We start from the raw sequence: 52,736 nt of genomic DNA on the forward strand, positions 1-52,736 counted from the left end.
TCGCGGCAATTTCAATGGCACATGGGACGATCTGATCTGCGAGGCGCTGCTCGAAGAGCGGGATGCGGAAATCGCCCTGTCGCCGGGCTTCCGGTGGGGCACCTCCCTCCCGGCCGGAAGCGACATCACCATGGAAGACGTCCACAACGTCTGTGCCATGACCTATCCCGCCGTCTACCGGAACAAGATGACCGGCGAGACGCTGAAGGCCATCCTCGAGGATGTGGCGGACAACCTCTTCAACAGCGATCCCTATTACCAGCAGGGCGGCGACATGGTGCGCGTCGGCGGTATGGGATTTGGGATTGACCCGACCAAGCAGATCGGCTCGCGCATTTCCGACATGACGATCCTCAAGACCGAAACGTCGATCGAGGCGAGCCGGGAATATGTCGTCGCCGGATGGGCCTCGGTCAACGAAGGGACCGAGGGGCCACCAATCTGGGACGTCGTCGAAGGTTATCTGGCGAAGAATCCGACGGTGTCGCTCGAACAAAACCGCAGCGTTCAACTGAAAGGTTGAACTCGCTTCTCGACAGCCAAGGTCCGCGCTGATATATTCTGATTATTGAATATATCGATATTCGGAGGAAACTAATGATCGACGGCCCCGAAAAGGCGGGAGACGGGGCCTCCCGTCGAAGCTTTCTGAAGCGAAGCCTGGCGCTAGGAGGCGCCGCGGCGCTTGCGGGTATCGGAGGCCGGCAAGCCTCTGCCGCGGCGGGCGGCGATCCGGCGATTACTGAGGTTCAGGACTGGAACCGTTATCTCGGCGATGGCGTCGACGCGCGGCCTTACGGAATGCCGTCGCCCCATGAGTCGGAAGTCGTTCGGCGCGACGTGTCTTGGCTGACGGCGGATTCGACGAGTTCGGTCAATTTCACGCCGCTGCATGAACTCGACGGTATCATTACGCCGAATGGCCTGTGCTTCGAGCGCCATCACGCGGGTATCGCCGAGATTGCGCCGAATGAGCATCGGTTGATGATCAACGGGCTGGTTGATCGCCCGCTGGTCTTCACGATGGAAGATCTGAAGCGCTTTCCGCGTGAGAACAGGATCTACTTCCTCGAATGTGCCGCCAATACCGGCATGGAATGGCGTGGCTCGCAGCTGAATGGCTGTCAGTTTACCCACGGCATGGTGCATTGCGTCATGTATACGGGGACGCCGCTCCGCTACCTCCTGGAGGAAGCCGGGGTAAAGAGCGCCGGTTCGTGGCTTCTCGCCGAAGGCGCCGACGCTTCGGCGATGACCCGTTCGATCCCGATGGAGAAGGCGCTCGACGATTGCCTCGTCGCCTGGAAGATGAACGGCGAGGCGCTGCGTCCCGAGCAGGGCTATCCGGTTCGTCTCGTCGTGCCCGGCTGGGAAGGCAACATGTGGGTCAAGTGGCTGCGCCGGCTCGAGGTCGGAGATGCCCCCTGGCAGCAGCGTGAGGAGACCTCGAAGTATACCGATCTTCTGGCCAATGGCGAAGCGCGCCGCTTTACCTGGGCAATGGACGTGAAGTCCGTCATTACCAATCCCAGCCCGCAGGCGCCCATCACACATGGCCGGGGACGTACCGTCGTGACCGGCCTGGCCTGGTCGGGCAACGGCCGCATCAAGCGCGTCGACGTTTCGCTTGATGGTGGCCGGAATTGGATCGAAGCGCGGATCGACGGGCCGAGCCTGTCGATGGCCGTGCACCGGTTCTATCTCGATTTCGACTGGGACGGATCGGAACTCTTCCTGCAATCGCGCGCGATCGACGAGAAGGGCTTCGTTCAGCCGACCAAGGACGAACTGCGCGCGGCGCGCGGTGAAAACTCAATCTATCACAATAATGGTATCCAGACCTGGTGGCTGCAAACCGACGGAGCGCTCGAAAATGTCGAAGTTTCCTAAGCTCCTGCTCGCGACTGGTGCCATCGTCGGTGTCTTGGTGTCACCGGCCCTGGCGGCGGGCGATGCCGACGCCGGCAAGAAGGTCTTCAACAAGTGCCGCGCTTGTCATGCGGTCGGAGAGGGCGCCGCCAACAAGATCGGCCCGCAGCTGAACGAGCTTTTCGGGCGGGCCGCGGGCGGTCTTGCCGATTACAAATATTCTCCCGCCTTGACGACGGCCGGAGAAGGCGGCGTCGTTTGGGGCGAAGCGACCCTGTCGGAATTTCTCGCGGACCCGAAAGGCTTTGCGAGCGGTACCAAAATGGGTTTCGCGGGCCTCAAGAAGGAAGACGACCGCGACGATGTCATCGCCTATCTGGCGACATTCTCGAGCGAGACTGCGGCGGCTACGGATGCCGAGAAGCCCGGTGATGGCGAAGCTGTCGCCGAGGCGGAGGTGGCGACGCCTGAGCCGGCCCAGCCGGAGACGAAGTCGGCCGAGAACGAGGCGGGCGGGACTGCGGTGGCGGCTTCTGTCGCGGCCGAGCCGTCCGGCGGACCGCTCAGCCTCGGCCGACCGGCAACCGAAGAGGAGGTCGCGGCTTGGGATATCGATGTCAGGCCCGATGGAAAAGGGCTGCCTGTCGGTCGTGGGACGGTTGCCGAGGGCGAGCCGATCTTCACCGAGAATTGTGCGTCCTGCCACGGTGATTTCGGCGAGGGCCGCGGGCGCTGGCCGGTGCTCGCCGGCGGGTTCGATACCTTGACCCGCCAGCGTCCGGAAAAGACGGTCGGCTCCTATTGGCCCTATCTGTCCACCGTCTACGACTACGTGTACCGGGCGATGCCATTCGGTAACGCGCGGTCGCTGAGCGACGACGACGTCTACGCGCTGACCGCCTATATCCTCTACCTCAACGACATCGTGACGGATGAGGAGTTCGAGCTATCGAACGAGAACTTCACCACCATCGAAATGCCGAATGTGGATGGGTTCATCTCCGACACCCGCGAGGCGGAAGCGCACTATCAGACGAGCGATCCCTGCATCACCGACTGCAAGCCGGAACCGGCGAAAGTGACGATGCGGGCGCAGGTCCTCGATGTCACGCCGGACACGGCCGAAGGCGAGGGCGAGGGGCCAGCCGGCGGCAACGTCGACTGACCGCAGGGGCTCGAGCGGCAAGCATGGATATCTCGCGGTGTGGCAATAGATGGTGCTGACATCGTCATCGCGAGATATCCTCGGCTGAGGACGACCAGCCGGAGGACTCTGCCATGCACCGTCGCCGTTCCTTGCATTCCGCCGCACTCATGTCCGCCGCGAAGATTATCGCGGTGGGCATCTGGCTTACACTGATGCCGATGCTGGCGGGCGGCTGGGCAACGACCGCCAAGGCTCAGGGCGCGGAAGACGATTCCAGCTTCGCCACGCAAAGACTGGCCCTTCAGGTGTCCGTTGACGACGAGGCCGTGATGCGTTCGGCCCTCGAAATCGCCGCCAACGTGTCCCGCTTTTATTCGGATCAAGCGGAAGAGATCGATATTCGCATCGTCGTTTTCGGGCTTGGCATGCCGATGCTGCGCCCGGAAATGTCCCCAGTCATGGATCGCCTGAAGGCGTTCGATCAGAGCATGCCCAACGTCAGTTTCGCGGCCTGCGGCAACACGCTGGACTCGCTGGAGCGGGCGGAAGGCGCTCGGCCGGAGATTGTCGAATACGCGGATGTCGTGGAGGCAGGGGTCGCCGAACTCATGCGCCTCGACCAGGCGGGCTATACGATCGTCAAGCCGTAACCGTTACGGTGCACGGCGCAATCCGACCTCGGCCACGTTGGGAAACGGAAACCGGCCCAGCATCGCCGGGCCGATCGCGTCATGGAAATTTGACGTGGGCGGAATCAATAGCCGCGCGCCGATTGCGACCGAATAAGCATCAACCGGCTCTCGGTCTGAAGATCGCGGTAAGTCGCCTCCGAGCCCGGGACGCGGACGCGGTTGCCAAACGCGTGCCGCGAAACCGGCGTGCCGAACCGGGTGGACGAGCGGAAGCCACTGGAAATGAACGCCGGTCCGTGTGTCACGCCCAGGGCAGTTTCATAGCGGGTGTTCTCTTCCGCTTTGCGGTAGGCATCTTCCGAGCCGGGGATGATGCCGCCGCCGGCCAAGACGGTGGATGCTGGGAGCATTAGAGTCGCGATGATCAGTCCTATAAGAACGGTCTTCATATTCACCTCCTCTATTCAAGTCGGAAAGCGGTTGCTTTCAGAAGTGAATTCGTCGAGGCAAGACGACAGGTTACGGCTAAGGGTGTCACCTTGTCTTGAGCGTAACTTGTTCGATTCTATTTTGGGGAGGACGTCAGGCAGCCTATTCGGGCCGGGCTCGGCTCGCCCGTTCGACGGTGGGGTAGGTTTGGTTCACCAGCGCAGAACGCGGTTGCCTGCGAATGCGCCGGCGGCGACGAGGATCAGCGAAGCAAACGAATACCAGACCGCTACGAACAACGGCGAGTCGTTGGGGCACTGGGCGGTATAGAACAAGGCGGCCATCGACGCCGCGGCGAGACCCGCCATCGCGCCAGCCAGAGCCGGCCGCGTGGGCGCCTGTCGGCGCAGCGCCCAGAGGAACATGAGCAGTAGCGGGGTGCCCAGCGAAACGATAGCGATCACGCAGAACAGGAAGTTCATGCCGGTCAGACTGGTTGCCCAAAGATCTGGGGACAGCGCGAACAGTTCCGCCGCCACGGAGAGCGCGAGGAGGCCGCCGGGAAGAAACAGCCACTCCAGAGATTGTTTCATGGACACGCCCGGACGCGCCGACGCGCGCATCGCCAGGAAGGCGGTGACGGCCAGAGTGCCGGTGATGGCGAATTTGGACAGGAAACGCGCCGTTTCCCAAACATAGAAGAGGTCCGGCCGCAATCCGATCGCGCCGAAGAAGAAGACCCCGGTCGTTCCGGCTGCCAGAACCGCGAGGAACAACCACGACGGGCCTCGGTCGCGCGCTTTGCGATCACGGTCGGAGGCAAGCGTTTCGATGAGGAATTGCGTGTCCATATTCAGGCCTGACCAAATTTCGCGGCGATCGATGCCAGACCGCGATGGAACGCAACCCGAACCGCTCCCTCCGTCACGCCCAGCCGGTTCGCAGTTTCGCCGACCGAACGTCCTTCGAGCGACAGCGCGGCGACGACCTCTCTCTGGCGCCCTGCGAGCAGCCGCAATGCCTTGGTGACATCGAGCCTGTTGGCGCTCGGAACGGTCGTCGGATCCTCAAGCTTGTCGGTAAAGTCCGCGATGTCGAGGTTCACCCTGCGGCCGTGTCGTCGATAGGCGTCGATCGCCTTGTAACGGGCGATCGCGAATAACCACGGAGTGTCAACGCCGGAGCAAATATGCGCCAGTTGGCCGGAGGAAATATGTGCCAGGTGACGTCATGAGAAGGGCCCCNAACATTCGATGCTGTTTGACACCACAGGAGGGGGCGGCAATTTTTTACTGGGTCAGATCTCGGTGACAATCAACACTTCCTGACGCTATCGTCGGGCCATGAAGAATCGCAACCGACCAAAATCCCCTGACGAAAAGACCACCCGAGCCTTGCTCGAGAAACATGGCTGCCCGACCCCGTTTCACGAGGTACGCACGCGTTTCCTCGGCAATATCGCAACACCCGATCTCACCGCTTCGCCGCTGCGGATCGTCGAAAGCCTCTGGGGCGGCGAATTGCCCGTGTTCGACAGCATGGATGAAGCAAACGAGCTGATCGGCGCACTCGTGCAGGGCTTGTGGAATGACCTGACCAGACACCAGAAGCGCAGCCAGCCATTCCGGCTGACGCGGCTGAACCTCGATCCCACGCCGGCAAACCTCGCGCTTGTTGCACAATTGCGCCGCCAGGAACTGGAAGGCTTCATAGAGGGGCTGTTCAATGGGCAGGATCGCATCGACCTGCCTGAACGGGCTCACCAAGCACTCGGTCACCTTGGCGAGTTACGCGCCATGATGGCTGGTATGGAAGACCTTGTGTCACGGGATATCGAAGCGGAAAGCCGGACCCAACTGGAAACGACCTTCAAACATATCCGGGAGCTCACGCGCATCATGGAGGCAGAACTCCATGAAACGGTGCTGGCGTGCACCCGTGCCCGACGACAGATGGTCGAGGGGCTCTCCACCAAAAAGCCGACGCTGCACTGATCCGTCATGCTCTCCGAAGACCGCCTCCGGGAAAAACTCCGCAAGATCGAAGCGCTCTACGCCGGTGCCGTCACCGCTGGCGAAAAGGCCGCCGCAGGGGCCGCTGCCGAACGCATCCGCAGGCAATTCGAATCTGCCAGCCGCAAGGAGCAGGCCGAAGAGTACAAGTTCTCGATCCCCGATCCCTGGTCTCGCCAGCTCTTCACCGCGCTGTGCCGACGATACGGGGTTCGACCTTTCCGTTACCCGCGCATGCACCGCCAGACGGTCATGATCCGCGCACCCGCCAGCTTCGTGCGGTCCGTTCTCTGGCCCGAGTTCGAGGAACTGAGCGATGCGCTGACAGCTCACCTGCTCGAGATCACCGAAAAGATCATCCGCGAAGAAGTGCATGAGGCTACGCAGGACGCCGAGGAGATTGACGAACCCCGGCGATTGCGATGAACCAGCCGGATGCATCGACATCCGAGGTGCTGGCCGGGCATGTGGAGCGGTTCACGTTCCATACCCGAGGAGGACACGCGCCAGATCAAGCGCTGGAAGGCGTTTCGGCGACACATCGCACAGATCAGACAGAATTGTGAGCCAGGTGATCCTTTTTGCAGACCGCGCCAGCGGCAGGCCCTGCTGCACTGGGCTTACGACAGTCGCACAATCTGAGCGCCCCACCAGGATTTGTGGTTACGATAGAGACAAGCTTTTGAATATCGAGCGCATCATAATGATCAAGTCGGCCGGCGTCAGACTCGCCGCCACCCTGAACGCTGCGCTTTCTCGGTGATGGCGTCGGCATGAAACCCCAAGCCGAACCATCGACCCAGGAAGTGCTGGCGGGTCTGGTCGAGCGCGTCACCTACCATAATGGCGAGAACGGCTTCTGCGTTCTGCGCATCTAGGCGCGCGGCCACCGCGATCTGGTCACGGTGGCGGGGCATGCCGCCACCATCGCCGCGGGCGAGTGGGTCACCGCGTCCGGCGAATGGATCAACGACCGCACCCACGGCCAGCAGTTCAAGGCGCGCTTCATGCGCACCTCCGCGCCGACGTCCATCGACGGCATCGAGAAGTATCTCGGCTCCGGCATGATCCGCGGCATCGGCCCCGTCTACGCCAAAAAGATGGTCAAGGCGTTCGGCGAAAAAGTGTTCGACGTCATCGAGGCCGAGCCCGATCGGTTGCGTGAGGTGACGGGAATCGGCCAGGTGCGCGCCAAACGCATCACCGACGCATGGGCCGAGCAGAAGATCGTCCGCGAGATCATGGTGTTCCTGCACAGCCACACGGTCGGTACCGCCCGTGCCGTGCGGATCTACAAGACCTATGGGGCGGACGCCGTCCAGGTCATGACCGAGAATCCTTATCGGCTTGCGCGCGACATCCGTGGCATCGGATTCAAGACCGCCGACACGATCGCCATGAAGCTCGGCATCGAAAAGACCGCAATGATCCGGGTGCGCGCCGGGATCTCCTATGCGCTGACCGAAGCAATGGATGAGGGCCATTGCGGTCTGCCTGTCGAAAAACTGGTGCCGCTCGCCATCGAATTGCTCGAGGTCGACAAGGGGTTGGTTCAGACCGCGATGGATCTCGAACTCGCCGATGGCACGGTCATCGCCGACACCGTGGGCGAGACGGCCTGCATCTTTCTCGCCGGTCTCTATCGAGCGGAGAAAGTCATCGCCGAGCGACTTCTACGCCTGGCCAATGGAACGCTACCATGGCCTTACATCGATCCGGAGAAGGCGCTGCCATGGATCGAGCAAAAGACCTGCCTCAAGCTCGCGGAGACGCAGGTGGCAGCGATCCGACTGGCCCTGTTGTCGAAGACCATGGTCATCACCGGTGGACCCGGCGTTGGCAAAACCACCATCGTCAATTCGATCCTGCGGATCCTGGCGGCCAAGGGGACGAGCCTGCTGCTCTGCGCGCCAACGGGCCGCGCCGCCAAACGGATGACAGAGGCGACCGGATTCGAGGCCAAGACCATCCACCGGCTGCTCGAGGTGGACCCCAAGGGTGGCGGTTTCAAACGCGGCACGGACAACCCTCTCGAGTGCGACCTGCTCGTCGTGGACGAGACCTCAATGGTCGACGTCATGTTGATGCAGGCGCTGATGCGCGCGGTGCCGGACAAGTCCGCGCTGCTGATTGTCAACGCCGGAGCAAATATGCGCCAGTTGGCCGGAGGAAATATGTGCCAGGTGACGTCATGAGAAGGGCCCCGATCGGGGCCCTTCTCATGACGTTTCGCGCTTTTCGGCGGGATCAGTCGGGTTCGTCATTTTTGGGCGGCGTGGTGGCCTTGCCGGCCTGGCGGAGGCGGTAGCTTTCGCCGTTCATCTCCAGGATATGGACATGGTGCGTGAGCCGGTCCAGCAGCGCGCCGGTCAACCGCTCGCTCCCGAAGACGCTCGTCCATTCGTCGAAAGGCAGATTGGATGTGACGATGGTGGAGCCGCGTTCGTAACGCTGGGAGAAGGCTTCGAAGAGCAGTTCGGCTCCGGTCGGCGACAGCGGCACGTAGCCGAGCTCGTCGATGATCAACACCTGGTATTTGGCCAGTTGCTTCTGCAGCCGCAGGAGACGCTTCTCGTCTCGCGCTTCGATCAGCTCGTGCACCAGCGCCGAGGCGGTCGTGAAGCCGACGGACAGACCTTTCTGGCAAGCCGCCAGTCCGAGAGCCAGCGCAACATGCGTCTTGCCGGTGCCGGAATTGCCGACAGCGATGACGTTCTCGCTGCGATTGACGTAGTCGCATCGCGCCAGCTCGAGCACCAGCATCTTGTTGAGCGACGGGATCGCCTTGAAGTCGAAGCTGTCGATGCTCTTGACGGCCGGGAAACCGGCGGCCTTGATCCGCCGCTCCACCATGCGCCGCTCCCGGTCGATCAGTTCGAGCTCGCAAAGCCGCAGGAGGTAGCGCGAATGATCGACGCCTTCGCTGGCGCACTGCCTTGCGAGCTTGTCGTATTCGCGCAGGAACGTCGGCAGCTTGAGGGCCTTCAGATGATGCGACAGCAGCAGTTGCGGCGTGTCGCTCATGACCGGCCTCCGGCCAGCAGGCTCATGTAGCTTTGCGGCGATGTCGCATGGACCCGGGCTTTCGGCAAATAGGGATAGACCGTCATGTCGAGGCGCGGCGGGCGCCGTTCGATCCGGCAAAGCACGAGATGCTTGACGGCGTCGAATCCGATCGTGCCACGATCGAGTGCGCTGCGTATTCCATGATGGACATCATCGAGCGCGAAGGTCTCCAGCAGGCGCAGGACCTGGACGAACTCGCGCTTGCCCTTCTTGCCGATCCGCGCCTCCAAAAGGCGGCGCATCGTGGCGAAGGCCTCCGGCAGTTCCCAGCCGACGAGCGGGGCGGCCTGGTCCAGCGCGTTGGTCTTCTGCTCGAGCAATGCCAGATAGTGCAGCGGGTCGAAGACGAAGTCTTCCTTCTCCCAGGAGCGGCGGTGCCGGGCGATGATCTCCGCGCCGCAGGCAATCACCACCTCGTGGACATAGCCACGCACCAGCACCTCGCGATGGCCATAGGCGCTGGGGACGGAATAGTCATTGCCGCGATAGCGCACCAGCGACAGCGAACTAACCCGGGCGCAGCACTTGTCGCAGGCATCGTAGGCGACAACCGGCAGAGGTTGGAAGTGGGCGCGATCGCGTTCGAGACGCTCTCCGATCGTCTCGCCATGCCCACGCAACCTGTCCGCCATGCGCCGTCGGCATTGTTGCTCTAGCCATCGATTGAAATCCTCGAAGCTGGAAAACCGCGGCACCGGCACCATGAAGTTGCGGCGGCAATAGCCGACCAGACCCTCTACCTTTCCCTTGTCATTGCCCTTGCCGGGACGGCCGAAGCGATCGGCAAACAGGTAATGGGAGACAAGCTCGGAGAACACCCGGGTGCGCTTGCGGGTGCCGTCTCCCAGAATGCGGGCGACGGCGATTTTGGTGTTGTCGTAGAGGATGGAAATCGGAACGCCGCCGAAGAAGGCAAAGGCCGAGACGTGTCCGTCGCAGAAGGCCTCGCTCGTCTCCTGCGGATAAGCCTTGACGAAACAACCGTCCGAATGTGGCAGGTCCATCGCCAGGAAGTGGATCTTGCGTTCGACGCCGTCGATCACGGCAAGCGCTTCGCCGAAATCGACCTGAGCATGTCCCGGTGGATGGGAAAGCGGCACGAACATCTCGCGCTGGCGCTCCCTGGCCGCATGAACGTAGTCCTTCACGATCGTGATGCCGCCGGCAAAGCCATGCTCGTCGCGCAGCCGCTCGAAAATCCGCTTCGAGGTGTGACGCTGCTTCTTGGGCCGCTCGCTGTCGTCTTCCAGGATCCGGTCGATGATGACGATGAACGGATCGAGCTTCGGTCGCACGACAGGCTTGCTGCGCCGATACCCCGGCGGCACGGAAAACCGCAGCATCTTGTCGACCGACCGCCGGTCGATGCCGAAAAGCCGGGCGGCCTCCCGACGGCTCAAACCATCGATGAAAACAGACCGCCTTACCCGCGCATAAAGTTCCACACTCTTCATCCCCGCCCTCGGCCAAAGGCACGAAGGCTATCACTGGCGGAGTTTTGCTCCGGCCAACAGCCAGATATCCGGCCGCTTCAGTGGTGGATTTTTGCACCGGCGCTCTCAACGGAGCCACCGGTTCGCCCTCTCGCCAAGTATGGCGTTTGATATGAACGGCCATCAAGATTTCCTGCACGAGGTCCTCCGGATCGAAGCCACTGGCACTTGCGGGCGCCTTCCGTCGGGCAAATCCCCGCAAGATTTTCGCGGCCTCCTCAAGAAACTGACGATACGCATTCTCGTCCCCGGCGTTGGCGGAGGTCAAAAGCGTGTCCAGTCGTCCGAAATCGGCTGGCGGGACTGGCATCGTGTTGGTCCTTCGCGTGGTGCGGTGATGATGTTTCGCAGCATCGCAAAATTTTCGTCCGCTCGCTCTCAAGCCTGTTCACATCATGGTGACAGCGAAGCAATTCCCAGCCAGCGCGCGCACCTCACGTTTTCGGAGGATATTCATCGGCCGATTGTGTTAGCGAGACTCATGTCCCTGCGGCCAGCCCAATACGGTCCGATGAGAGTCATGCGGCACGAGCGCCACGGCTTTGCCGCGCTTGGGCTGTTGCTGTTGATCGTCCAACTGCTCTTGGGCGGGATGGCGCAGGGCGCGATGGCGGCGCAAGGCGCTGGACCCGGCGCGATCATCTGTACGGGTCAGGGGACAGCCGGGCATTCATCGAGCGGCGCTGGCAGCATGGGCGACTGTCCGTGCCTGGCGGCGGCCTGCTGCCATGCCGGGATCGCCGGCGACGCCCGAATCCCGCTCGCGGCGCATCCCGTTTCCCGCGACACCGCCTCCGTCGATCTGCCGGGCTCCCCCGTCGCGACGGATCGCAGGCCGCTGGCACTGTTTGCGCGCGCCGGACAAAGTCCTCCCACCATCTCCTGAAGCCGATCCGCACTTTGTCGCGCGTTGAATCGCGCCCACCTGCTTTCTGGAGATTATCATGACTATTCTCATCATCCGCGTTTTCGCGGCGGCGGCACTTGTCGCCTGCATTCCGTTGTCCAATGCCCATGCCGATGTCACGCTTGTCGAAGCGACGCCCACGTCGTCGACGGCACCCGAGGCGGTCGGTGCTCTTGTTGTCAGCGGCGGCTTTGCCCGCGCCATGCTGCCGGGCGCCAAGGTCGCTGGCGGCTATCTGACGATCGTCAATCAGGGACCGACGGCCGACCGGCTGATCTCGGTGTCGTCACCCGCAGCGGGACGGGTCGAGCTGCATGAAATGGCGATGGAGGGCGAGGTTATGCGGATGCGCGCCCTCGAGGAGGGCCTCGCTATCGCAGCGGGAGAGACGATCGCGCTGGCGCCGGGAGGAGAACACCTGATGTTTTTCGACGTCGCCGAGCCGTTCGAGGAAGGCGCCAGCATTGCGGTGACCCTCACCTTCGAGCAAGCCGGCCCGGTGGAGGCTGCGCTGGCGGTGCTGAGCTCCGGCGCGACGCACGCCGAACAGAAGTAGAGGTTCGCTGCGTTTCGGGCTTCGATCGTGAGATCGACTTCGCCGGGGGGAAGGTGCCGACTTCCCGGCGAAGCTCCACTGACCTTCGAGCCGCGACAAACGAAAAAGCCGCCTGGATTTCTCCCGGCGGCTCCGCGTCTCTTGCGAGACTGTGCGGCCCTCGCTTCCCGACTCGCCAGTACATCCGTGGTCGGACGGGAAGCTAAAGGCCTTAGGCGCATCGACCTGAGTGTCAGGGACGCGTTGCACCATCCTTATATGGGTAACGCTTGTAGCTTGCGCAAGGCTGACTATTCGCTAGGGCACCGATATCCCGACCTGCGACCGGCGGCCCGATAATTTTTGTATGGTCAGTTGACCAAATGCCTTGTGGCGGCGCACCACAGCAAACGAGCACGCCTGCGCCGTGCCGAGAGCCGGCGCCGAAAAATCATCGTTCAACCGGAGTGATGCCCCATGACCGTCCAGCCGAACTCGATCGAGGCGCGCGACATCGCGTTCCACCTGCACAGCTACACCAATGCCCGTAAGCATGAAGCGAACGGCCCGGTGGTGATCGACAAGGGCGAGGGGGTCTACGTCACCGACACCGACGGCAACCGCTATATCGAGGCGATGGCGGGGCTGTGGAGCGTCGCCGTCGGTTTCGGCGAAAAGCGCCTGGTCGACGCCGCGGCGAAGCAGATGGGCAAGCTGCCCTACTACCACACCTTCACCCACAAATCGCATACGCCTGCGATCGAACTCGCCGAGAAGCTGGTCGCCATGGCGCCAGTGCCGATGTCGAAGGCCTATTTCACCAATTCCGGCTCCGAAGCCAACGACACGATGATGAAGTTGGTGCGCTATCGCTCCAACGCGCTCGGTCAGCCGCAGAAGAAGAAGTTCATTAGCCGGATGCGCGGCTATCACGGCGTCACGCTGGCCTCGGCCAGCCTGACCGGCCTCGTCAACAATCACCGCGATTTCGACCTGCCGATCGAAGGCGTCCTGCACACGACCTGCCCACATTACTGGCGCGAGGGCCGCGACGGCGAGAGCGAAGAGGATTTCGCCACACGCTGCGCCGAGGATCTCGAAGCGATGATCCAGGCGGAGGGGCCGGAGACGATTGCCGCCTTCATCGGCGAGCCGGTGATGGGCGCGGGCGGCGTCGTGGTGCCGCCGGCGACCTACTGGGAGAAAATCCAGGCTGTGCTCAAGCGGCACGATATCCTGCTGGTCGCCGACGAGGTGATCTGCGGGTTCGGGCGCACGGGGCAGATGTTCGGATCGCAGACCTATGGGATCGAGCCGGACATCATGACGCTGTCGAAGGCGCTGTCCTCGTCCTATCTGCCGATCTCCGCGCTGCTGATCAACGAAAAGGTCTATGGGCCGATCGCCGACCGGTCGGCCGAGATCGGCACGCTCGGTACCGGCTATACGGCGTCCGGTCACCCGGTGGCGGCGGCGGTGGCGCTGGAGAACCTCAAGATCATCGAAGAGCGCGATCTTGTCGGCAACGCCCGCGAGATGGGCGTTCACCTTCAGGCGGGCCTCAAGTCGCTCGAAGATCATCCGCTGATCGGGGAGGCTCGCGGCGTCGGGCTGATCGGCGCGATCGAGCTGGTCACGGACAAAAAGGCGAAGGTCGCGATGCAGCCGCCCGGCGCGATGGCGGCGCAAGCCTTCGCCATCCTGCAGAAGAACGGCGTCATCTCGCGGGCTATCGGCGATGCTTTGGCCTTCTGCCCGCCGCTGATCATCGAGGCCGGGCACATCGACACGATCGTCGAGACGACGCGGCGCAGTCTGGACGAATTGCAGGCGAGCCTTTGAAGCGGCGGTAGCGCGGAGAGGATGCCGACGTTCTCCACGCGTCGTCATCCTTCCTCTCACGCGTCGTCCCGGCCTTGCGCCGGGACCCATTCCAGGCCGTGCGAGCCACATTTGCGCGGTCGGCTCGCGATTATCCCTCGACATACTCATGCAGGATCGAGTTGATCAACGTCTGGTAGGGCATGCCCTTTTCGGCTGCCTTGGTCTTCAGTCGGGCCAGATCGCGTTCGGGAATGGCGATGGAAATGCGCCGTCGCTTGCCGTCGAGCGTGGCCCGCGCAATCTCGGCCCAAAGCGCCCGTTGTGTTTCGATATCGCCAACCGACACCCACTCGCCATTTTCGCTCGCCTCGTAGTCCTCGCGCTCGTCGTCGCTGATGATCGGCTTCGGCTCGGGTCGCTTCATGATTTTTCCCCCATAAAGGTACGGGTTGCCTTGCGGCTCGGAAACATCGTTTTCAGAAAGATGCCGCCGTCCTGCTCCACGAAGGGCACTACCCATATATAGTCATCGATCAGAACCAGCAGTTGCTGTTGATGCGCATAGCGCGTGCGGCTTGGATGGGCGCGTCTTTCGACAAGCGCCCCTTCGCTGAGCGCCACCAAGACACGCTCGAACCCGAAGCCGTAGCGGGTCTTGAGCGCCGCATTCTTTCCCGGATTCCACTCGATCGTCATATCGCTAATATGCTTGGAATATATATTCTCTTGCAAGACGCCGCAGAAAGATTCCTCCCCCCGTTCCTCCTCCCTCATGATGGTCCCAGCGCCAACTCCTCGTGAGCCAGGCGACGGGACGGTCGAGAGGATTTGTTGACATAAGCATATCTTTATGTGATCTGCGGGCAAGAAACGGGATCGATGACGCTATGACCGACACATTCGACCAACTCTTCGGGCCGCTAACCGAGGGCCGGTCGCCTGCGGAAGCGGCTGCCGCGCTGCGCAAGGCGGCGGGCGAACGCATTCTCGTGCTCGACGGTGCCATGGGCACCGAGATCCAGCTGCTTGGCCTCGGCGAGGATGATTTTCGCGGGCATCGCTTCGGCGCCTGCGAATGCCATCTGCAGGGCAACAACGACCTTCTGAACCTGACGCAGCCCAAGGCGATCGAGGAGATCCATTATTCCTACGCCATCGCCGGCGCGGACATTCTGGAAACCAACACCTTCTCGTCGACCTCCGTCGCCCAGGCCGACTATCAGATGGAGGCGGAAGTCTATGAGCTGAACCGTGACGGCGCGCGGCTTGCCCGCCGCGCCGCCATCCGCGCCGAACAGGCCGACGGCAAGCGCCGCTTCGTCGCCGGCGCGCTCGGGCCGACCAACCGCACGGCGTCGATGTCGCCGGATGTCAACAATCCCGGCTATCGGGCTGTTTCCTTTGACGATCTGCGGATCGCCTACGGCGACCAGCTGCGCGGGCTGATCGACGGCGGTGCCGATCTGATCCTCATCGAGACGATCTTCGACACGCTGAACGCCAAGGCGGCGGTCTTTGCCTGCGAGGAAATCTTCGCGGAGAAGGGCGTGCGCCTGCCGCTGATGATTTCCGGCACGATCACCGACCTGTCCGGCCGCACGCTGTCGGGCCAGACGCCGACGGCCTTCTGGCACTCGCTGCGCCACGCCAGGCCCTTCACAATCGGGCTCAACTGCGCGCTCGGCGCGGCGGCGATGCGCGACCATCTGGCGGAAATTTCCGGCGTCGCCGACACCTTCGTCTGCGCCTATCCGAATGCCGGCCTGCCGAACGAATTCGGCGAATACGACCAGAGCCCCGAGGCGATGGCCAAGGAGGTCGCTTTCTTTGCCGCAGAGGGGCTGGTCAACGTCGTCGGCGGCTGCTGCGGCTCGACGCCGGACCACATCAAGGCGTTGGCGGAGGCGGTGGCCGGCTATCAGCCGCGCCAGGTTCCCAAGATCAGGCCGCTGATGCGCCTGTCGGGCCTGGAGCCGTTCACGCTGACGCCTGAAATTCCGTTCGTGAATGTGGGCGAGCGCACCAACGTCACCGGCTCGGCGAAATTCCGCAAGCTGATCACCGCCGGCGATTTCGCCGCCGCGCTCGACGTCGCCCGCGACCAGGTGGCGAACGGCGCGCAGATCATCGACGTCAACATGGACGAGGGCCTGATCGACTCCAAGCAGGCGATGATCGAGTTCCTCAATCTCGTCGCCGCCGAGCCGGACATCGCGCGGGTGCCGGTGATGATCGATTCCTCGAAGTTCGAGGTGATCGAGGCGGGGCTGAAATGCGTCCAGGGCAAGCCGCTGGTCAACTCGATCTCGATGAAGGAGGGTGAGGCGGCGTTTCTCGAACAGGCACGGCTGGTGCGCGCCTATGGCGCGGCGGTCGTCGTCATGGCGTTCGACGAAAAAGGCCAAGCCGACACGATCGAGCGCAAGGTTTCGATCTGTACGCGCGCCTACAAGCTGTTGACGGAAGAAGCCGGTTTTCCGCCGGAGGACATCGTCTTCGATCCGAACATCTTTGCGGTCGCGACGGGCATCGAGGAGCACAATGGCTACGGCGTCGACTTCATCGAGGCGACGCGCCAGATTCGCGAGACCCTGCCGCATGTCCATATCTCGGGCGGCGTGTCGAACCTGTCCTTCTCGTTCCGCGGCAACGAAGCCGTGCGCGAGGCGATGCACGCCGTGTTCCTCTACCACGCTATCCAGGCGGGGATGGACATGGGCATCGTCAATGCGGGGCAGCTGGCGGTCTATGACTCCATCGATCCGGAACTGCGCGAGGCGTGCGAGGACGTCGTGCTCAACCGAAGCGACGACGGGACCGAGCGGCTTCTGGACCTTGCCGAACGCTGGCGCGGGCAGGGCGGCCAGGAGGCCAAGGCGAAGGATCTGACCTGGCGCGAGAAGCCGGTGAACGAACGGCTCGCCCATGCTCTCGTCAACGGCATCACCGAATATATCGACGCCGACACCGAGGAGGCGCGGCAGGCCGCCGAGCGCCCGCTGCACGTCATCGAAGGGCCGCTGATGGACGGCATGAACATCGTCGGCGACCTGTTCGGCGCCGGCAAGATGTTCCTGCCGCAGGTGGTCAAGTCGGCGCGCGTCATGAAGCAGGCGGTGGCGCTTCTGCTGCCTTACATGGAGGAGGAGAAGCGGCTGAACGGCGGCGAGGGGCGGAAGAACGCTGGCAAGATATTGATGGCGACGGTCAAGGGCGATGTCCACGACATCGGCAAGAACATCGTCGGCGTCGTCCTCGCCTGCAACAATTACGAGGTCATCGATCTCGGCGTCATGGTGCCCTCGGCGAAGATCCTCGAGACCGCGCGTCGGGAAGAGGTCGACATCATCGGCCTGTCCGGCCTGATCACGCCATCGCTCGACGAAATGGCGCATGTCGCCTCCGAGATGGAGCGCGAGGGCTTCGACATTCCGCTCTTGATCGGCGGCGCGACGACAAGCCGCGTGCACACGGCGGTGAAGATCGATCCGCGCTACCACCGCGGCCAGACGGTCCACGTCAACGACGCCTCGCGGGCCGTGGGCGTCGTTTCCAACCTTCTGTCGACGGAGGCGAAGTCAGGCTTCGTCGACGGCATTCAGGCGGAATATCGCAAGGTGGCCGAGGCGCACGAGAAGGGCGAACGCGATAAGCAGCGCCTGCCGCTTGCCAAGGCCCGTGCCAACGCCTTCCAGCCCGATTGGGCGGCGTTCGAGCCGACGGCGCCGTCCTTTACCGGCGTCAAAGTCTTCGACGACTGGGATCTGGAGGAACTGTCGCGCTATATCGACTGGACGCCGTTCTTCCAGACCTGGGAGTTGAAGGGCCGCTATCCGGCGATCCTGGAAGACGAGAAACAGGGGGAGGCGGCGCGGTCGCTGTTTTCCGACGCGCAGGCGATGCTCAAGCAGATCGTCGCGGAGAAATGGTTCCGGCCCCAGGCGGTGATCGGCTTCTGGCCGGCGAATGCTGTTGGCGATGATATCCGGCTCTATACCGGCGACGACCGCCAGGACGAGATCGCGACTTTCTTCACCTTACGCCAGCAGCTCGCCAAGCGCGGCGATCGCCCGAATTTGGCGCTGGCGGATTTCGTCGCACCGAAGGACAGCGGCAAGGCGGACTATGTCGGCGGCTTTGTGGTCACGGCCGGGATCGGGGAGGAGGCAATCGCCAACCGCTTCGCCAAGGCCAATGACGACTATGCCTCGATCATGGTGAAGTCGCTCTCCGACCGTTTCGCCGAGGCCTTCGCGGAACTGATGCACGAGCGGGTGCGCCGGGAGTTCTGGGGCACTTCGCCCGACGAGACCTTTTCGCCGGACGCGCTGGCTGGCGAGCCCTATGCAGGCATCCGGCCGGCGCCTGGCTATCCCGCCCAGCCCGATCATACCGAGAAGGCGACTTTGTTCCAGCTGCTCGAAGCGGAAGCGAAGATCGGGGTGAAGCTGACGGAAAGCTACGCCATGTGGCCGGGGTCGTCGGTATCTGGCCTTTATATCGGGCATCCCGACTCGTATTATTTCGGGGTCGCCAAGGTCGAGCGCGATCAGGTCGAGGACTACGCCCGTCGCAAAGGGATGGCCGTCGGCGAGGTCGAGCGCTGGCTGGCGCCGGTGCTGAACTATGTTCCGAAATCGGCGGAAGCGCCGCGGGCGGAGGCGGCCGAATAGGCGGGGCAATCCGGATACATGACGATCGCCGTGGAGACCCAACCCACCTTTGCAGCGTACCCAGCGCGAAAATTTCTCACAAGCGAGCGGGAATTTGGAACGCACGACGCTGCGATGCGGTATCGGGGGGACTATATACTGTCGTGACGATCAGTGAGGCGGCGAGGTCGCGGGCGGTGCGGCAACCGTTTCTCCCGACAAACGGGATGGAAGAGCCGGCGGCAGACGGGCGCGAGCGCTTACGCCGGATGGGCGGATCGCTGTGAGTGGTGCAACGCGCCGATTGCGAATGGAAAAGGACGAAACCCGATGAGTTCTCTCGCTCTCCAGATGGAACGTACGCCGGAAACCGCCTTTCCGATTCCGGCAGGTGTTTTCGCTGAAACGGTGACGTCGGTCACGCACTACACGGACAGCTTGTTCTCGTTCCGCATCTCCCGGCCGCAGAGCTTCCGGTTCCGCTCGGGCGAATTCGTCATGATCGGGCTGCCGAACGCGGAGAAGCCTGTTTTTCGCGCCTATTCGATCGCCAGCCCATCCTGGGACGAGGAACTGGAGTTCTTCTCGATCAAAGTGCCCGACGGTCCCCTGACCGAGCATCTGCAGAAGATTACCGTTGGCGACACCGTGCTGATGCGCAAGAAGTCGACCGGCACGCTGGTGCTCGACGCGCTGAAGCCCGGAAAACGGCTGTTCCTGTTCTCCACTGGCACCGGTATCGCGCCTTTCGCGGGAGTGGTTCGCGATCCCGAGACCTACGAGAAGTTCGAGCAGGTGATCCTCACCCAGACCTGCCGGTTCGAGGCCGAACTGGCTTACGGGCGGGATCTGGTCGAGGCGGCCCGTTCGGACGAGCTGATGAGCGAATTCATCGGCGACAAGCTGCTGTTTCACGCCAGCGCGACGCGGGAGGGCGAAACCCGCCGTCACCGGATCACCACGCTGATCGAGACCGGTCGCCTGTTCGACCAACTCGGCATTCCGCCACTCGATCCGACCGATGACCGGGCGATGATCTGCGGCTCCATGGCGATGCTGAAGGATACAGAGAGACTGCTCGACGCACGCGGCTTCGTGGAAGGCGCCAACAGCCGGCCGGAAACCTATGTGGTGGAGCGGGCGTTCGTCGACTGAGGCGGGCTGCTCAAGCCGACAGCGTCGTCGCCGGCGCTGCTTGACAGGATGCGCCGGGAGCGGCACGGCGACTTTATGAGCCAATCTCCCCACACCGGCCTGAAGGTCCTGGAACTCGCCCGCATCCTGGCCGGACCGTGGATCGGTCAGACGCTGGCCGATCTCGGTGCTGACGTGATCAAGGTGGAGAGCCCAGCCGGTGACGATACGCGCGGCTGGGGACCCCCTTTCATCGAACGGGACGGCGAGCGGACGGCCGCCTATTTCCACGCCTGCAATCGGGGCAAGCGGTCGGTGGTGGCGGATTTTGCCACCAAGGAGGGGCGGGCGCAGGTTCGCGAATTGGCGTCCGAGGCGGACGTTCTGATCGAAAATTTCAAGGTCGGCGGCCTGAAGAAATACGGCCTCGACTACGACAGCCTCAAATCCGTCAATCCACGCCTCGTCTATTGCTCGGTCACCGGCTTCGGCCAGGACGGACCCTATGCGGGCCGGGCCGGCTACGATTTCATGATCCAGGGCATGGGCGGAATCATGAGCCTGACCGGAGCGCCGGACGGCGAGCCGCAAAAAATCGGCGTCGCCTTCGCCGATATCTTCACCGGGCTGTATGGGACGATCGCCATCCAGGCGGCGTTGGCCGATCGCGAGCGGACGGGCCGCGGCCAGTTCGTCGATATGGCCCTCTATGACTGCATGGCCGGAGTCCTCGCCAACCAGGCGCTGAACTACTTCGCCACAGGGGTCGCGCCGCGACGACTCGGCAACGCCCATCCCAATATCGTGCCCTACCAGGTCTTTCCGGTCGTCGACGGCCACCTCATCGTCGCCTGCGGCAATGACCGCCAATTCGAGCGGCTCTGCGGCGTGCTCGGATTGGGTGATCTGGCCATGGACGAACGCTATCGGACCAACGAGGCGCGGGTCGCGAACCGCGACGCGCTCACGCCGATCCTGACGGCGACGATCGCTGCGCGGACGCGCGACGACCTCCTGGCGGGACTCGAGGCGGTCGGAGTGCCGGCCGGACCGATCAATGATGTCGCGGGCGTTTTCTCCGATCCGCAAATCCTGCATCGAAACATGAAGATTGCGCCACAAGGCATTGCTGGCGTTCGTACTCCGATCGTTTACGGAGACGCCGAACTTTCCCTGGACCGGCCGGCGCCGAAGCTCGGCGAGCACCAGGGCGCGCGCTTCGGCCTCGCCGCTGACTAAGCCGGCGGATCAGGCAAGGTGGCAGTTTTCCGGCGCGCAATCCGCTCGCTGGCCACGCTTGAGATGGATGCCTCGGTAGGGACCATTTGCGATCTCGGGATCGACACAATCGGCCTCCACAGCGGGCGGACTCGCGTCAGCCCGGCGCAGGCTCCGCGCGTTAAGCACTGGTTAACCCCATCCCGCTTAGATCGCCGTAGCAACCGAAAATTAACCGAGATGACCAAGACCCTAACCGATACCCGCCCGATCCGACTCAAGGGCCGCTCGTTTCTCGCCCTCGTTCTCGCGCCGGAACTTCCCTTCGACGCGTGGCTGACCCGGCTCGACGACCTTGCCGCCCGCTCCACCGGTTTTTTCCTGGGGCGGCCGATCGTGCTCGACGTCGACGGGCTCGATATCGACCAGCCGCAGTTGAAGGAGCTGATCGGCGAACTCGGCGAGCGCAGTGTGCGGATCATGGGGATCGAAGGCGCGCGCGCGTCGCTGCTCGGCTTCGGTATGCCGCCGGCGATGAAGGGCGGCAGACCTGCCGCCGATTTCGAACCACCGGTGGCTGAGTCCGCGCCGAAAAAGACGGAATCGACGAAATCCAAGACGGCGAGCAAACCGGCCACCGCGCAGGCACCCGACCCGCAGCCGGTCAAGGCGATGCCGTCGATCATCATTACGGAGCCGGTGCGTTCCGGCCAGTCGGTGATCTTTCCCGAGGGCGACGTGACCATTCTGGGATCGGTGGCATCGGGGTCGGAGGTCGTCGCCGGCGGTTCGATCCACGTCTACGGAACGCTTCGGGGCAGGGCGATGGCGGGATCTGTCGGCAACGCTTCGGCGCGGATCTTCTGCCGCAAGCTCGAAGCCGAGCTGGTGGCGATCGACGGTCTCTACAAGACGGCCGAGGACATGGAACCGACATACCGCGGCCAGGCCGTCCAGGTCTGGCTCGAAGGCGATACGATCAAGGCGGAAATTCTGGGCTGAGGCTGCAAGCGGCCGGAAAGCAGGAGAGCGAGATGGCAAAAGTAATCGTGGTGACCTCGGGCAAGGGAGGCGTTGGCAAGACGACCTCCACCGCCGCGCTAGGGGCGGCGCTGGCCCAGCGCGGAGAGAAGACGGTGGTCGTCGATTTCGACGTCGGCCTGCGCAATCTCGATCTCGTCATGGGAGCCGAGCGGCGCGTGGTCTACGACCTCATCAACGTTGTCCAGGGCGACGCGAAGCTGACGCAGGCGCTGATCCGCGACAAGCGTCTCGAGACGCTCTTTCTGCTGCCGGCCTCGCAGACGCGCGACAAGGACAACCTCACGTCCGAGGGCGTCGAACTGGTGATGGAAGAGTTGAAAAAGACCTTCGACTGGGTGATCTGCGACAGTCCGGCCGGCATCGAACGGGGCGCGACACTCGCCATGCGCCATGCCGACGTCGCTGTCGTCGTCACCAATCCGGAAGTGTCTTCGGTGCGCGACTCGGACCGGATCATCGGTTTGCTCGATTCCAAGACCGCCAAGGCGGAGCGCGGCGAGCGGATCGAGAAACATCTGTTGTTGACCCGCTACGACCCCGCCCGTGCCGAGCGCGGCGACATGCTGAAGGTGGAGGACGTTCTCGACATCCTGTCGATCCCGCTCCTCGGCATTATCCCCGAGAGCATGGATGTGTTGCGGGCGTCGAATCTCGGAACGCCGGTGACGCTTGGCGAGAATCAGAGCGCGCCGGCTCTCGCCTACAGAGACGCCGCCCGTCGCCTTGCCGGCGAACAGGTGCCGATGTCGATACCCGGCGAGAGGCGCGGCCTGTTTGGCAAACTCTTCGGACGGAGGGCGGCATGAGCCTTTTCAGTTTCTTCAGCAAACAGACCTCGGCGCCGATGGCGCGCGAGCGCCTGCAGATACTGCTCGCGCACGAACGGGCGACGGTCGGGCACTCCGATCTCGTGGCCCTGCTTCGGGAGGAAATTCTGGCCGTCATCGCCAAGCATGTGCAGGTCGATGGCGACATGGTGAGCGTCAAAATGGATCGCGGCGAGAACGTTTCGACCCTCGAGGTCGATATCGAGATTCCCACGACCGCCAGCGTGCGGGCGGCCTGACGGCCGCTCGCCCAACGAGCCCACCGCACTCGATCGCGGCGGCTCCCGACAGGAAAAGGAAACCAGCATGAGCCGAGTAACCCTCCTGGAGCGGTTGAAGGAACTGCAGCAGACGCCGAAGTTCCAGAACCGCGACATTCGCACGATCAGCTCCATTCTCTCGACCGAGGCGCTGGCCAAGCACGTCGAAGCCTGCGAGCAGGCCGCCGCGCGCTGACGCCAGCTTCCTTCCATCGAAAGCGATCGAGCGGTCCGGCTGCGCATTGCGCGGCCGGGCCGCGATGCGTTTCGGACATCCTGTTTGTGCGCGAAATCGCTTGCGCCATGGGTCGCGATCGCTACTGTGACGAATTGAGCGGAAATGGGCGAAATGCCCGATCCGCTCGAAGGACGGTTCCCCGGCTGCCAAGCGGCTGGGGCGAAGAGGGAATGCGACGGGCCGACCCAAGCAGGGGGCCTTCATCGCAGCCGACCCCGCGACTGTAGAGCGGCGAGGTCGTCACCGCCGACCCGTTCCGACGATGTCACCGGCATCGGCGGACGGATCGGAAAGCCACTGAAGCTTCGGCTTCGGGAAGGCGAGGCGGCGACTGAAGACCCGTGAGCCAGGAGACCTGCCGGCCTTGGAAACCGCCGCAATCTCGCGGCCGTCACGGAGGTTGATATGACTGCAACGACCTATAGCATCGCCCAAGCCGAAGCACCGACGCGTATCGCGACCGGACTCGCCGCGCTGGTTCTCGGAGCGTTTTTCGTCTTCGGCATCGGTTTCGCCCATTCGGCGGCGGTGCATGATACGGCGCACGATGTCCGGCATTCCTACGGTTTCCCCTGCCACTAAGCATTTGTTGCCCGGCTGCCATAGTGCGGACCGGGCTTTTGCTTTTTCGTATCGTTCAAGGCCGCCCGACCTCGTCGGCGCGGAAGGGGTATCGTTATGGTTGTAAGATTTTTGTTGGCCGCGCTGGTTGCCGGCCTGTTTGTCGGTGTCGTGATGACGCCGGTCCAATATTTGGGCGTGGTTCCGCTCATCCTCCAAGCCGAGGAATACGAGAGCGGGGCGGCAGGACACGAGGCTGCCCGTGCCGATCTCGGCGGCCCGACGGAAAGCCAGCAAATGTCGGCGCTGTTCGGTGGCGAACTGGTTCTCGCCAATGACCACGAGACGCCAGTGCGGGCGGACGACGATACGGCGGGCGTATCTCCGTTCTTCGGCCGTTTGCTTGGCACGCTGTCGGCGAATATCGTGGCGGGCGGCGGCTTCGCGCTGATCCTTGCCGCAGTCAGCCTGCTCACCGGCCGCGCGATCACCCGGTCGAACGGCGTTCTATGGGGTTTGGCAGGCTTTGCGACCGTGGGGCTGGCGCCCGCGCTCGGACTGCCGCCGGAACTGCCGGCGATGCCGGCCGCCGATCTGTTCGAGCGGCAGGTCTGGTGGGCGGGCGTTGTCGCGCTGACGGCGGGGGCGCTTTATCTGCTCGTGCTTCGACGCGAGATATGGGCGAAAGTCGCAGGCGTGGTGTTGCTCGCCGTGCCGCATGTAGTCGGCGCGCCGCATATCGCCGACCTTACAAGCCCGGTTCCGCCGACCCTTGCGGCGGAGTTCGCGGTCATTTCACTGGCGACGACGGCCGTGTTCTGGGTCCTGCTGGGGCTTGGCGTTGGCCTCGCGATGGACCGGTTCGGGACTCGCGCGGCGTGAGCCCAACGCTCGGCGATGGCGTCACTCTCGTTCTTGGCGGAGCCCGCTCCGGCAAGAGCGCCCTTGCCGAGCGACTGGCCGAAGCAAGCGGTCTTGCTCCCGTGTATCTCGCGACCGGCAGGGCTTTCGACGCCGAGATGGAGGCGCGTATCGGCGAGCACCAGGGGCGACGTGGCAACGGCTGGCGAACGGTTGAAGTGCCGCTCGATCTGGTTGCCGCGATCGGGCGAGAAGCGGGGCCAGAGCGCGTGGTCCTCGTCGATTGCCTGACGCTGTGGTTGACCAACCTCATGATGGAGCGGCGTCCGATCGCCGCGGAATGCCAGGCGCTGGTCAACTGCCTCGCCACGAGGGTTCCAGGTTCGGTGATCCTCGTTTCCAACGAGGTCGGGCTCGGGATCGTGCCGGAAAACGAGATGGCCCGTGATTTTCGTGATCACGCGGGCCGATTGCACCAAGCGGTTGCGGCGGTCGCGGCGAAGGTCCTCTTCGTCACCGCCGGCCTACCGATGATATTGAAGGGCTGATCGCCGACCGCCAAGGTCGAGGCGATCGCGACAACGGAGGCACTCCATGCAGGGCCAGAAGATTCCCGCCACCGTCATCACCGGGTTCCTCGGAGCCGGCAAGACGACGCTGATCCGCAACCTCCTGCAGAATGCCGGGGGGAGGAAGATCGCGCTGATCATCAACGAGTTCGGCGATCTCGGCGTCGATGGTGACATCCTCAAGGGTTGCGGTATCGAAACGTGCAGCGAGGACGACGTTGTCGAACTGACCAATGGCTGCATCTGCTGCACCGTGGCCGACGACTTCATCCCGACTATGACCAAGCTTTTGGAGCGCGAGCGCGTACCCGATCACATCGTCATCGAAACCTCGGGTCTCGCCTTGCCGCAGCCGCTGGTCGCGGCCTTCAACTGGCCGGAGGTGAAGACGCGGGTGACCGTCGACGGCGTCGTTACGGTGATCGATACAGCGGCGGTCGCCGACGGCCGCTTCGCCGACGACGAGGTGAAGGTCGCGGCCCAGCGGGCGGCGGACTCGAGCCTCGACCACGACAACCCGTTGGAGGAGTTGTTCGAGGACCAGATCGCGGCAGCCGACCTCATCGTGCTCAACAAGGCCGATCTGGTCGACGCTCCGACACTGGAGCGGGTGCGGCGTGAGATCGGGCAGAAGAGCGCGCGCGCGGTGAAGATCGTCACGGCGGAGGGCGGCAAGCTGCCGGCAGACGTGCTGCTCGGCATCGCGGCCGGCACGGAAGATCTCATCGCGGCGCGCAAATCGCATCACGAGCTTGAGCATGAAGGCGAGGCGCACGACCACGACCATGACGAGTTCGAGAGCTTCGTCGTCGACGCCGGCACTGTTCCTGATCCCGCGACCTTCGCAAAGGGTCTGTCGAGACTGATCGCGACCCACGACATCTTGCGGCTGAAGGGCTTCGCCGATGTGCCGGGCAAGCCGATGCGGCTGGTCGTGCAGGCGGTCGGCAAGCGTATCGAAACCTATTTCGACCGTGCCTGGGCACCCGGCGAAACCCGGGCCACGCGTCTTGTCGTCATCGGGTTGCACGACGGTATCGACGCGGTGCGGATCGAGGCCGAGATCCGGGCGCTGGCCGAGAGCGCGGCCAAAGAAGCCGCCGAGTAGCGGGCGCTTTCCTTGCATCTCCTTCTCGCCCAGAAAGGCACGATCGACGACGGCGGCGAGGCGGTCGACCTCGGCCAGTCGCCGGCCGATGTCGTTGTGCTGTCGGCGGCCGACACGGAGATCGCCAGCCTTGCGGCGGCGGCCCGGCGCCTCGGCGATGCGGCGCCGACGCTGCGCCTCGCCAATCTCCTGCGCCTCAGACATCCTATGTCGGTCGATGTCTATGTCGAGCGAACGCTGCGCCACGCCAAGCTCGTCGTGGTGCGGCTGCTCGGCGGCGCGGCGTACTGGCCCTACGGGCTGGACGCGCTGCTCGCCAACGCGCAGGCGGCGGGAGCCAAGCTCGCAGTCGTACCCGGCGACGACAAGCCGGATGAGGGGCTCGACCACTACACCACGATTCCGATCGCCGAGCGCGACCGGCTCTGGCGCTATCTGGTCGAGGGCGGCGCGGCGAATGCCGGGAAATTCCTGGAGGGTTGCGGCGCGATCCTTGGCGGCGGCGAATGGCCGGCCGAGGCGCAACCGCTGTTGAAGGCGGGGGTGCTGGAGATTGGGGCTTCTCACCCTCCCCTTGATGGGGAGGTGGGCGCGCGCGCCCTTGCCGCGATCGTGTTCTACCGGGCGCTGGTGCAGAGCGGGCAGACCGAGCCGGTGGAGGCGCTGGCGCGGGCGCTGGCCGCGCGGGGGCTGGTGGTGCTGCCGATCTTCGTTTCCAGCCTGAAGGACCCGGTGTCGATCGAGACCGTGCGGGCACTGTTCGCCGGTCGAGCTCCGGACGTCGTCGTCAATCTGACCGGATTCGCGGTGTCCTCGCCGGGCGGAGAGGGGGTGCCGACCGTGCTCGAGGAACAGGGGGCTGTCGTCCTGCAGGCAGTTCTCGCGAGCGGGTCGGCGGAAAGCTGGAAGACATCCGCGCAAGGGTTGTCGGCCCGTGATCTGGCGATGAGCGTCGCGCTGCCGGAGGTCGACGGCCGGGTGCTGTCGCGTGCCATTGCCTTCAAGTCGGCCGGCGAATGGGACGCGCTAACCGAGACGGACATCGTCGCGCACCGCTCGGTGGCCGACCGTGTGGCGTTCGTCGCCGAGCTCGCGGCCCGTTGGGCGCGGCTGCGGCGGAAGCCTGTTTCGGAGAAGCGGGTGGCGATCCTGCTCGCCAACTATCCCAACCGGGACGGGCGGCTCGGCAACGGGGTAGGGCTCGACACGCCGGCCGGGACGATCGAAGTGCTCGAGGCGATGGCGGCGGCGGGCTATCCGGTGATGGATATTCCCGCTGATGGCAACGCGCTGATCGACCATCTGATGGCCGGTCCGACCAATGCCGGCACCGCGATGCGCAAGGTGCGCGAGACGCTGTCGGTCGAGGCCTATCGACGGTTCTTCGCGGGACTGCCGGAGGCCGTGCGGTCGGCGGTGATCGAGCGGTGGGGCGCGCCGGAGAGCGACCCATTCGTGGTGACGCATCGCGGCGAGGCGGCCTTCGCGTTGCCGCTGGCGCGTTTCGGCGAGACGCTGGTCGGCATCCAGCCGGCGCGCGGCTACAACATCGACCCGAAGGAGACCTACCACTCGCCGGACCTCGTGCCGCCGCACAATTATCTGGCGCTCTATGCTTTCCTGCGCACCGAATATGACGTGGACGCCGTCGTCCATATGGGCAAGCACGGCAATCTCGAATGGCTGCCGGGCAAGGCGCTGGCGCTGTCGGAGGGCTGTTTTCCCGAGGCGGTATTCGGGCCGTTGCCGCATCTCTACCCGTTCATCGTCAACGATCCGGGCGAGGGCACGCAGGCCAAGCGGCGGACCAGCGCCGTCATCGTCGACCATCTGACGCCGCCACTGACGCGGGCGGAGACCTACGGGCCGCTGCGCGACCTGGAGGCGCTGGTCGACGAATATTACGAGGCGGCCGGCACCGACCCGCGCCGGCTGACGCTGTTGAAGGGGCGCATTCTCGATCTGGTCCGCGACATCGGCCTCGACCACGATGCCGGGATCGCGGCGAAGGACGCCGAGGAGACGGCGCTGGAAAAGCTCGACGCCTATCTTTGCGACCTGAAGGAAATGCAGATCCGCGACGGCCTGCACGTTTTCGGACTGGCGCCGGAGGGGCGGCTGTTGACCGATCTCGTCGTGGCGCTGGCGCGGCTTCCGCGCGGGACGAAGCCGGGCGAGGCCTCGCTGCACCGGGCGATCGCCGCGGATTTATTTAGCGATGAGGGGGCGCCGTTCGATCCGCTCGACTGCGACATGGCGGCGCCGTGGGAGGGGCCGCGTCCACAGGTTTTGCGGAATTTGTCCACTGACCCGTGGCGGACGCATGGCGATACGGTGGAGCGCATCGAACTGCTGGCGGCAAAGCTCGTCGCCGGCGAGATCGCGCCCCAGCCGGAGTGGCAATCCACAGGCGTCGTCATGGCGGATGTGACGGCGCGGTTGAAGCCGGCGGTGACGGGGTCCGGCCCGGCCGAGATCGCCGGGCTGCTCGCAGGGCTTTCCGGCCGCTTCGTGCCGCCGGGACCGTCCGGCGCGCCGACGCGGGGACGGGCGGACGTCTTGCCGACGGGCCGCAACTTCTTCTCGGTCGACACCCGCGCAGTGCCGACCGAAGCCGCCTGGCATCTCGGCAAGAAGTCTGCCGAACTCCTGGTGATCCGCCACCTTCAGGATCACGGCGAATGGCCGAGCTCGATCGGGCTCACCGCCTGGGGCACGTCCAACATGCGCACCGGCGGCGACGACATCGCGCAAGCACTGGCGCTGATCGGGGCGAAGCCGGTCTGGGACCGCGCCTCGCGCCGCGTCACCGGCTACGAGATCGTGACGCTCGCCGAACTCGGGCGACCACGGGTCGACGTCACGCTGCGCATTTCCGGTTTCTTCCGCGATGCCTTCCCGGACCAGATCGCTCTGTTCGACCGGGCGGTCCGTGCGATCGGCGCGCTGGACGAGGAAGCCGGCGACAATCCGATCGCCGCGCGGATGGCGGCTGAGCGGCAGGCCTTCGTAGCGGAAGGACAGTCACCGGAAGAGGCGGACAAGCGCGCCGGCTTCCGGATCTTCGGATCGAAACCCGGTGCCTACGGGGCGGGGCTGCAGGCGCTGATCGACGAAAAGGGTTGGGAGACACAAGCCGATCTGGCGGAAAGCTATCTCGTCTGGGGCTCTTATGCGTACGGGGCAGACGCCGAAGGCGAGGCCGAGCGCACGAGTTTCGAGACGCGACTTGCCGGCATCGAGGCGGTGGTCCAGAATCAGGACAATCGCGAGCACGACCTTCTGGATTCCGACGATTACTACCAGTTCGAGGGCGGGATGACGGCGGCGGTGGAACATGTCTCCGGCACCCGGCCCGTCGTCTATCACAACGACCATTCCCGGCCAGAGCGGCCGGTCGTGCGGACGCTGGAGGAAGAGATCGGTCGGGTCGTCAGGGCCCGCGTCGTCAACCCGAAATGGATCGCCGGGATCATGCGCCACGGCTATAAAGGGGCTTTCGAGATCGCCGCGACGGTCGACTATCTCTTCGCTTTCTCCGCGACGACGGGCGCGGTGCGCGATCATCATTTCGACGCGGTCTATCAGGCCTTCGTCGCCGATGACGACGTGCGCGCGTTCATGCTGGAGAACAACCCGAACGCCTATCGCGAGATGAGCGACCGGCTCGCCGAGGCGATCGACCGGGGCCTGTGGACGCCGCGCTCCAACTCGGCGCGGGCCGAGCTGGGTGTTATGGACAGGCTGGATGATGCGGAAACGGAGGGCGTAACATGACCGACAAAGCCAAGATCACGGACGGAATGTCGGAGGAAGACCTCGACGCCCGCCATGCCGAGAAGATGAAGAAGAAGAAGGCGGCGCGCGACAAGATCCTCGCCACCAAGACGATCGAGAAGGGCCTTCTGATCGTCCATACCGGCAAGGGCAAGGGCAAGTCGACGGCCGCCTTCGGCCTCGTCTTCCGGGCGCTCGGCAACGGCATGAAGGTCGCCATCGTGCAGTTCGTCAAGGGCAAGTGGGAGACCGGCGAGCGCAAGGTGCTGGAGCATTTTCCCGACCAGGTGACGATGACCGCGATGGGCGACGGGTTTACCTGGGAGACGCAGGACCGCCAGCGCGACATCACCGCCGCCAAGGCCGCCTGGGAGCGGGCCAAGGCGCTGATCATGGATGACGAGCACCAGCTGGTGCTGCTCGACGAACTCAACATCGTCCTGCGCTACGACTATCTCGACATCGCCGAGGTGGTCGAATTCCTCAAGGGCAAGCCGGCGATGAAGCATGTCGTCGTCACCGGCCGCAACGCCAAGGACGAGCTGATCGAGATCGCCGACCTCGTCACCGAGATGGAGATGATCAAGCATCCGTTCCGCTCCGGCGTGAAGGCGCAGGTCGGCATCGAGTTTTAGGGGAGGGTGGTAAGGTTTTGGGGTGTCGGTGTCCGCTTCGGATTGCTGCTTTGGGCGGAGGCGGTCAGTCCGCTTTCGGCGCCCGGTAGGGATCAAGCGGCCGTTCCGGAGCACGCATTTTGCTGAAACAGAATGGGCAATTCTGTTTTCAAGGCCCATATCGCCTTTCAAGTGGAGAGTACCCCATCTTATCGCCCACGCACTCGGTATGTCCGCTTCGGTGAAGGGTGTTGGTCAGCCCAGTCGCGGGGCTGACCAATGGCTCAAGCGATGAACCGGTCCGATCACACGGCGATCATTTGTTCCGATTTTGGGCGATGCTGGTTCTTCATGATTGCAAAGAGACGCCGCGCGTCCTTCACATAACCACTGCTAAGGCGCTCAAAAGTCTTGGTCTCAACCGAGATGCCGCGGGTGTTGCTCGTGGCGTTGGCTACATTGCCGCCGAGGGTGATGACCGCGTGCGGTCGGGCCGCGATGATTAGGTCGGTGTGACTGGGAAACCTGCTTTGCGTTTCCGCTTCGTCATAGGTGGTCTCAGTCTCGCGCCATTGACACAGCAAGTCACCCACCTGCGGCTGTGCCTCATCGAGCCGATAGCCAATGAAATCGCGGTCGCGGCCGAGGATCCGGTTCTGAATCGACTCGTGGATGTAGGTCGAATGGCGGATGTCGAAGGTCGTCTTGGTGTAACCGGCATTTTCGAGGATAAAGGAGATGAACGCGGCCGACCAGGGCGAGCTGATGTCCGTACCGCTGAGCCCGGGGAGCCCCCGGGCGGTCCACATCTCGTTAATGTAGCTACTATAGGGTTGACGGTCCTCTCGGCCGTCGCCTTTATCGAAGCGAATCCACTCGCTAATGGCCTCTTGGATGGCGCGCTCGACCAATTGGCTCTCATTGTGCCGAAGATAGCGGGCAAATAGGAAACCCTCTTGGTCGGTGCCGTCTACCTTGACCGAGCATGGCAGGTAACCGTTCTGAATCGCCCCCCCGGTATGGATTGCCCGAACGCCGTGATCCAGGGTTTGGAAGATATTACTGTTGTCGTCGCTGTCGGGCGCGGAGCGCAGAAAGAGCTTCTCGGCTGCGACCCAATAGATAGTGCCTGCACCCGAGGTGGCTGGTGTGCCTGGACCGCTTTCCGACATGGCCTCACCGGATGCGCCCGCGTCGGCGTGTTTCGTCGGTGCCTGTGGGGCGCTTTTATCCCGTAATTTTTGGTCGAGGTCGGCCGCGCGTATCCGGTCGGCCATCTCCGCGGACATTGCCCTCTCAGCCGCAAAATTCCACCAATTGAAACCGACAATATCCTTGTAGCCGTCGAACTCATTGAGGAATTCTTCGAGTTTCTCCTCGGCGCGAGCCTGGGTCCAACCGGACGCTTCGCCCCAATAGGCTTGACCCGTCACGATTAAGGGCTTCGTTACGACTTGTTGCCAGTGGTAAATACAGGCGCGTGTGTAATCCGCAGGGCTCTTTTCTTTGAGGCCCGAGATCGGCGTTTGGGCAATCATATTCGCGTTTGGAAACCAGAACCAATAAACCTGTGGTGCAAAGTAGTCTGCATAATCGTCGAGTGCCGACATGATCTCCGGCTCGTGCCAGTCAATGTAGCCGAAGGAGGAAACGACCAAAGGCGTTTCCCCCAATAAGCTGCGGGCTTCTTTACCGAATTTCTTGGCCCTGACAACGTTCCATTGCGCGCCGCTGACGCCGTTTTCGATGTCGGCTATGTAGCAATCGGGCGCATAGCTCTTAACTGCTGCGTCAAGATTTTCGAGATCGCGATCGGGATTGTTGCCGTCGCACCAGCCCCAAATCCCTACGGAGAGCCCGACATCACGCATCGCATCGGCTAGCGACTTGTTCGCGCTCGTTTTCCATAGGCCATTCTTGTTGTGGGCTCGAAGCCAGGCATGAGACATGTTTAAAGCGGAAATCGCCTGAGCCGCTTTCTTAGCAGACCCATATTTATTGATTGTATAATCTGGATCGTAGACGAAAGCGCCATGACTATACATTTTTGATCTCCTTTTAGTTGTCTATTTAATATTATAATTATTGATTTATAATCAATCGGCATTACAATTATTGATTTTTTACTTTACTTATGTATAAGAAATATTACTCTTACACCCCAATCGATGGGTGGCGTGTCGGCCGGCACCTCTACGGTCACTCTCAACTGTTCGCCATTCCGATACAAAAATCAGAAGAGACGACACTGGGTAACAGTTTTGAAAATTCAGTTTCGAATGAATGTTGTTCTTTAGGTGCCGCCGCCGCATTCGCTTGTGGTTCTATTTTCCGTTAGAATCCTCCCTCCATTCGTAGAATTTATGCTATAATATCCTCATTGTATCCATCCATACATCTAACTTCTGACTAAGCGTAAGATACACACCTCGGACGAGAAATAAAGGGCATGAGAAGTGGCCATCTAAAATAGAACAATCGTATTCGGTTTCACCGGGCGAACGTCCGCTCCACGGTTCAGACAACCGGGCTTTGAACGACCGACATGGCTCGGATTGAGGCACTCCGATGGGGTGCCGAATGTCCGACACACCTCAGGAGGCGCCTTGCGCCGTTCGCCACCACGAGGCCCCGACCGCAGCCGGCCCTAAACGTTCGCCACCACGAAATCCGCTGCGACGCTTTTTTCCAGCACCAGCCGCATGTTGGGCAGGTCGTTGCCGTCCATCTTGTCGCGTAGCGCGGCGCCAGCGAGGCCATAGCCGACCCAGCGCTTGGTCAGGCGGTCTTGCAGCACCGCCTCCGGCACGGCGAGCATCACCGTCATGTCGAAGCGCTGGCACAGCGGTGCCCAGGCGGGATCGTCGAGCAGCAGATAATTGCCCTCGACGAGGATGATGGGGGTGGATGCCGCGATGATCCGGGCCCCGGCGCGGGCGATCTCGATCGCCCGGTCAAACACCGGGACCGCCACGTCGCGGCCGTCGCCGGCCCGCAGCCGGTCGAGCATGACGGCCAAGCCGTCGACGTCGAAAGTGTGCGGCGCGCCCTTGCGCGGTCGATCGCCGCGCGCGGCGAGAACGGCGTCATCGAAATGAAAACCGTCCATCGGCAGAATGTCGGTCGAACCCGGCGATGCGGCGTTCAGGCGGTCGCTGAGCCGTTCGACGAAGGTGCTCTTGCCCGAGCCGGGCGAGCCGGCAATGGCGACGATCAGGCGGCCGGACTTTTGCCGCGCCGCGATCGCGTCCGCGAGGGCATCCGGCGTGATCGTCTCGGGGTCTCCGGGGGTGGTGCAATCGGAGAAAGTCACGTCGTCGCTCCGCTATCCGTTCGGCATGTGAAAACGGCTGTTCACAAAACAGAGACGATTCGTTACGAACCGGCCTCTTTTCATCGGGGGTGTGAATCCGCTTATTTCGTCGAGGAATTTGAACCGCACGGAGCAACCGCCATGAGCATCGCGTTGAAGGGCATCCACCATCTGACCGCCATTACCGCCGACGCCCCCGGCAATCTCCGCTTCTATACCGAGGTGCTGGGGCTGCGTCTGGTCAAGAAAACGGTGAACCAGGACGATACCAGCGCCTACCATCTGTTCTATGCCGACGGAAAGGCCAGTCCGGGGACCGACATCACCTTCTTCGACTTTCCGGCGGCGCCGGAACGGCGCGGCACCAACGCCATTTCGCGCACCGGATTGCGCGTCGCCGGCCGCGACAGTCTCGATTTCTGGCACGGGCGCCTAAATGAGGCGGGCGTGGCGGTGGGCGACATCCGCGATCTCGACGGTCGCGCCTCGCTCGACTTCGAGGACCCGGAAGGCCAGCGCCTGCGGTTGGTCGATGATGGCGGGAAGGGCGATTCCAACCCCTGGGATGGCAGCAGCGTGCCTGAGACGCATCAGATCCGGGGCCTTGGCCCGATCGTCATGTCGGTTCCCGATCTTGGCCGGACCGAGCCGATCCTGACGGAAATCATGAATATGCGCAAAGCGCGGACCTACGAGGCGGACGGGACGACCGTCCATGCCTTCGAGATGGGCGAGGGCGGACCCGCGGCGGAGCTGCATGTGGCGGTCGAGCCTGACCTGCCACGGGCCGGGCAGGGCGCCGGCGGCGTGCATCACGTGGCGTTTCGGGCCGCGGACATCGAGGAGTTGCACGAATGGACCGAGCGCGTGAAAGGCTTTCGTGTCCCGTCGAGCGGCGAGGTCGAGCGCTATTATTTCCGCTCGCTGTATTTCCGCGAGCCGAACGGCATTCTCTTCGAGATCGCGACGGACGGACCCGGATTCGCCGTCGACGAACCGATGGAAAGCCTTGGTGAGAGCCTGTCGCTGCCGCCGTTTCTGGAGCCGAAGCGGGCGCAGATCGAAGCCAATTTGAAGCCGCTCGGTTGAGACGGGAAAGGGAACCAATCATGACAGAGCGGGACGGAACGGCGCTTCTCGCCGAACACGGGCTTAAACATACCGGCGCGTCCCTCGCCGAAGCGACGCGCGCCATGCTGTGCCTGCATGGGCGCGGCGCGACCGCCGAGGACATCCTCAGTCTTGGCGAGGCGATTGCCCTGCCGGGTCTCGCCGCACTCGCGCCGCAGGCCGACGGCGGCGCCTGGTATCCACGGCCGTTCATGGAGCCGATCGCGGCGAACGAGCCGTTTCTATCGGCCGCGCTCGAGAGGGTTGATACGATCCTCGACGCACTCGCCGAGGCCGGCTTCGACAGTGAGCGCGTGGTTCTGGCGGGGTTTTCGCAGGGCGCCTGCCTGGCGCTGGAATTTGCCGCGCGCAATCCCGGGCGCGTGGCGGGTGTCCTCGGCTTCAGCGGCGGGCTGATCGGCCCGTCGGTGGCGGAGCGGGTGGATTCGGGCGATCTCGCCGGGCTGCCGGTGTTCATGGGGTGCAGCGAGCGCGACCCGTTCATTCCCGCGACGCGCGTCAGGGAGACGGCGGAGCATCTGCGCAGCCGGGGCGCCAAGGTCACGGCAAAGCTCTATCCGGAGCCCGGACACGCGATCAACATGGACGAGATCGAGGAAGCGCGGCGGCTTATCGGGGCGCTTGCGGCGTAAAGCTTGCTATCGTTCTCGAGCTAAGCGGTTTGGCGCGTCGGCTGTGCGCCAAGCTTGTAGCGATCCCGCAATTCGCCGATCGGCATCGGCTTGCCAAAGGCGTAGCCCTGCAAGTAATCGCAGCCCGTCAGGCGCAACAGCTGATGCTCGTCGGCTGTTTCGACACCCTCTGCCACCACGCTGAGATCCAACGCCTTTCCCAGCGCGATGATGGAGTGAACGAGGCTTGCGGCCTGCGGACTTCGTGTCATTTCGGAAATGAAGCTGCGATCGATCTTCAACGTGTCGATGGGCAGTTGACGGAGATATCCGATCGACGAAAAGCCGGTGCCGAAATCGTCGAGGGCCACGGTAAAGCCAGCCTTCTTCAGCGCCAGGAGTTTCTGTCGCGCGAGTTCGGGATGCGTGACCAGAATTCCTTCGGTCAATTCGAGACAAATGCGTTCGAGCGGGATTTTTGCGTCGCTCGTCATGGCGACAAGAGTGTCGACGAACATCGGATCGCGTAATTGCACCGGCGACACGTTGACGCTGACCCGCAAATCCGGAATCGCAGCGAGGTCCGCAAAAACCCGGCGGAAGATGAATTGGCTGAGTTCGACGATCAGCCCGGTTTGCTCGGCGATCGGAATGAAGATCGCCGGCGATACAGCGCCGAAATCCGAGGAATTCCAGCGGGCAAGGGCCTCGACCGCTTTCATTTCGGCGGTGCCGGCCGCTACGATCGGCTGATAATGGACCTCCAGTTCGCCGGCGCTTAGGGCATGGCGCAGGGCTTCTTCGATCTTGTGGTTCTTGTAGAGGTCGGACTCATAATCCGGCGTGTACAGGACTGGTTCGCCCGATTGCCGACGTTTCGCTTCATACATCGCGACGTCGGCGTGTCGGACGATCTCGGCCGGCGATGCGCTGCCGTCGCGGGAAACGGCGTAACCGATCGACGCCGAAATCCGGAATGATTTTCCGTTGACCTGAAAGTCCGTTTTCAGCGCATGAATGATCGCGGCGGCGAGGTCCTCGGCGGCTTGCCGCGGTTCGGGCGAGGCGATCAAAATATTGAACTCGTCACCACCGACACGCGCGGCGAAGGAGTCCGGTGGGAGCACTGCCTGAAGTTTGTTCGCGAACGCCTTGATCAGGTCGTCGCCTCCGGCATGCCCGATGGTGTCGTTGACGTTCTTGAAGCCGTCCAGATCGATGAAAAGAGCCGCGCATTCGCCCCTCGCGCAGGTTTCTCCAATCAATGGGTCGTTGAGCTTCTCGCTGAACAGCAACCGATTGGGCAGGCCGGTCAGCACGTCGTGGCGGGCGGCTCTCGACGCCTCTTCTTCCTTGTCAGCAAGAGCGTTGGCCGACCGGCGAGCGCTTCTCGCTGCAGCCCAGCCGGCCAAGGCGAAGAGGGCAAGAGCGGCGGCGACGGGAATTGCGGCTTGTTGGAGGAGCCGATCGCCAGGTTGATACGGAGTCCATTCGAGCTGAGCCAACGGCGTGCCGTTATCGGCCCGCAAGACATTGGTTGCCTTTTGCGAGGTGCGATACGGCGCAAGGGTCAGGTCCGCGATCAGGAACTTTCTTCCCAGTTCCGCAATGCGCTCGTCGCTCAAGACGAACCCGAAGATTCCAATGGGAAACGCACTCGTCGCGATCCCGCTCAACTCCTCGGGCGAAATCCTTGCCGCCGACAGCACGTAAACGGAATCGCCAACTCGTGTCGTCATATTGACGGGTGTGACGTCATCAATGGGGATCAGGTCGATCTTCTCGACCATCTGCTCGATCACGTCGCGCGGCAGCACCGTGGGATCCGGAGTGTCGCCGGAATTGGTGTCCCAGCCATATCTGATCGTCTTGTCAGGCTGGACGATCAACAGAAGATCCATCGTGCTCGATTCGGTGACACCCGCACCCATGTTCGACTGAACCCAATCGTCGTTCATGGCGCGCACGTTGTCCCAAGCGTCCTGCCACCAGGCATAGTCGATGGCTATCGTGTCGAGTGTCTCGCCAATGCCGGCGACACCCCCTTCGACCATGGTCCTCGAGCTCGCCGCGGCTTGCCTGTCGTGCTCGACGGACATCCAGACGATGGCGGCGACGACGATGGACGCGGCCACGATCATCGTGCCGATCAGCACGTGGGTGATCTTCCTGGTGAGTGAGCTATGCATGGGCGCCTCGATTCCCATAGGGTTATGGCGGTGCGTTTCTGAATAAAGCGGTAATGACGCGCGAGGGGTGACGTAAAGTCGCAGGTCGTTAAAATGCGATTTGTTTGGTTGAGGGGCAAAGCCGGCAGGTCGTTCTGCGGTGCGCGCCGAATACGCTGGCGGACGCCCTTGCTTCGTCGTAGGCTTGAACGATGTTGACAGGGAGAATCCCATGGTTCGCGTCGGCAATCTTCCAACAGTCCTAGCGGGGATCGCGATCGGTTTTGCGATCCTCATCGCGCCCTCGTCTTATGCGCAAGATGCGGGCGAGCGGCGCGTCATCACGACCGAAGGCGCCGATTATTTCGGCCGCGACTACGACATACTGAAGGATGTCGATCTCGACCGTTGCACGGCCGCCTGTGTGGACGACGATCGCTGCAAGGCGTTCACGCTCAATACCAAGAGCCAGTGGTGCTTCCTGAAGGAGGAGATCGGGGAACTCAGGACCGTCGCGGGCGCCGTCTCCGGCAAGATCGTCGTGGCGACCGCAGCCGATGAGAACAGCCTCGAGCAGCGAGCGGCGGAACTGAACTTTCTGCCGCAGTCGGCCATCGACGAAGCCAAGCGTCTGCGCTTCGAACTCGCCGACGAGGAGCGCGATGCGGCGTATGACGATCTGACGGTCGACGAACTTGCCAGAAACGCCGCGGCGGCGCTGACCTATCCGGAAGCCATCCGCATCTGGAGTGAGGCGCTGAAGCGCGAACCGCTGGCCTACCGCGCCTGGCTGGGAATTGCCGAAGCGGCGCTGGCCTATAATCCCGAACAATATGGCGACCGGCCAACCAATGACCGGCTGCGCGAGTTCGGCGCGATCAACGCCTATTTGACGGCGCCCGGCGACGACGAGCGGGCCGAGGCGCTGCGAGCGCTCGGTCAAGCCTATCAGGCGGCGGAGAACTGGAAGCTTGCCATCAAGACCTACCGGCGGAGCCTCGATGCCGCGGAAACAAGGGTTGCCCGTACCCGTCTCGATGCCGTCGTGGCGGAGCATGGCTTCCGGATCGTCGACAATGCCGTCGACAACAATGCCGCGAACCCACGGATCTGCCTGAATTTCTCGGACGCCCTGTCGACCGCGCTGACGAGCTCGGAGAATGTCGGCGATTATGTGCGCGTGGAGAACGGCGAAACGCTGCCGGTGTCGGCGAGCGGCTCGCAGATCTGCGTCGACGGGGTCAAGCACGGCGAACGCTACCGGATCGTGGCCCGTCCAGGGATCACTTCTGCCGACGGCGAGACGCTGACGAAATCGGTCGAGACCATCGTCTATGTGCGTGATCGCGATCCGTCCGTGCGCTTTGCCACCACTGCCTATGTCTTGCCGGCGGGCGGCGAGGCCACGATCCCGGTGACGACGATCAATACCGACGAAATCGAGGCGCGGTTGCAGCGGATCGGCGACCGCGCCTTGTCGCGGGCGATCAGCGACGAACGCTTCCTGCGCCAGCTCTCCGACTGGCAGATCGATGAGGTCGCCAGCAGCAGCGGCAAGGATGTCTGGACGGGAACCGTGACTGTTGCCCGCGAGACGAACCAGGAAGTGACGACGGCGATCCCGGTGTCGGCGATAGCGCCCGATATCAAGCCGGGCGTCTACATCTTGTCCGCCAAGGCGAAGAACGGTCCGCAATATCAGGACAGTTTCGCCACCCAATGGTTCGTGGTCAGTGACATCGGGCTGACCAGCTTCGCCGCGGCTGACGGTTTTCACGTCTTCGCCCGCTCGCTCGGAAGCGCCGAACCGATCGACGGCGTCGAACTCGAACTCGTCGCCGCGAACAATCAGATTCTCCGCTCCGCCAAAACCGATGCGGCCGGCCATGCGCGGCTGCCGGCGGGGCTGTTGCGCGGTACCGGCGGCGACCGACCGGCGGTGCTGACCGCGGAAAACGGCAGTTCCGACTTCGTCTTTCTCGATCTCACCCAGTCGCCTTTCGATCTGACAGACCGAGGCGTCGACGGCCGGCCGCCTGCCGGTCCGCTCGATGTGTTCCTGACATCCGAGCGCGGCATCTACCGGACCGGCGAGACCGCATTCTTTACCGGACTGGTGCGTGACGCCAAAGGCGAGGCCGTCACGGGGCTGACGTTCACGGAAATCGTCACCCGCCCGGATGGCGTCGAATACCGTCGCCGGCAGGTCACCGACGAAGGCGCCGGCGGGTTCGCCTTCGGGCTCGACCTGCCCGCCAACGCCATGCGCGGGATCTGGAAGGTGGCGCTGCACACCGATCCCAAGCAGCCGGCGCTCGCGGAAGAAAGCCTCATCGTCGAGGATTTCGAACCGGAGAAGATCGATTTCGCGCTGACCGCGTCCGCCGATATTTTCGACCCTGCCGCGCCGCCGGCGATCGACGTCGCGGCGCGCTATCTGTTCGGCGCGCCGGCAGGCGAATTGGAGGTCAATGGCGAGGCCGTGCTGAGTGCCGACGAGAGCATCTCGGGATTCGATGGCTATCGTTTCGGCCTCGCCGAGGATGACACGACGGCCATGCGCCAGCCCTTCGACGGTGCCACGACAGACGCCGAGGGAAATGCCACGATAGCGCTCGCCCCCTTTGCGCCGCCGGTGACCACGAAACCACTCGAGGCCTCGCTGCAGGTTCGCGTCGTCGACACCAGCGGCCGCCCCGTCGAGCGGACGCTGACCCTGCCGCTGGCTGGGGCGCAGCCGCGTCTTGGCATCAAGCCGCGCTTCGACGGGTCGGTCGGCGAGGGAAGCGATGCGGGATTCGACCTGATCGCGATCGACGCGGACCGGGCGCGGACGCCGCTTGCCGGCGCTGAGTGGGTGCTCAACAAGGTCACGACGCGCTTCCAATGGTATGCGAGCAACGGCAGCTGGAACTACGAGCCGGTGCGCACGTCCGCGCGGATCGCCAGCGGTACGATCGACATCGGCGAGGACGAGCCGGCAGCCCTGTCGCTGCCCGTCGAGTGGGGCGAATACGAGTTCGTCGTCCGCGATCCTGCCGGGGCGGCGGTGCCGGCGAGTGTCGGCTTCGAGGCCGGCTGGTACGTCGCCGCGTCGTCGCTCGACACGCCCGACATGGCCAAGGTCTCGCTCGACAAGCCGCGCTATCGCGTCGGCGACACGGCGATCGTCCATATCGAACCGCGCTTTGCCGGAACGGCTGAAGTGCTGGTGATGGACGAGCGCGTCATCGCCACCAAGACCGCTGAAATCGGCGCCGATGGCGGCGAGGTGACGCTCGAAGTCACCCGTGAATGGGGGCCAGGCGCCTATATCGCCGCCATCGTCTACCGGCCGATGGATATCGACGCCAAGCGGATGCCCGGCCGGGCGATCGGCCTTGCCCATGCCAGCGTCGATCCGGGCGACCGCGCCCTAACGGTCTCGCTGGCGGCGCCGGACAAGATCACGCCGCGGCAGAGCGTTGACGTTTCGGTTGCGGTCGACGGCGTCGAGCCGGGCGAGACGGCCTATGTGACGCTGGCCGCGGTCGATGTCGGCATCCTCAACATCACCGGTTTCGAGCCGCCGTCGCTGTCGGACTACTATTTCGGCAAGCGCCGGCTCGGGGTCGAAATCCGCGATCTCTACTCCAAGCTGATCGACCGCATGCAGGGCGCGCCGGGCACGGTGCGCTCAGGCGGCGACGCGGGCGCGAGCTATCAGAGCCCGCCGCCGATGGAGGATCTGGTGGCGCTGTTCTCTGGCCTCGTGACCGTCAAAGACGACGGCAAGGCGACGATCACGCTCGACGTTCCCGATTTCAACGGTACGCTGAAGCTGATGGCGCTGGCCTGGACGAAGACCGGCGTCGGCGAGGCGAATGCCGAGATGGTCGTGCGCGACCCGGTCGTCCTGGCGGGCAGCCAGCCGCGCTTCCTCGCACCGGGCGATACCTCCCGCATCGCGATCAACGTGACGCATGTGGAAGGGGCGATCGGGGAGGTGACGCTGGTTCTGTCCGGTGGAGACGGCATCGTCTCCCTCGGCGAAGAGGCGACCAAACGCTTCGACCTGGCCAAGGGCGCACGGGAGCGGATTTTGGTTCCGGTCACGGCCGAGGCCGTGGGCGACGCCAGCTTCGACCTCGTTCTCACCCTGCCGGGTGGCGAGATCCTGTCGAAAAGCTTTGCGCTACCGGTTCGCTCGATCGCACCGGAGACCATCGACAAGAGCACCGTGACGCTGGCGGCCAATGGCGGCCGGCTCGATCTCGACGCAAATCTCTTCGACGATTTCGTTCTTGGCACCGCGGCCGCGACCGTCAGCGTCACCGGCGCGGCGCGCTTCGACGTGGCCGGGGTGGTGCGGGCGCTCGACCTCTACCCCTATGGCTGCACCGAGCAGATCACCAGCCGCGCGATGCCGCTGATCTATCTCGACCGGACCATCCTTGCCGCCGGTCTTGCCGGTTTCGGCGGCACGGAAGACATTACAAAGCGCATCGACGACGCGATCACCGGCGTGCTTGCCAACCAGTCGTCGAACGGCGGCTTCGGCCTGTGGCGGCCGGATTTCGGCGATCTCTGGCTCGACGCCTATGTCACCGATTTCCTGACCCGCGCGCGCGAGGCCGGCTACACGGTACCGGAGGAGGGCTTCGCGCAGGCGATCGACAATCTGCGCAACAGCCTGGCTTATCTGCCGGACGCGCCCGACTGGGGGCCGGTCGCCTATGCCACCTACGTGCTGGCGCGCAACGGCCGGGCGGCAATCGGCGACCTGCGCTACTATTCGGACAACGAGCTGTCGAATTTCCCGACGCCGCTGGCCAAGGGGCAGATCGCGGCCGCGCTGGCACTCTATGGTGACCGGGTGCGAGCGGAGCGGGTGTTTCGCGCGGCGATCACCGATGCGCTCCAGTGGCAAGCGGTGAACTCCGGTCGCACGGATTACGGGACGCCGCTCAGGGACGACGCGGCGATCCTGACGCTGGGGCTGGAGACCGACATCGACGGACTGTCTTTCGACGACCTCGTCCAACAGGTGAACGCCGCGCGGCAGAACCAGCGCTACACCAGCACTCAGGAGGACGCCTGGTCGCTGCTGGCCGCGCACGCGCTGCTGGCCAGCAATCCGCCGAAGCTGACCGTCTCCGGCCGTGATGTGGACGGGCCTTATACGGCGTCCTTCGACGCCGAGGACTTGGTGCCGGGTCTGGATGTCGCCAACCGCGCCACGACGCCGGTTGCGGCGGACATCACGCTGCGCGGCGTGCCGCGTATCGCGCCGCCCGCGTCGGCCGACGGCTACGCCATCGCTCGCAGCTACTACACGCTGGACGGCGAACCGGCGGATATCGCTGAAATCGGCCAGGGGGAGCGGTTCGTCGCGGTCGTCGAGATGACGCCGATCGACGGTGGTCCGGCGCGGCTGATGATCGACGACCCGCTGCCGGCCGGCTTCGAGATCGACAATCCGGCGATCCTGCGGGGCGGCGATGTGGCGGCGCTCGACTGGCTGGAACTGACCGGCGAGGCGGCCCATACCGAGTTTCGCGCCGACCGCTTCCTTGCGGCGGTCGATCAGGGCGGCGGCGATACCGCGACCCAGCGCTTCGCCTATGTCGTGCGCGCCGTCTCGCCGGGCACCTTCGTCCACCCCGCCGCGCTGGTGCAGAACATGTACGATCCCAGCCGGCGCGGCCGGACCGCGGAAGGCCGGGTTTCCGTCGTCGGGCCGCTGCGGTGATGGCCTCGGCGCTGCCCGGAGGCTGAACGATGTCGCGGCAAAGGCGTCTGGTGCAGACGGGGGTGATCCTGCTGCTATGCGCGATCGTTGTGATCGGCTGGGGTCTCGCGGCCTTCGAACGCGCGGTCGCGGCGCGTATCGCGGCCTTCGAGGCGCCGCGAACCGGAGTCGAGGTGGTCGATCGGAACGGCGCCCTGCTGCGCGCGTTTGCGAGCGACGACGGCCGGTGGCGGCTGGACGCCAGGGCCGACGATGTCGACCCACGCTATCTCGCGATGCTGCTCGCCTGGGAGGACAAGCGCTTCGCCGACCATGGCGGGGTCGATCCGCGTGCCTTCCTCCGGGCGGCGTGGGAGACGCTGATCCATCGCCACATCGTCTCGGGTGGCTCCACCCTGACCATGCAGGTCGCGCGGATGCTCGGCCGTTTGCCGACGGGAAGCCTCGCCGCCAAGGGCGAGCAGGTGCTCGTCGCGATCGCGCTGGAACGGACGTTGAGCAAGGCGGAAATCCTGTCGCTCTATCTGCAACTCGCGCCCTATGGCGGCAATCTGGAGGGCGTGCGGGCGGCGAGCCTTTCTTTCTTCGGCAAGGAACCGAAACGGCTGACGGCAGCGGAAGCTGCTCTGCTAGTGGCTCTGCCGCAATCGCCCGAGCGCTACCGGCCGGATCGTTATCCCGATCGCGCGAAAGCGGCTCGCGACCGTGTGCTGAATCGGATGGAGACGCTCGGGGTTCTCGACGCAAGGGAGACGGCCAGGGCAGAGCGCGAGGCGATGCCGGCCGGACGCCGTGCCCTGCCGATGCTCGCCGCGCACGCAGCGGTGCGTCTGCATGGGGAAGAGCCGGAGAGGCCGCGCATTCGACTGACCATCGACAAGGGCGTGCAGGAGCGGCTCGAAGCCTATGCGCGGGACAAGGCGAAGACGCTGAAAAAACCGGTCAGCCTTGCAATCCTCGTCTCCGATGCGGCGACGGGCGAGGTGCTGGCGCAGGTCGGCTCCCCCGATCTCTTCGACCGCGAGCGGCAGGGCTACGTCGATCTGACCCGGGCGCTCCGCTCGCCGGGCTCGACCTTGAAGCCATTGATCTACGGGCTCGCCTTCGAGCGCGGACTGGCCCATCCCGAGAGCCTCGTCGACGACTCGCCGGGCGGCTTCGCGGGCTATACGCCGCAGAATTTCGACCGTGTCTTCGAGGGGGTCATCACGGCGCGGCGGGCCCTGCAATTGTCGCGCAACCTGCCGGCGGTCGAACTGCTCAGCGCTGTCGGCCCGGCCCGGCTGCTGCATCGCATGAAACGGGCCGGCGCCCGGCCGGAACTCGGCGATCGCTCGCTGCCGGGCCTGGCCATCGGGCTCGGTGGGCTGGGGCTGACGCTGGAGGATCTGGTGCGGATTTATGGCGGCATCGCCAATGGCGGTGTGGCGCTGCCGCTGCATGTCGATCAGGACGCGGCGGTCGGGCAGGGCAAGCGTATCCTGTCGCCGCAGGCGGCCTGGTATGTGACCTCGATCCTCGCCGGTGCGACGACGACGACCAAGGGCTCGCCCGGCGATGTCGCCTACAAGACCGGCACGTCCTACGGCTACCGCGACGCCTGGACGGTCGGCTATGACGGGAAGCATGTGGTCGGGGTGTGGCTCGGGCGACCGGACGGGGCGCCGGTGGCGGGGCTGGTCGGCCAGGACAGCGCCGCGCCGGTGATGCGTGACGTCTTCGCCCGGCTGGGACCGGTGACCCGGCTGCCGGGTCCGCCGCCGGGCATCCTCGCATCGGCCGGCGGTGGATTGCCGCCGCCGATGCGCCGGGTCGGACGCGCGGCCGAATTGACGCAAGCCGGGCTGCAGCCGGAGATCGTGTTTCCGCCCAACGCGGCGAAGGTCGAAATCGGACTCGGTCGAGGCGAGGGCGCCGACCTGTTCCTGAAGGTGCGCAACGGCCGGCCGCCCTTTACCTGGTATGTGGATGGGCGCCCGGTTGTCCGCGACGCGCTCGAGCGCCAGTCGAACTGGCGAGCGAGCGAGCCCGGCTTTCTCGATATCGCCGTGGTCGACGCGGCGGGAGCTGCCGCGCGCAGCCAGGTGTTCGTGGAATAGGCCCGCCTTGCCGAACGCTCTGGCGCGGCTTTTTCCTATCGCCGCAGCAGTCGGATCGCCTCGCCGATGATGCCGCGCCGGAACAAGAGAACGCAGAGCACGAAGATGATGCCGATCAGGACGGTGACCGGGAAATCGGACGTGGCGAAGTAGTTCTGCATGGTGACGACGAGCGCCGCGCCGATGGTCGGGCCGAAGATCGTGCCCATGCCGCCGAGCAGCGTCATCAGCACAACCTCGCCGGACATCTGCCAGGCGACGTCGGTGAGCGTCGCGATCTGGAAGACGATGGCCTTGGTCGACCCGGCCAAGCCAGCGATCGCCGCCGACATGACGAAGGCACCGAGCTTGTAGCGGTCCACCCGGTAGCCGAGGGAGATCGCCCGGTTCTCGTTTTCGCGGATCGCCTTGAGGATGTGGCCGAAGGGCGAGTGGACGATGCGCCAGACCGCGAAGAAGCCGACCAGGAAAATCGCCAGCACGAAATAATAGATGTTCAGCGGGTCGTTGAGGTCGATCAGTCCGAGGAGATGACCGCGCGGTACGCCCTGGATGCCGTCCTCGCCGTGGGTGAAGGGCGCCTGCAGGAAGATGAAGAAGATCATCTGCGACAGCGCCAGCGTCACCATGGCGAAATAAATGCCCTGCCGGCGGATGGCGAGGAAGCCGACGATGAGGCCGATCACACCGGCGCCGACGGCGCCGAGCAGGATCGCCGACAGCGGTTCCCAGCCCCAGACTTTGGCGGCATGGGCGGTGAAATAGGCGGCGCCTCCGAAGAAGGCGGCGTGGCCGAAGGACAAAAGCCCGACATAGCCAAGCAGCAGGTTGAAGGCGGTGGCGAAGAGCGCGAAGCACAAAACGCTCATGAGGAAGACGGGATAGACGAAGAACGGCGCGGCAATCAGCCCGGCGAGCGCGATGAGCGCGACGATCAGGCCGACGGTCGACAGGTCGCGCTGTCCGGCCTGGCGTGCGGGAGACCCCTCGGCCGAGCCTTCGCCGTCGCGGATCGTGCCGGATTCGACGCTGGTGACTTGCGGAGTGGTCATATCAGGCTTCCTTCCCGAACAGCCCGGCGGGGCGGACCATCAGCACGATCGCCATGATGACGAAGACGACGATGTTCGAGGCCTCGGGATAGAAGACCTTGGTCAAGCCCTCGAGAATGCCGAGGAGATAACCCGAAACAATCGCCCCAAGGATCGACCCCATGCCGCCGATGACGACGACAGCGAAGACGATGATGATCAGGTTCGAGCCCATCAGCGGGCTGACCTGGTAGACCGGCGCTGCGAGGACACCGGCCAGACCGGCGAGGCCTGCCCCGAGGGCGTAGGTAAGCGTCAAGAGCAGCGGGACGTTGACGCCGAACGCCTGGACGAGTTGGGGGTTCTCCGTCGCAGCCCTCAGGTAGGCGCCAAGCTTGGTCTTTTCGATCAACAGCCAGGTGGAGATGCAGATGACCAGCGAGGCGACGACGACGAAGCCGCGATAGTTCGGCAGGAACATGAAGCCGAGATTGGTGCCGCCGGACAGGAGCGCCGGCGTTGCATAGGGCTGGCCCGCCGCGCCGAAATAATAGCGGAAGGTGCCTTCGATGATCAGCGCGAGGCCGAAGGTGAAGAGGAGGCCGTAGAGATGGTCGAGATCATACAGGCGCGACAGCATCGTGCGCTCGATGATGGCCGAGAGCATCGCGACGATCAGCGGCGCCAGGATCAACGCCGGCCAGAAGCCGAGGCCGGTGTAGAACAGCATCAGATAGGCGGTGAAGGCGCCGAGCATGTACTGGGCGCCATGGGCGAAATTGATCACCCGCAGCAGCCCGAAGATCACCGCGAGCCCCAGGCTCAAGAGGGCGTAGAACGAGCCGTTGATGAAGCCGATCAACAACTGGCCGAGCAGGGCCGGGAGGGGAATGCCGAAGATCATGGTCATTTGGCGTTATACCCCCACCACTTCATGCAGCCGGTCCATTTTTGAATCGAGTTCCGACGTCGGGAAACTCTCGAGGATATGCCCGTCCTCCATCAGAAAGAAGCGGTCGGCGACCTTCCTGGCGAAACGGAAATTCTGCTCGACCAGAAGCAGCGTCATGCCCTGCTTCTTCAGCTCCATCAAGACGTCGCCGATGCGCTGGATGATGACCGGCGCCAGACCCTCGGTGGGTTCGTCGAGAAGAATGATCCTCACCCCGGTGCGAAGAATGCGGGCGATGGCCAGCATCTGCTGCTCGCCGCCGGACAGCTTGGTGCCGGGGGAATTGCGACGTTCGGCGAGATTGGGAAAGAGTTCGTAGATCTCTTCGACACTCATGCCGCCGTCCGCGACGCGCGGCGGCAGCATCAGGTTTTCCGAGACCGACAAGGTCGCGAAAATGCCGCGCTCCTCGGGGACATAGCCTATGCCGGCATAGGCGGTCTTGTGAACCGGGACCTTCATCATGTCCTGGCCGGCGATGCGGATCGCGCCTTCCCGCTTCGGCAGGAGATTCATGATGGCGCGCAGGGTGGTGGTCTTGCCGGCGCCGTTGCGGCCGAGCAGCGTGATCGTCTCGCCTTCGTGGAGATCGAGAGAGACACCATGCAGGACATGGCTTTCACCGTACCAGCCGTGGAGGTTTTCGACCTCGAGCAGGGGGGAAGCGCCGGACGGCTCACTCATCTTCGGTTCCCATATAGGCTTCGCGCACGCGCGGGTCGGAACTGACCGTCTCGTAGTCGCCCTCGGCGAGGATTTCGCCGCGCGCCAGCACCGTAACGTAATCGCACAGGTCGGCCACGACGTTGAGATTGTGCTCGACCATCAAGACCGTGCGGTCCTTGGCGATCCGCCGGATCAGGTCGGAGATACGGCCGATGTCCTCGACGCCCATGCCGGCCATCGGCTCGTCGAACAGAAGGACCGGCGGGTCGAGGGCAAGCGTGGTCGCGAGCTCAAGGGCGCGCTTGCGGCCATAGGGGAGTTCCGCCGCGTCGAGCTCGGCATATTCGTCCAGGCCGACGGCCGCGATCAACTCGTAGGCGCGGTTGTTGAGCTGGTCGAGCGCGCTGTTGGAGCGCCAGAACTGGGTGCCGAGATGCGCCTTGCGCTGCAAAGCGACGCGGACATTGTCGAGTACGGTCAGATGCGGGAACACTGCCGAGATCTGGAACGAGCGCACCAACCCCAACCGCGCGACATCGGCGGGCTTGAGGCTCGTGATATCCTTTCCGCGAAAGGTGATTTTTCCTTCGGTAGGGGTCAGGAACTTGGTCAGCAGGTTGAAGACGGTGGTTTTGCCGGCGCCATTGGGGCCGATCAGGGCGTGGATCGTATTTTCGCGGACGTCGAGATCGACGCCGTTCACGGCCTTGAAGCCGAAGAACTCCTTGGTGAGGCCGCGGGCGGAAAGAATCGCCTCCTGCGGGGAAACGCTCATCGGCGCATTCATCTCCTGTCGGGGGTCGGGGCCCTGGTGAGAGGGAGCCGGCGTTGCCGGACTCCCCGTCGACGAACTATTTGGCGGCGAAGGTCGCAAGGTCGCAGCCGCTATCCTCGACCGTTCCAAAGGCGACGTCTCCCGGCACGGTCGCAATTTCCTTGTACAGATCCCAAGGGCCGGTTGATTCATCCGGCGTCTTCACCTGGAAGAGGTACATGTCGTAGACCATGCGGCCGTTGCCGAGCACCTTGCCCTTTTTGGCGAACAGATCCTCGACCGGCATCTCGTGAAGTTTCTTCGCCACCGCCTCGGTCTCGTCGGTGCCGGCTTCCTTGACGGCCTTCAGATATTGCAGAACGGCCGAGTAGGTGCCGACATGGATCATGTTCGGCATCCTGCCGAATTTGTCCATGTAGCGCTTGGCAAAGGCGCGGTTCTCTTCACTCTGGTCCCAATACCATCCTTCGGTGAGGTTGAGGCCCTGGGCCGCCTCGCCGCCAAGTCCATGGACCTCGGACAGGGTGATCAGAAGCGCGGCGAGCTTCTGCCCGGCCTGGACGAGACCGAACTCCGTCGCCGCCTTGACCGCGTTCGCCGTGTCGAGCCCGGCATTGGCGAGTCCGATGACCTTGGCACCGGAACTCTGCGCTTGCAGCATGAAGGAGGAGAAGTCAGTGGTCGACAAGGGATGGCGGATATCGCCGAGGACCTTGCCGCCATTCGCCTCGATGACCTTGGTGGCCTCGCCCTGCAGGGAATCGCCGAAGGTGTAATCGGCGGTGATGAAGAACCAGGTGTTGTCGCCGCCCCTGACCAGGGAGCCGGCCGTGCCTTGCGACAGGGCGCGGGTGTTGTATGCCCAGTGAAAACCGTAGGGACTACACTGTCCGCCGGTGATCTCGGTGGAGCCGCCGCCGGTGGTGATAGTGATCTTCTTCTTCTCGCGCGACAGACCCTGGACGGCGAGCGCCACCGAGGATGTCGTCAGGTCCATGATGGCATCGACGTTCTGCACGTCATACCATTCGCGGGCGATGTTCGATCCAACATCCGCCTTGTTCTGGTGATCGGCCGAAATGATCTCGATCGGCTTGTCGAGAACGGTGTCGCCGAAATCCTCGATGGCGAGCTCAGCCGCCGCCACGGAGCCTTGGCCCGCCGTGTCGGCATAAACGCCCGACATATCGTTGAGGATGCCGATCTTGACGACGTCGTCCGAGACGTCTTGGGCTGTTGCCGGCCAGGCGACAGCCGCAGCGAGGCTGGCGGCGAATGCAGTGGCGACGGGTCGCTTGATCGTCATGGATCGGTCCTCCCAGTGAACAAAAGCCCGGTCGCCACCTCCCCGGGGCGGCCGATGCGCATGTGCCATTGGACCGGTCGACGCGCCGGACTTCAAGCCCAAACTTTGCCTATTTCACTTAGATCTGGGCAGTCGCGGCGCCCAAGCCAGCGCGGTCGGGAAGCAAAGCGCCGAAGCCTTGCCTCGCCGGCCGCGCCGAATGCGTCAGTTTTTGAAGCTGGCGACGTCGCAGCCGGAGTCTTCGACCGACAAGAAGGCATCGCTACCGGGGACCGTGGAGATTTCCTTGTAGTAGTCCCACTCTCCCTTGGAATCGGCCGGTGCCTTCACCTCGAAGAGGAACATGTCATAGACCATCCGGCCGTTCTCCTGCACCTTGCCGGACTTGGCGAAGATGTCTTCGACCGGCATCTCGTGCAGCTTGGCGGACACGGCGTCGGTGGCATCGGTACCGGCGGCTTCGACGGCCTTGAGGTACTGGGTGACGGCCGAATAGGTGCCGGCATGAATCATGTTCGGCCGGCTACCCGTCCGCTTCATCAGGCGATCGGCAAATTCGCGGTTCTCGTCGCTCTGATCCCAATACCAACCTTCGGTGAGGTTCAGCCCTTGCGCCGCCTCGAGCCCGAGGCCGTTGACCTCAGCCAGGGTGAAAAGCAGGCCGGCGAGCTTCTGGCCAGCCTGAACGATGCCGAATTCAGCCGCGCCCTTGATCGCGCTGGCCGTATCGAGGCCGGCATTGGCGAGGCCGATCACCTTGGCGCCCGAACTCTGCGCCTGCAGAAGGAAGGAGGAGAAGTCGGTCGTGCCGAGCGGATGGCGAACCGCGCCGAGGACTTCACCGCCGTTTTCCTTGACGAAATTGCCGGTCTGCTCTTCCAGCGAATAGCCGAAGGCATAGTCGGCGGTCAGGAAGAACCAGCTGTCGCCGCCGGCCTTCACCAGCGCGCCGCCGGTACCGACGGCCAGAGCGTGGGTGTCGTAGACCCAATGGAAGCCATAGGGGCTGCACTGCTTGCCGGTCAGTTCCGTGGTCGCGGCGCCGGTGACGATGGTGATCTTCTGCTTTTCGCGCGACAGACCCTGGACCGCGAGGGCGACGGACGATGTCGTCAGCTCCATGATGGCGTCGACATTCTGGACGTCGTACCACTCACGGGCGATGTTGGAGGCGATATCGGCCTTATTCTGATGGTCGGCCGAGATGAGTTCGACCGGCTTGCCGAGAACCTCGCCACCGAAATCCTCGATCGCCATCTTTGCCGCCTCGACCGACGACTGACCGCCGAAATCGGCATAAACGCCGGACTGGTCGTTCAAGATGCCGATCTTGACGACATCGTTCGAGATTTCCTGCGCGCCAACGGCGGCCGGCAAAAGCGCGGCGGCCGCGACGGAGCCGGCGAGCAGCAATTTCATCATACGCATTTCGGTAATCCTCCCATACAAACGCAAACGACCAGGCCAGCCGGCATCGGAGCCGGAAGCAATAACCTGACCTTGCGGTTGGATGTGGTTGTGAAGCAGCGACGGGAGCCCTGTCAAGAAATGCAGGCGGCAGTCATCTAAGCCGTTCGTCGTAGATCGAGACCGTGCTGGGCGTCGGAATTACCGCGTCGGCCGGCCATTTGACTGTCGGGCGACCACGCGACGAAAGCGCTGGTTTTTCGAGCGGCCGGAGCCCGGTGCCGTCTCGCGCAGTTGCCAGGATCGCCCGCCCTCCAGCCACCGGGCAAGGCGCATGACCGCAATGTGCCGGTTGATGTCGTAGCGGGGGTCGCGGCGTCGGGCGAGACGCGCCAGCAGGCCGAGCTCTCCGCGAACCCCAGCGCGCAAGGTGTCCGCTTCCACTGCCGGTATACTGGCGGCGTCGTCCTTGGCCACGGCATCCGACCGCGTCCGATGCTCCAGGCCGAACCGGCGCAGCAGCATCGCGAGTTCGAGGCGGGAGAGATCGCGCTGTGCCTCGCGTCGCCGTGCCTCGGCATGGCTCCGGGCAGCTCCTTCGAGCGCGGCCGTGAGGGGAGAAAGGTCGAGATGCCTAGCATTACAGTTGCTCTTTGGATCTGAGATGCGCTTGTCGAGCTGCGGCTTGGTGGGCGCGTCGCCAAGTTGACCAAGCAATGACGTGGGCTGGTCGGATTTGGCGCTGAGCCAGACGCGTGGCGATGCGGCG

At 63.9% G+C, this 52,736-nt stretch carries 43 protein-coding genes, 1 pseudogene and 1 riboswitch (1 of these 45 only partly in view); of the genes and pseudogenes, 27 read left to right on the forward strand and 17 right to left on the reverse strand.

Annotated features, from left to right (window positions below):
• The 4 genes from soxB to VSX60_RS07495 all read left to right on the forward strand — a co-directional run.
• A protein-coding gene (soxB, locus tag VSX60_RS07480) for a thiosulfohydrolase SoxB (RefSeq protein ID WP_327623524.1) crosses the window boundary here: on the forward strand, positions 1-523 show its end. The gene continues 1,172 nt to the left of window position 1, outside the view; the window shows 523 of its 1,695 coding nt (coding positions 1,173-1,695); its start codon lies beyond the left edge, outside the window; the stop codon is at positions 521-523.
• Between the two features lie 74 nt (positions 524-597).
• Positions 598-1,890, forward strand: coding sequence for a sulfite dehydrogenase (gene soxC / locus VSX60_RS07485; protein WP_327623525.1), 1,293 nt, complete (start codon positions 598-600; stop codon positions 1,888-1,890).
• Positions 1,874-3,034, forward strand: coding sequence for a c-type cytochrome (locus VSX60_RS07490; protein ID WP_327623526.1), 1,161 nt, complete (start codon positions 1,874-1,876; stop codon positions 3,032-3,034). Before soxC ends, VSX60_RS07490 begins: the two co-directional genes overlap by 17 nt.
• A 149-nt stretch (positions 3,035-3,183) precedes the next feature.
• Entirely contained in the window at positions 3,184-3,666 is a 483-nt protein-coding gene (locus VSX60_RS07495) for a DsrE family protein (RefSeq protein ID WP_327623527.1), read from the forward strand.
• A gap of 104 nt (positions 3,667-3,770) precedes the next feature.
• Here the strand turns inward: VSX60_RS07495 and VSX60_RS07500 are convergent, their stop codons facing one another.
• From VSX60_RS07500 to VSX60_RS07510, 3 genes are all read right to left on the reverse strand, one after another.
• Positions 3,771-4,097 (reverse strand): hypothetical protein, encoded by a 327-nt coding sequence (locus tag VSX60_RS07500; RefSeq protein WP_327623528.1) that lies wholly within the window; start codon positions 4,095-4,097, stop codon positions 3,771-3,773.
• 192 nt (positions 4,098-4,289) lie between these two features.
• Positions 4,290-4,928: an NrsF family protein gene (locus tag VSX60_RS07505; RefSeq protein ID WP_327623529.1), complete on the reverse strand. Its 639-nt coding sequence runs from the start codon at positions 4,926-4,928 to the stop codon at positions 4,290-4,292.
• A 2-nt stretch (positions 4,929-4,930) separates the two neighbouring features.
• Entirely contained in the window at positions 4,931-5,182 is a 252-nt protein-coding gene (locus VSX60_RS07510; RefSeq protein WP_327623530.1) for a sigma factor-like helix-turn-helix DNA-binding protein, read from the reverse strand.
• A gap of 238 nt (positions 5,183-5,420) precedes the next feature.
• On the opposite strand from VSX60_RS07510, the gene VSX60_RS07515 reads away from it, so the two are divergent.
• The 3 genes and pseudogenes from VSX60_RS07515 to recD2 form a co-directional block, all read left to right on the forward strand.
• The gene (locus VSX60_RS07515) at positions 5,421-6,071 is read left to right on the forward strand and encodes a hypothetical protein (protein ID WP_327623531.1); all 651 of its coding nucleotides are present in this window, start codon (positions 5,421-5,423) and stop codon (positions 6,069-6,071) included.
• 6 nt (positions 6,072-6,077) lie between these two features.
• Positions 6,078-6,515 carry a hypothetical protein gene (locus tag VSX60_RS07520; RefSeq protein WP_327623532.1) on the forward strand — a complete coding sequence of 146 codons (438 nt, stop codon included), beginning with the start codon at positions 6,078-6,080 and terminating at the stop codon, positions 6,513-6,515.
• Between the two features lie 347 nt (positions 6,516-6,862).
• Positions 6,863-8,224 (forward strand): annotated as a pseudogene (gene recD2, locus VSX60_RS07525) (SF1B family DNA helicase RecD2); the annotation flags it as partial.
• Positions 8,225-8,336: 112 nt separating this feature from the next.
• Here recD2 and istB read toward each other — a convergent pair.
• Both istB and istA read right to left on the reverse strand, forming a co-directional pair.
• On the reverse strand, positions 8,337-9,113 hold the full coding sequence (istB, locus tag VSX60_RS07530) for an IS21-like element helper ATPase IstB (RefSeq protein ID WP_327623533.1): 777 nt from the start codon (positions 9,111-9,113) through the stop codon (positions 8,337-8,339).
• Positions 9,110-10,609 (reverse strand): IS21 family transposase, encoded by a 1,500-nt coding sequence (istA, locus tag VSX60_RS07535; protein WP_327623534.1) that lies wholly within the window; start codon positions 10,607-10,609, stop codon positions 9,110-9,112. The genes istB and istA overlap by 4 nt, the downstream gene beginning before the upstream one ends.
• A gap of 520 nt (positions 10,610-11,129) precedes the next feature.
• On the opposite strand from istA, the gene VSX60_RS07540 reads away from it, so the two are divergent.
• The 3 genes from VSX60_RS07540 to VSX60_RS07550 all read left to right on the forward strand — a co-directional run bounded on the left by VSX60_RS07540 (position 11,130) and on the right by VSX60_RS07550 (position 13,932).
• Positions 11,130-11,534: a hypothetical protein gene (locus VSX60_RS07540; RefSeq protein ID WP_327623535.1), complete on the forward strand. Its 405-nt coding sequence runs from the start codon at positions 11,130-11,132 to the stop codon at positions 11,532-11,534.
• A 58-nt stretch (positions 11,535-11,592) separates the two neighbouring features.
• Positions 11,593-12,111 carry a copper chaperone PCu(A)C gene (locus VSX60_RS07545; protein WP_327623536.1) on the forward strand — a complete coding sequence of 173 codons (519 nt, stop codon included), beginning with the start codon at positions 11,593-11,595 and terminating at the stop codon, positions 12,109-12,111.
• Positions 12,112-12,567: 456 nt separating this feature from the next.
• Positions 12,568-13,932 carry an aspartate aminotransferase family protein gene (locus tag VSX60_RS07550; RefSeq protein ID WP_327623537.1) on the forward strand — a complete coding sequence of 455 codons (1,365 nt, stop codon included), beginning with the start codon at positions 12,568-12,570 and terminating at the stop codon, positions 13,930-13,932.
• A 130-nt stretch (positions 13,933-14,062) separates the two neighbouring features.
• On the opposite strand, the gene VSX60_RS07555 is transcribed toward VSX60_RS07550, so the two are convergent.
• Both VSX60_RS07555 and VSX60_RS07560 read right to left on the reverse strand, forming a co-directional pair.
• Entirely contained in the window at positions 14,063-14,338 is a 276-nt protein-coding gene (locus VSX60_RS07555) for a CopG family antitoxin (RefSeq protein ID WP_327623538.1), read from the reverse strand.
• The gene (locus VSX60_RS07560; RefSeq protein WP_327623539.1) at positions 14,335-14,610 is read right to left on the reverse strand and encodes a toxin; all 276 of its coding nucleotides are present in this window, start codon (positions 14,608-14,610) and stop codon (positions 14,335-14,337) included. The genes VSX60_RS07555 and VSX60_RS07560 overlap by 4 nt, the downstream gene beginning before the upstream one ends.
• Before the next feature lie 191 nt (positions 14,611-14,801).
• Between VSX60_RS07560 and metH the strand changes: the two genes are divergently transcribed.
• The 13 genes from metH to cobO all read left to right on the forward strand — a co-directional run bounded on the left by metH (position 14,802) and on the right by cobO (position 30,798).
• Entirely contained in the window at positions 14,802-18,587 is a 3,786-nt protein-coding gene (gene metH / locus VSX60_RS07565) for a methionine synthase (protein WP_327623540.1), read from the forward strand.
• A 309-nt stretch (positions 18,588-18,896) separates the two neighbouring features.
• Complete coding sequence (locus VSX60_RS07570; protein ID WP_327623541.1) at positions 18,897-19,721, forward strand: ferredoxin--NADP reductase; 825 nt, start codon at positions 18,897-18,899, stop codon at positions 19,719-19,721.
• Positions 19,722-19,796: 75 nt separating this feature from the next.
• Positions 19,797-20,939, forward strand: coding sequence for a CaiB/BaiF CoA transferase family protein (locus VSX60_RS07575; RefSeq protein ID WP_327623542.1), 1,143 nt, complete (start codon positions 19,797-19,799; stop codon positions 20,937-20,939).
• A 219-nt stretch (positions 20,940-21,158) separates the two neighbouring features.
• The gene (minC, locus tag VSX60_RS07580) at positions 21,159-21,920 is read left to right on the forward strand and encodes a septum site-determining protein MinC (protein ID WP_327623543.1); all 762 of its coding nucleotides are present in this window, start codon (positions 21,159-21,161) and stop codon (positions 21,918-21,920) included.
• A 32-nt stretch (positions 21,921-21,952) separates the two neighbouring features.
• Complete coding sequence (minD, locus tag VSX60_RS07585; protein ID WP_327623544.1) at positions 21,953-22,768, forward strand: septum site-determining protein MinD; 816 nt, start codon at positions 21,953-21,955, stop codon at positions 22,766-22,768.
• Complete coding sequence (gene minE / locus VSX60_RS07590) at positions 22,765-23,028, forward strand: cell division topological specificity factor MinE (RefSeq protein ID WP_327623545.1); 264 nt, start codon at positions 22,765-22,767, stop codon at positions 23,026-23,028. Before minD ends, minE begins: the two co-directional genes overlap by 4 nt.
• A 67-nt stretch (positions 23,029-23,095) precedes the next feature.
• Positions 23,096-23,245: a hypothetical protein gene (locus VSX60_RS07595; RefSeq protein ID WP_327623546.1), complete on the forward strand. Its 150-nt coding sequence runs from the start codon at positions 23,096-23,098 to the stop codon at positions 23,243-23,245.
• Positions 23,246-23,402: 157 nt separating this feature from the next.
• A riboswitch (cobalamin riboswitch) is annotated at positions 23,403-23,664 on the forward strand.
• 28 nt (positions 23,665-23,692) lie between these two features.
• Complete coding sequence (locus VSX60_RS07600; RefSeq protein ID WP_327623547.1) at positions 23,693-23,869, forward strand: CbtB domain-containing protein; 177 nt, start codon at positions 23,693-23,695, stop codon at positions 23,867-23,869.
• Between the two features lie 96 nt (positions 23,870-23,965).
• Complete coding sequence (locus VSX60_RS07605) at positions 23,966-24,730, forward strand: CbtA family protein (RefSeq protein WP_327623548.1); 765 nt, start codon at positions 23,966-23,968, stop codon at positions 24,728-24,730.
• Positions 24,727-25,257, forward strand: coding sequence for a bifunctional adenosylcobinamide kinase/adenosylcobinamide-phosphate guanylyltransferase (cobU, locus tag VSX60_RS07610; protein WP_327623549.1), 531 nt, complete (start codon positions 24,727-24,729; stop codon positions 25,255-25,257). The genes VSX60_RS07605 and cobU overlap by 4 nt, the downstream gene beginning before the upstream one ends.
• Before the next feature lie 46 nt (positions 25,258-25,303).
• Positions 25,304-26,386 carry a cobalamin biosynthesis protein CobW gene (gene cobW / locus VSX60_RS07615; protein WP_327623550.1) on the forward strand — a complete coding sequence of 361 codons (1,083 nt, stop codon included), beginning with the start codon at positions 25,304-25,306 and terminating at the stop codon, positions 26,384-26,386.
• Positions 26,387-26,398: 12 nt separating this feature from the next.
• Positions 26,399-30,163: a cobaltochelatase subunit CobN gene (cobN, locus tag VSX60_RS07620; RefSeq protein WP_327623551.1), complete on the forward strand. Its 3,765-nt coding sequence runs from the start codon at positions 26,399-26,401 to the stop codon at positions 30,161-30,163.
• Entirely contained in the window at positions 30,160-30,798 is a 639-nt protein-coding gene (gene cobO, locus VSX60_RS07625) for a cob(I)yrinic acid a,c-diamide adenosyltransferase (RefSeq protein WP_327623552.1), read from the forward strand. Before cobN ends, cobO begins: the two co-directional genes overlap by 4 nt.
• Before the next feature lie 284 nt (positions 30,799-31,082).
• Here the strand turns inward: cobO and VSX60_RS07630 are convergent, their stop codons facing one another.
• Positions 31,083-32,822 carry a DUF2272 domain-containing protein gene (locus VSX60_RS07630; protein ID WP_327623553.1) on the reverse strand — a complete coding sequence of 580 codons (1,740 nt, stop codon included), beginning with the start codon at positions 32,820-32,822 and terminating at the stop codon, positions 31,083-31,085.
• A 602-nt stretch (positions 32,823-33,424) separates the two neighbouring features.
• Positions 33,425-34,090 carry a nucleoside/nucleotide kinase family protein gene (locus tag VSX60_RS07635; RefSeq protein WP_327623554.1) on the reverse strand — a complete coding sequence of 222 codons (666 nt, stop codon included), beginning with the start codon at positions 34,088-34,090 and terminating at the stop codon, positions 33,425-33,427.
• A gap of 141 nt (positions 34,091-34,231) precedes the next feature.
• Here VSX60_RS07635 and VSX60_RS07640 point away from each other — a divergent pair, with 141 nt between their 5' ends.
• Both VSX60_RS07640 and VSX60_RS07645 read left to right on the forward strand, forming a co-directional pair.
• Complete coding sequence (locus VSX60_RS07640) at positions 34,232-35,179, forward strand: ring-cleaving dioxygenase (protein WP_327623555.1); 948 nt, start codon at positions 34,232-34,234, stop codon at positions 35,177-35,179.
• A 20-nt stretch (positions 35,180-35,199) separates the two neighbouring features.
• Positions 35,200-35,853: an alpha/beta hydrolase gene (locus VSX60_RS07645; RefSeq protein ID WP_327623556.1), complete on the forward strand. Its 654-nt coding sequence runs from the start codon at positions 35,200-35,202 to the stop codon at positions 35,851-35,853.
• Between the two features lie 20 nt (positions 35,854-35,873).
• On the opposite strand, the gene VSX60_RS07650 is transcribed toward VSX60_RS07645, so the two are convergent.
• Positions 35,874-38,234: a putative bifunctional diguanylate cyclase/phosphodiesterase gene (locus VSX60_RS07650; protein ID WP_327623557.1), complete on the reverse strand. Its 2,361-nt coding sequence runs from the start codon at positions 38,232-38,234 to the stop codon at positions 35,874-35,876.
• Between VSX60_RS07650 and VSX60_RS07655 the strand changes: the two genes are divergently transcribed.
• Entirely contained in the window at positions 38,233-43,731 is a 5,499-nt protein-coding gene (locus VSX60_RS07655) for an MG2 domain-containing protein (protein ID WP_327623558.1), read from the forward strand. The genes VSX60_RS07650 and VSX60_RS07655 overlap by 2 nt on opposite strands.
• A gap of 29 nt (positions 43,732-43,760) precedes the next feature.
• Positions 43,761-45,830 (forward strand): penicillin-binding protein 1C, encoded by a 2,070-nt coding sequence (gene pbpC, locus VSX60_RS07660; RefSeq protein ID WP_327623559.1) that lies wholly within the window; start codon positions 43,761-43,763, stop codon positions 45,828-45,830.
• A 35-nt stretch (positions 45,831-45,865) separates the two neighbouring features.
• Here pbpC and VSX60_RS07665 read toward each other — a convergent pair whose 3' ends face one another.
• The 7 genes from VSX60_RS07665 to VSX60_RS07695 all read right to left on the reverse strand — a co-directional run.
• Positions 45,866-46,882 carry a branched-chain amino acid ABC transporter permease gene (locus VSX60_RS07665; protein ID WP_327623560.1) on the reverse strand — a complete coding sequence of 339 codons (1,017 nt, stop codon included), beginning with the start codon at positions 46,880-46,882 and terminating at the stop codon, positions 45,866-45,868.
• A 1-nt stretch (position 46,883) separates the two neighbouring features.
• Complete coding sequence (locus tag VSX60_RS07670) at positions 46,884-47,771, reverse strand: branched-chain amino acid ABC transporter permease (protein WP_327623561.1); 888 nt, start codon at positions 47,769-47,771, stop codon at positions 46,884-46,886.
• Between the two features lie 6 nt (positions 47,772-47,777).
• Positions 47,778-48,497 carry an ABC transporter ATP-binding protein gene (locus tag VSX60_RS07675; RefSeq protein ID WP_327623562.1) on the reverse strand — a complete coding sequence of 240 codons (720 nt, stop codon included), beginning with the start codon at positions 48,495-48,497 and terminating at the stop codon, positions 47,778-47,780.
• Positions 48,490-49,266 (reverse strand): ABC transporter ATP-binding protein, encoded by a 777-nt coding sequence (locus tag VSX60_RS07680; RefSeq protein WP_442873065.1) that lies wholly within the window; start codon positions 49,264-49,266, stop codon positions 48,490-48,492. The genes VSX60_RS07675 and VSX60_RS07680 overlap by 8 nt, the downstream gene beginning before the upstream one ends.
• A 64-nt stretch (positions 49,267-49,330) precedes the next feature.
• Complete coding sequence (locus VSX60_RS07685; RefSeq protein ID WP_327623564.1) at positions 49,331-50,560, reverse strand: ABC transporter substrate-binding protein; 1,230 nt, start codon at positions 50,558-50,560, stop codon at positions 49,331-49,333.
• A 204-nt stretch (positions 50,561-50,764) separates the two neighbouring features.
• Positions 50,765-51,988 (reverse strand): ABC transporter substrate-binding protein, encoded by a 1,224-nt coding sequence (locus tag VSX60_RS07690; RefSeq protein WP_442873066.1) that lies wholly within the window; start codon positions 51,986-51,988, stop codon positions 50,765-50,767.
• Between the two features lie 180 nt (positions 51,989-52,168).
• Positions 52,169-52,736 (reverse strand): hypothetical protein (locus VSX60_RS07695; RefSeq protein ID WP_327623566.1); only part of this gene is annotated, 568 nt, incomplete at its 5' end.

The sequence above is a fragment of the Aurantimonas sp. A3-2-R12 genome, from assembly GCF_036016755.1.
Lineage (GTDB): Bacteria > Pseudomonadota > Alphaproteobacteria > Rhizobiales > Rhizobiaceae > Aurantimonas > Aurantimonas coralicida_A.

What these genes read in the sequence shown, in the direction of transcription:
- VSX60_RS07550 (WP_327623537.1), top strand. Translation starts at nt 12,568, where the DNA reads ATGACCGTCCAGCCGAACTCGATCGAGGCGCGCGACATCGCGTTCCAC.
- VSX60_RS07555 (WP_327623538.1), bottom strand. Translation starts at nt 14,338, where the DNA reads ATGAAGCGACCCGAGCCGAAGCCGATCATCAGCGACGACGAGCGCGAG.
- VSX60_RS07505 (WP_327623529.1), bottom strand. Translation starts at nt 4,928, where the DNA reads ATGGACACGCAATTCCTCATCGAAACGCTTGCCTCCGACCGTGATCGC.
- soxC (WP_327623525.1), top strand. Translation starts at nt 598, where the DNA reads ATGATCGACGGCCCCGAAAAGGCGGGAGACGGGGCCTCCCGTCGAAGC.
- metH (WP_327623540.1), top strand. Translation starts at nt 14,802, where the DNA reads ATGACCGACACATTCGACCAACTCTTCGGGCCGCTAACCGAGGGCCGG.
- VSX60_RS07640 (WP_327623555.1), top strand. Translation starts at nt 34,232, where the DNA reads ATGAGCATCGCGTTGAAGGGCATCCACCATCTGACCGCCATTACCGCC.
- VSX60_RS07685 (WP_327623564.1), bottom strand. Translation starts at nt 50,560, where the DNA reads ATGACGATCAAGCGACCCGTCGCCACTGCATTCGCCGCCAGCCTCGCT.
- VSX60_RS07690 (WP_442873066.1), bottom strand. Translation starts at nt 51,988, where the DNA reads ATGCGTATGATGAAATTGCTGCTCGCCGGCTCCGTCGCGGCCGCCGCG.
- VSX60_RS07680 (WP_442873065.1), bottom strand. Translation starts at nt 49,266, where the DNA reads ATGAATGCGCCGATGAGCGTTTCCCCGCAGGAGGCGATTCTTTCCGCC.
- VSX60_RS07670 (WP_327623561.1), bottom strand. Translation starts at nt 47,771, where the DNA reads ATGACCATGATCTTCGGCATTCCCCTCCCGGCCCTGCTCGGCCAGTTG.
- VSX60_RS07630 (WP_327623553.1), bottom strand. Translation starts at nt 32,822, where the DNA reads ATGTATAGTCATGGCGCTTTCGTCTACGATCCAGATTATACAATCAAT.
- minD (WP_327623544.1), top strand. Translation starts at nt 21,953, where the DNA reads ATGGCAAAAGTAATCGTGGTGACCTCGGGCAAGGGAGGCGTTGGCAAG.
- VSX60_RS07520 (WP_327623532.1), top strand. Translation starts at nt 6,078, where the DNA reads ATGCTCTCCGAAGACCGCCTCCGGGAAAAACTCCGCAAGATCGAAGCG.
- VSX60_RS07665 (WP_327623560.1), bottom strand. Translation starts at nt 46,882, where the DNA reads ATGACCACTCCGCAAGTCACCAGCGTCGAATCCGGCACGATCCGCGAC.
- VSX60_RS07605 (WP_327623548.1), top strand. Translation starts at nt 23,966, where the DNA reads ATGGTTGTAAGATTTTTGTTGGCCGCGCTGGTTGCCGGCCTGTTTGTC.
- pbpC (WP_327623559.1), top strand. Translation starts at nt 43,761, where the DNA reads ATGTCGCGGCAAAGGCGTCTGGTGCAGACGGGGGTGATCCTGCTGCTA.
- VSX60_RS07490 (WP_327623526.1), top strand. Translation starts at nt 1,874, where the DNA reads ATGTCGAAGTTTCCTAAGCTCCTGCTCGCGACTGGTGCCATCGTCGGT.
- VSX60_RS07575 (WP_327623542.1), top strand. Translation starts at nt 19,797, where the DNA reads ATGAGCCAATCTCCCCACACCGGCCTGAAGGTCCTGGAACTCGCCCGC.
- cobO (WP_327623552.1), top strand. Translation starts at nt 30,160, where the DNA reads ATGACCGACAAAGCCAAGATCACGGACGGAATGTCGGAGGAAGACCTC.
- minC (WP_327623543.1), top strand. Translation starts at nt 21,159, where the DNA reads ATGACCAAGACCCTAACCGATACCCGCCCGATCCGACTCAAGGGCCGC.
- VSX60_RS07560 (WP_327623539.1), bottom strand. Translation starts at nt 14,610, where the DNA reads ATGACGATCGAGTGGAATCCGGGAAAGAATGCGGCGCTCAAGACCCGC.
- VSX60_RS07540 (WP_327623535.1), top strand. Translation starts at nt 11,130, where the DNA reads ATGTCCCTGCGGCCAGCCCAATACGGTCCGATGAGAGTCATGCGGCAC.
- VSX60_RS07500 (WP_327623528.1), bottom strand. Translation starts at nt 4,097, where the DNA reads ATGAAGACCGTTCTTATAGGACTGATCATCGCGACTCTAATGCTCCCA.
- VSX60_RS07675 (WP_327623562.1), bottom strand. Translation starts at nt 48,497, where the DNA reads ATGAGTGAGCCGTCCGGCGCTTCCCCCCTGCTCGAGGTCGAAAACCTC.
- VSX60_RS07645 (WP_327623556.1), top strand. Translation starts at nt 35,200, where the DNA reads ATGACAGAGCGGGACGGAACGGCGCTTCTCGCCGAACACGGGCTTAAA.
- VSX60_RS07545 (WP_327623536.1), top strand. Translation starts at nt 11,593, where the DNA reads ATGACTATTCTCATCATCCGCGTTTTCGCGGCGGCGGCACTTGTCGCC.
- VSX60_RS07655 (WP_327623558.1), top strand. Translation starts at nt 38,233, where the DNA reads ATGGTTCGCGTCGGCAATCTTCCAACAGTCCTAGCGGGGATCGCGATC.
- cobW (WP_327623550.1), top strand. Translation starts at nt 25,304, where the DNA reads ATGCAGGGCCAGAAGATTCCCGCCACCGTCATCACCGGGTTCCTCGGA.
- VSX60_RS07595 (WP_327623546.1), top strand. Translation starts at nt 23,096, where the DNA reads ATGAGCCGAGTAACCCTCCTGGAGCGGTTGAAGGAACTGCAGCAGACG.
- VSX60_RS07515 (WP_327623531.1), top strand. Translation starts at nt 5,421, where the DNA reads ATGAAGAATCGCAACCGACCAAAATCCCCTGACGAAAAGACCACCCGA.
- VSX60_RS07600 (WP_327623547.1), top strand. Translation starts at nt 23,693, where the DNA reads ATGACTGCAACGACCTATAGCATCGCCCAAGCCGAAGCACCGACGCGT.
- istA (WP_327623534.1), bottom strand. Translation starts at nt 10,609, where the DNA reads ATGAAGAGTGTGGAACTTTATGCGCGGGTAAGGCGGTCTGTTTTCATC.
- minE (WP_327623545.1), top strand. Translation starts at nt 22,765, where the DNA reads ATGAGCCTTTTCAGTTTCTTCAGCAAACAGACCTCGGCGCCGATGGCG.
- VSX60_RS07650 (WP_327623557.1), bottom strand. Translation starts at nt 38,234, where the DNA reads ATGGGATTCTCCCTGTCAACATCGTTCAAGCCTACGACGAAGCAAGGG.
- VSX60_RS07495 (WP_327623527.1), top strand. Translation starts at nt 3,184, where the DNA reads ATGTCCGCCGCGAAGATTATCGCGGTGGGCATCTGGCTTACACTGATG.
- VSX60_RS07570 (WP_327623541.1), top strand. Translation starts at nt 18,897, where the DNA reads ATGAGTTCTCTCGCTCTCCAGATGGAACGTACGCCGGAAACCGCCTTT.
- istB (WP_327623533.1), bottom strand. Translation starts at nt 9,113, where the DNA reads ATGAGCGACACGCCGCAACTGCTGCTGTCGCATCATCTGAAGGCCCTC.